51 protein-coding genes and 2 tRNA genes (2 of these 53 only partly in view) are annotated in these 57155 nt (G+C 62.1%); 33 read left to right on the forward strand and 20 right to left on the reverse strand.

Features of this window, described 5'->3' with window-relative positions:
- The 3 genes from ACP15O_RS04475 to ACP15O_RS04485 all read right to left on the reverse strand — a co-directional run.
- Positions 1 to 459, reverse strand: partial view of an MORN repeat-containing protein gene (locus ACP15O_RS04475; RefSeq protein WP_425094845.1) — the start only. The gene continues 1365 nt to the left of window position 1, outside the view; the window shows 459 of its 1824 coding nt (coding positions 1-459); it begins with the start codon at positions 457 to 459; its stop codon lies beyond the left edge, outside the window.
- A 64-nt stretch (positions 460 to 523) separates the two neighbouring features.
- Positions 524 to 2176, reverse strand: a complete 1653-nt coding sequence (amrB, locus tag ACP15O_RS04480; protein WP_425094846.1) for an AmmeMemoRadiSam system protein B — start codon at positions 2174 to 2176, stop codon at positions 524 to 526.
- Between the two features lie 11 nt (positions 2177 to 2187).
- Positions 2188 to 5148 carry a caspase family protein gene (locus tag ACP15O_RS04485; protein ID WP_425094847.1) on the reverse strand — a complete coding sequence of 987 codons (2961 nt, stop codon included), beginning with the start codon at positions 5146 to 5148 and terminating at the stop codon, positions 2188 to 2190.
- A 211-nt stretch (positions 5149 to 5359) separates the two neighbouring features.
- Between ACP15O_RS04485 and ACP15O_RS04490 the strand changes: the two genes are divergently transcribed.
- Positions 5360 to 5923 (forward strand): DUF4202 domain-containing protein, encoded by a 564-nt coding sequence (locus tag ACP15O_RS04490; RefSeq protein ID WP_425094848.1) that lies wholly within the window; start codon positions 5360 to 5362, stop codon positions 5921 to 5923.
- Positions 5924 to 5935: 12 nt separating this feature from the next.
- On the opposite strand, the gene ACP15O_RS04495 is transcribed toward ACP15O_RS04490, so the two are convergent.
- Positions 5936 to 7024, reverse strand: a complete 1089-nt coding sequence (locus ACP15O_RS04495; protein ID WP_425094849.1) for a zinc ABC transporter substrate-binding protein — start codon at positions 7022 to 7024, stop codon at positions 5936 to 5938.
- A 97-nt stretch (positions 7025 to 7121) separates the two neighbouring features.
- Between ACP15O_RS04495 and ACP15O_RS04500 the strand changes: the two genes are divergently transcribed.
- The 4 genes from ACP15O_RS04500 (at position 7122) to ACP15O_RS04515 (ending at position 9898) form a co-directional block, all read left to right on the forward strand.
- Entirely contained in the window at positions 7122 to 7601 is a 480-nt protein-coding gene (locus ACP15O_RS04500) for a transcriptional repressor (protein ID WP_425094850.1), read from the forward strand.
- Positions 7598 to 8353, forward strand: coding sequence for an ATP-binding cassette domain-containing protein (locus ACP15O_RS04505; protein ID WP_425094851.1), 756 nt, complete (start codon positions 7598 to 7600; stop codon positions 8351 to 8353). The genes ACP15O_RS04500 and ACP15O_RS04505 overlap by 4 nt, the downstream gene beginning before the upstream one ends.
- Positions 8350 to 9153, forward strand: a complete 804-nt coding sequence (locus ACP15O_RS04510) for an iron chelate uptake ABC transporter family permease subunit (RefSeq protein WP_425094852.1) — start codon at positions 8350 to 8352, stop codon at positions 9151 to 9153. Before ACP15O_RS04505 ends, ACP15O_RS04510 begins: the two co-directional genes overlap by 4 nt.
- Positions 9154 to 9214: 61 nt before the next feature.
- Complete coding sequence (locus tag ACP15O_RS04515; protein ID WP_425094853.1) at positions 9215 to 9898, forward strand: cobalamin biosynthesis protein CbiX; 684 nt, start codon at positions 9215 to 9217, stop codon at positions 9896 to 9898.
- Here ACP15O_RS04515 and ACP15O_RS04520 read toward each other — a convergent pair.
- Genes ACP15O_RS04520 through ACP15O_RS04545 form a run of 6 tightly spaced genes read right to left on the reverse strand, consistent with a single transcriptional unit; the run spans position 9895 to position 15339 of the window.
- Positions 9895 to 10692, reverse strand: a complete 798-nt coding sequence (locus tag ACP15O_RS04520; RefSeq protein ID WP_425094854.1) for an MBL fold metallo-hydrolase — start codon at positions 10690 to 10692, stop codon at positions 9895 to 9897. The two genes, ACP15O_RS04515 and ACP15O_RS04520, sit on opposite strands and share 4 nt — an antisense overlap.
- Positions 10692 to 11498 carry a TatD family hydrolase gene (locus ACP15O_RS04525; RefSeq protein ID WP_425094855.1) on the reverse strand — a complete coding sequence of 269 codons (807 nt, stop codon included), beginning with the start codon at positions 11496 to 11498 and terminating at the stop codon, positions 10692 to 10694. Before ACP15O_RS04525 ends, ACP15O_RS04520 begins: the two co-directional genes overlap by 1 nt.
- 18 nt (positions 11499 to 11516) lie before the next feature.
- Positions 11517 to 12638 carry a DNA polymerase III subunit delta' gene (locus tag ACP15O_RS04530; RefSeq protein WP_425094856.1) on the reverse strand — a complete coding sequence of 374 codons (1122 nt, stop codon included), beginning with the start codon at positions 12636 to 12638 and terminating at the stop codon, positions 11517 to 11519.
- A gap of 22 nt (positions 12639 to 12660) precedes the next feature.
- A complete protein-coding gene (tmk, locus tag ACP15O_RS04535) occupies positions 12661 to 13272 on the reverse strand; it encodes a dTMP kinase (protein ID WP_425095472.1) in 612 nt (203 codons plus the stop codon).
- 5 nt (positions 13273 to 13277) lie between these two features.
- Positions 13278 to 14447, reverse strand: coding sequence for a D-alanyl-D-alanine carboxypeptidase family protein (locus ACP15O_RS04540; RefSeq protein ID WP_425094857.1), 1170 nt, complete (start codon positions 14445 to 14447; stop codon positions 13278 to 13280).
- Positions 14448 to 14463: 16 nt separating this feature from the next.
- Entirely contained in the window at positions 14464 to 15339 is an 876-nt protein-coding gene (locus ACP15O_RS04545) for an SPOR domain-containing protein (protein ID WP_425094858.1), read from the reverse strand.
- Positions 15340 to 15613: 274 nt separating this feature from the next.
- On the opposite strand from ACP15O_RS04545, the gene ACP15O_RS04550 reads away from it, so the two are divergent.
- A tRNA-Ser gene (locus ACP15O_RS04550) sits at positions 15614 to 15703 on the forward strand.
- Between the two features lie 87 nt (positions 15704 to 15790).
- On the opposite strand, the gene ACP15O_RS04555 is transcribed toward ACP15O_RS04550, so the two are convergent.
- Positions 15791 to 16213 carry a hypothetical protein gene (locus ACP15O_RS04555; protein ID WP_425095487.1) on the reverse strand — a complete coding sequence of 141 codons (423 nt, stop codon included), beginning with the start codon at positions 16211 to 16213 and terminating at the stop codon, positions 15791 to 15793.
- On the opposite strand from ACP15O_RS04555, the gene ACP15O_RS04560 reads away from it, so the two are divergent.
- Positions 16169 to 16534: a YgjP-like metallopeptidase domain-containing protein gene (locus tag ACP15O_RS04560; protein WP_425094859.1), complete on the forward strand. Its 366-nt coding sequence runs from the start codon at positions 16169 to 16171 to the stop codon at positions 16532 to 16534. The two genes, ACP15O_RS04555 and ACP15O_RS04560, sit on opposite strands and share 45 nt — an antisense overlap.
- Entirely contained in the window at positions 16479 to 16622 is a 144-nt protein-coding gene (locus tag ACP15O_RS04565; RefSeq protein ID WP_425094860.1) for a M48 metallopeptidase family protein, read from the forward strand. Before ACP15O_RS04560 ends, ACP15O_RS04565 begins: the two co-directional genes overlap by 56 nt.
- A 712-nt stretch (positions 16623 to 17334) precedes the next feature.
- Here ACP15O_RS04565 and ACP15O_RS04570 read toward each other — a convergent pair.
- On the reverse strand, positions 17335 to 17730 hold the full coding sequence (locus ACP15O_RS04570) for an acyl-CoA thioesterase (RefSeq protein ID WP_425094861.1): 396 nt from the start codon (positions 17728 to 17730) through the stop codon (positions 17335 to 17337).
- A 150-nt stretch (positions 17731 to 17880) separates the two neighbouring features.
- On the opposite strand from ACP15O_RS04570, the gene ACP15O_RS04575 reads away from it, so the two are divergent.
- From ACP15O_RS04575 to ACP15O_RS04605, 7 genes are all read left to right on the forward strand, one after another.
- Positions 17881 to 18810 (forward strand): AEC family transporter, encoded by a 930-nt coding sequence (locus ACP15O_RS04575; RefSeq protein ID WP_425094862.1) that lies wholly within the window; start codon positions 17881 to 17883, stop codon positions 18808 to 18810.
- A gap of 72 nt (positions 18811 to 18882) precedes the next feature.
- Entirely contained in the window at positions 18883 to 19611 is a 729-nt protein-coding gene (locus ACP15O_RS04580; protein ID WP_425094863.1) for an ABC transporter ATP-binding protein, read from the forward strand.
- A gap of 1 nt (position 19612) precedes the next feature.
- Positions 19613 to 21979 carry an ABC transporter permease gene (locus ACP15O_RS04585; RefSeq protein WP_425094864.1) on the forward strand — a complete coding sequence of 789 codons (2367 nt, stop codon included), beginning with the start codon at positions 19613 to 19615 and terminating at the stop codon, positions 21977 to 21979.
- Between the two features lie 4 nt (positions 21980 to 21983).
- Entirely contained in the window at positions 21984 to 23219 is a 1236-nt protein-coding gene (locus ACP15O_RS04590; RefSeq protein ID WP_425094865.1) for an efflux RND transporter periplasmic adaptor subunit, read from the forward strand.
- Positions 23220 to 23383: 164 nt separating this feature from the next.
- A complete protein-coding gene (locus tag ACP15O_RS04595; RefSeq protein ID WP_425094866.1) occupies positions 23384 to 25225 on the forward strand; it encodes an autotransporter assembly complex protein TamA in 1842 nt (613 codons plus the stop codon).
- Complete coding sequence (locus tag ACP15O_RS04600; RefSeq protein ID WP_425094867.1) at positions 25225 to 28938, forward strand: translocation/assembly module TamB domain-containing protein; 3714 nt, start codon at positions 25225 to 25227, stop codon at positions 28936 to 28938. Before ACP15O_RS04595 ends, ACP15O_RS04600 begins: the two co-directional genes overlap by 1 nt.
- 183 nt (positions 28939 to 29121) lie before the next feature.
- Positions 29122 to 30765 carry an FMN-binding glutamate synthase family protein gene (locus tag ACP15O_RS04605; RefSeq protein WP_425094868.1) on the forward strand — a complete coding sequence of 548 codons (1644 nt, stop codon included), beginning with the start codon at positions 29122 to 29124 and terminating at the stop codon, positions 30763 to 30765.
- A gap of 49 nt (positions 30766 to 30814) precedes the next feature.
- Here the strand turns inward: ACP15O_RS04605 and ACP15O_RS04610 are convergent, their stop codons facing one another.
- Complete coding sequence (locus ACP15O_RS04610; protein WP_425094869.1) at positions 30815 to 32989, reverse strand: esterase-like activity of phytase family protein; 2175 nt, start codon at positions 32987 to 32989, stop codon at positions 30815 to 30817.
- Between the two features lie 645 nt (positions 32990 to 33634).
- On the opposite strand from ACP15O_RS04610, the gene ACP15O_RS04615 reads away from it, so the two are divergent.
- Positions 33635 to 33711, forward strand: a tRNA-Arg gene (locus ACP15O_RS04615).
- 291 nt (positions 33712 to 34002) lie between these two features.
- The gene (locus tag ACP15O_RS04620; protein ID WP_425094870.1) at positions 34003 to 34824 is read left to right on the forward strand and encodes an ATP-grasp domain-containing protein; all 822 of its coding nucleotides are present in this window, start codon (positions 34003 to 34005) and stop codon (positions 34822 to 34824) included.
- A 74-nt stretch (positions 34825 to 34898) separates the two neighbouring features.
- Here the strand turns inward: ACP15O_RS04620 and ACP15O_RS04625 are convergent, their stop codons facing one another.
- Positions 34899 to 35210 carry an ETC complex I subunit gene (locus ACP15O_RS04625; RefSeq protein WP_425094871.1) on the reverse strand — a complete coding sequence of 104 codons (312 nt, stop codon included), beginning with the start codon at positions 35208 to 35210 and terminating at the stop codon, positions 34899 to 34901.
- A gap of 423 nt (positions 35211 to 35633) precedes the next feature.
- Here ACP15O_RS04625 and uvrB point away from each other — a divergent pair, with 423 nt between their 5' ends.
- The gene (uvrB, locus tag ACP15O_RS04630) at positions 35634 to 37823 is read left to right on the forward strand and encodes an excinuclease ABC subunit UvrB (RefSeq protein WP_425094872.1); all 2190 of its coding nucleotides are present in this window, start codon (positions 35634 to 35636) and stop codon (positions 37821 to 37823) included.
- Here uvrB and ACP15O_RS04635 read toward each other — a convergent pair whose 3' ends face one another.
- Both ACP15O_RS04635 and ACP15O_RS04640 read right to left on the reverse strand, forming a co-directional pair.
- Positions 37824 to 38396, reverse strand: coding sequence for a hypothetical protein (locus ACP15O_RS04635; RefSeq protein WP_425094873.1), 573 nt, complete (start codon positions 38394 to 38396; stop codon positions 37824 to 37826). It abuts the gene before it with no gap.
- Between the two features lie 32 nt (positions 38397 to 38428).
- Positions 38429 to 38959 carry a DUF7931 domain-containing protein gene (locus ACP15O_RS04640; protein ID WP_425094874.1) on the reverse strand — a complete coding sequence of 177 codons (531 nt, stop codon included), beginning with the start codon at positions 38957 to 38959 and terminating at the stop codon, positions 38429 to 38431.
- 247 nt (positions 38960 to 39206) lie between these two features.
- Between ACP15O_RS04640 and ACP15O_RS04645 the strand changes: the two genes are divergently transcribed.
- The 12 genes from ACP15O_RS04645 to ACP15O_RS04700 all read left to right on the forward strand — a co-directional run bounded on the left by ACP15O_RS04645 (position 39207) and on the right by ACP15O_RS04700 (position 49285).
- Positions 39207 to 39518: a hypothetical protein gene (locus tag ACP15O_RS04645; RefSeq protein ID WP_425094875.1), complete on the forward strand. Its 312-nt coding sequence runs from the start codon at positions 39207 to 39209 to the stop codon at positions 39516 to 39518.
- A gap of 71 nt (positions 39519 to 39589) precedes the next feature.
- Positions 39590 to 40045 carry a universal stress protein gene (locus tag ACP15O_RS04650; protein WP_425094876.1) on the forward strand — a complete coding sequence of 152 codons (456 nt, stop codon included), beginning with the start codon at positions 39590 to 39592 and terminating at the stop codon, positions 40043 to 40045.
- A 44-nt stretch (positions 40046 to 40089) separates the two neighbouring features.
- Positions 40090 to 41070, forward strand: a complete 981-nt coding sequence (locus tag ACP15O_RS04655; protein ID WP_425094877.1) for a hypothetical protein — start codon at positions 40090 to 40092, stop codon at positions 41068 to 41070.
- An 84-nt stretch (positions 41071 to 41154) separates the two neighbouring features.
- A complete protein-coding gene (locus tag ACP15O_RS04660; protein ID WP_425094878.1) occupies positions 41155 to 41718 on the forward strand; it encodes a NifU family protein in 564 nt (187 codons plus the stop codon).
- Positions 41711 to 42289 (forward strand): tRNA (adenosine(37)-N6)-threonylcarbamoyltransferase complex dimerization subunit type 1 TsaB, encoded by a 579-nt coding sequence (gene tsaB / locus ACP15O_RS04665; RefSeq protein WP_425094879.1) that lies wholly within the window; start codon positions 41711 to 41713, stop codon positions 42287 to 42289. The genes ACP15O_RS04660 and tsaB overlap by 8 nt, the downstream gene beginning before the upstream one ends.
- Entirely contained in the window at positions 42279 to 42698 is a 420-nt protein-coding gene (locus ACP15O_RS04670) for a GNAT family N-acetyltransferase (protein ID WP_425094880.1), read from the forward strand. The genes tsaB and ACP15O_RS04670 overlap by 11 nt, the downstream gene beginning before the upstream one ends.
- 154 nt (positions 42699 to 42852) lie before the next feature.
- Positions 42853 to 43851, forward strand: coding sequence for a BMP family lipoprotein (locus ACP15O_RS04675; protein ID WP_425094881.1), 999 nt, complete (start codon positions 42853 to 42855; stop codon positions 43849 to 43851).
- A gap of 75 nt (positions 43852 to 43926) precedes the next feature.
- Positions 43927 to 45462, forward strand: a complete 1536-nt coding sequence (locus ACP15O_RS04680) for an ABC transporter ATP-binding protein (RefSeq protein WP_425094882.1) — start codon at positions 43927 to 43929, stop codon at positions 45460 to 45462.
- Entirely contained in the window at positions 45462 to 46556 is a 1095-nt protein-coding gene (locus ACP15O_RS04685) for an ABC transporter permease (RefSeq protein WP_425094883.1), read from the forward strand. The genes ACP15O_RS04680 and ACP15O_RS04685 overlap by 1 nt, the downstream gene beginning before the upstream one ends.
- 4 nt (positions 46557 to 46560) lie before the next feature.
- Positions 46561 to 47526, forward strand: a complete 966-nt coding sequence (locus ACP15O_RS04690; protein WP_425094884.1) for an ABC transporter permease — start codon at positions 46561 to 46563, stop codon at positions 47524 to 47526.
- Between the two features lie 80 nt (positions 47527 to 47606).
- Positions 47607 to 48527 (forward strand): sulfite exporter TauE/SafE family protein, encoded by a 921-nt coding sequence (locus tag ACP15O_RS04695; RefSeq protein WP_425094885.1) that lies wholly within the window; start codon positions 47607 to 47609, stop codon positions 48525 to 48527.
- Entirely contained in the window at positions 48524 to 49285 is a 762-nt protein-coding gene (locus ACP15O_RS04700) for a TIGR02186 family protein (RefSeq protein ID WP_425094886.1), read from the forward strand. Before ACP15O_RS04695 ends, ACP15O_RS04700 begins: the two co-directional genes overlap by 4 nt.
- Here the strand turns inward: ACP15O_RS04700 and ACP15O_RS04705 are convergent.
- The 3 genes from ACP15O_RS04705 to ccrA form a co-directional block, all read right to left on the reverse strand.
- Complete coding sequence (locus tag ACP15O_RS04705; RefSeq protein ID WP_425094887.1) at positions 49282 to 50001, reverse strand: SDR family oxidoreductase; 720 nt, start codon at positions 49999 to 50001, stop codon at positions 49282 to 49284. The two genes, ACP15O_RS04700 and ACP15O_RS04705, sit on opposite strands and share 4 nt — an antisense overlap.
- Entirely contained in the window at positions 49998 to 51530 is a 1533-nt protein-coding gene (locus ACP15O_RS04710) for an ATP-dependent DNA helicase (RefSeq protein ID WP_425094888.1), read from the reverse strand. Before ACP15O_RS04710 ends, ACP15O_RS04705 begins: the two co-directional genes overlap by 4 nt.
- A 120-nt stretch (positions 51531 to 51650) precedes the next feature.
- Positions 51651 to 52940 carry a crotonyl-CoA carboxylase/reductase gene (ccrA, locus tag ACP15O_RS04715; protein WP_425094889.1) on the reverse strand — a complete coding sequence of 430 codons (1290 nt, stop codon included), beginning with the start codon at positions 52938 to 52940 and terminating at the stop codon, positions 51651 to 51653.
- Between the two features lie 577 nt (positions 52941 to 53517).
- Between ccrA and ACP15O_RS04720 the strand changes: the two genes are divergently transcribed.
- The 3 genes from ACP15O_RS04720 (at position 53518) to deoD (ending at position 56769) form a co-directional block, all read left to right on the forward strand.
- Complete coding sequence (locus tag ACP15O_RS04720; protein WP_425094890.1) at positions 53518 to 55485, forward strand: methylmalonyl-CoA mutase family protein; 1968 nt, start codon at positions 53518 to 53520, stop codon at positions 55483 to 55485.
- Positions 55486 to 55574: 89 nt separating this feature from the next.
- Positions 55575 to 56015 carry a GNAT family N-acetyltransferase gene (locus ACP15O_RS04725; RefSeq protein WP_425095473.1) on the forward strand — a complete coding sequence of 147 codons (441 nt, stop codon included), beginning with the start codon at positions 55575 to 55577 and terminating at the stop codon, positions 56013 to 56015.
- A gap of 49 nt (positions 56016 to 56064) precedes the next feature.
- Positions 56065 to 56769: a purine-nucleoside phosphorylase gene (deoD, locus tag ACP15O_RS04730; RefSeq protein WP_425094891.1), complete on the forward strand. Its 705-nt coding sequence runs from the start codon at positions 56065 to 56067 to the stop codon at positions 56767 to 56769.
- Here the strand turns inward: deoD and ACP15O_RS04735 are convergent.
- Positions 56766 to 57155: the final stretch of an urea carboxylase-associated family protein gene (locus tag ACP15O_RS04735; protein WP_425094892.1), read on the reverse strand. 453 nt of this gene lie beyond the right edge of the window; the window shows 390 of its 843 coding nt (coding positions 454-843); its start codon lies off the right edge, out of view — the gene reads right to left on this strand; the stop codon is at positions 56766 to 56768. The two genes, deoD and ACP15O_RS04735, sit on opposite strands and share 4 nt — an antisense overlap.

Below are 57155 nucleotides of genomic sequence, written 5' to 3' on the forward strand. Positions count from 1 at the left end.
GTAACGGTTGCCCAAAGCATCCAGATGTTCGCCCGGTCCCTGTAGCTGCCCCTCGGCCCACTGCCCCTGGAAAAACGCGCCATCGCGATAGCTCAGCCGCCCCTGACCGTGGAACCGCCCATTCCCAAGCGCCCCCTCATAGCGGTGATGCACTGTGCGCGGGTCGTAATTCGAGGCCCCCGGCACACGCCAGCTAAGCACCCCCGCCCCCGTCGCCAGCCCCTCGGGGGTGACGCCCGGCCAGTTGCCCGCCGCAGGTTCCCAGTTGAACTCCAGCGACATTTCGGGATGCGGATCGTAAACGCGCACCGTCTGACGAGACACTTCACGGCTGACCGGATCATATATGACATGCAGTTTTTCCTGCAACGTGCCGGGCGCATCCGCCTGAGCGCTTAGCGCCAGACAGGTCATCCCCGCCGCCAATCCCAGAACCAACCCCTTGATCCGTGCCGCCATCCCGATCTCCTCCGTGCTTTGAAGAAAGGCTAACCGCCCCATCCCGATTTGGACAAGAGCTAAGTCAGTTCCCGCTTTGTGTGCGGGCAAACAAATGCGGCAATGGGCGCTGCCGGATGAAAACCGTGCCCTGCGGGAACACACGTATCTCGGCCAGCCCCCCCGAGGATTGCGGCGGCAGCTGATCGAACAGGAAATTCCCCAGCGAATGCAGCACCACGCTATCGCCGCCGCCCAGCAGCGCCAGCCCCCGGCTGACCGCATGAGGATGCGCCCCGATGATGGCCGAGACCCCGCGTTTGCGCAGCTCTTCGGCGATCCAGTCCTCACGGGCTGAGGGCCGGGTGACGAATTCCCGCCCCCAATGCACGAAACCGATCACCGGCACATCGGCCTCGGGCAGGATGGCCCTGTCCAGAATCTCAGGCGTCAGCCGATCGACCGAGGGCACCGCCCGCCCATCCAGATCCGTCAGCCCGACCAGCGCCGCCCCCATCAGGTGCAGCACCTCGCCCTGACCGAAATGCGCGATCCCAAAGGCGCGCAGGGCCCGCCTGGTTTCGGCCAGACCGGATTCGCCGATGTCGCGCGCATGATTGTTGGCCAGCGACACCGCCACCACGTTCAGCCGCCGCGCCCAATCGCGCAGCAGATCGGCGGGCATCCCCAGCACCATGTGATCCAGGGTCGAGGGCATCTGCGGCAGCAGCACCCCTTCGAGATTCAGCACCAGGGGCAGCCCCCCGGTCGCCGCCAAAGCCGCCTCTTGCACACGGCGGGCGATCAGTTCGTCGCTCAGCAGGCCCGGTAGGACACGCCCCAAGAACAGATCGCCCCCGATCACAAAGCGCTGGCCATGAATGGGCGGGGCCTCGGCACCATCGGGCACGAAAGCCGCCACGACATAGCTGGTGGTTTCGGCGATGAAACGGTCGTACAGCTCTTGCATATTGGCATTGGCCACCACGACGGGATACCGCCCCTGCTGCGCCATCAGCCGCATGGCCACATACATGGCCCCCACAGAATCGACGTGATCGGGCTGTATCAGCTGCCCCGCCGCCTGCGCATCCCCGGCGGCCAGGATATTGAGCACCTGCTGATCGCGCAGCCGGGCCGCGTGCTGCGGCAGGTAATGCGAGAAATCGGTGGCTTGCAGCACCACCGTGCCCGGCGTCATCAGCGGGCGCAGCGCCTCGATCAGCTGGTCCCACTGTGCCTGCCGCGAATTGATCGACAGCGCCACCGGAACAATCGGCACCTCTGGCATCAGCCGCGCCAAAAACGGCAACACGGCCCGCAGCCCATGGTCCTTCTGAAACAGGCAACTGTCCGAGACCAACTCGCTGCGCATCAACGACCGGGCCGCCTGCGCATCCACCGGCACCGGGCCCAGCACGGTCTGGAACCCTTTCGTCGTCACCGAAAACACTGTGCGGGACTGATAGAAATGATCGGGAAACAGCACGATCACCCGCTTCACCTGCGGGCTGGCGATCATACGGACCGCACCGCCCAGCAAGTCAGGCATTTCCAGATGATGCGGCAGGATCGCCCCGCCGATGCGCGGCACCGGCGCCACATGCGCCGATTGCGCCAGCCCTCTTTCGAACAGATCAGGGCGCCCATAAAAGGCCGAGAACACGGGCTGCGCACAGTCCTGCGCCCCCAGAACCGAGCCCCACAGGCAGGCCATCAGGATGCACAGTTTCTTCATGAGCGCATTCCTCATGGCCGCGGCCGAGCCATCACGAAATTGGTGCTGTTGGGAAAATGGAACACCGGCTTTTGTTTCTGATTGCTTAGCCGCAGCACCTCTTGGTCAACGTAATTGGCCAGCCCGAACAGTTTGACCCCTTCGCCGCGGTCATCGGCCTTGCCGCGCATTCCCTGCAACATCGCATAGGTAAAGATTCCGTGGCCCAGATCGGGCCGCTCGCCCGCCGTATTATTCGCCGCCGTCGCAGAAAACACCGTGATCTGCGCATCTGCGGCCTCTTTTTCCAGCTTGGCGTTAAAGGCGTTGGCGGCATGGCAGGTGTCCAGCACCAGAATGCGCCGCCCTTCGGCAAACGAGATTTCCTCTTGGATGATGCTCCAATCCACCAAAGAGGACGTGCGCCACCGATCCCCGCGTTTCTGCGCGTTGGTGGGCAGCAGGTAATACTGTTCCTCCAGGTTCATGCCATGCCCCGCAACGAAAATCACCGTGGTGTCATCGGGGCCGGGCCGGGCCAGGAAATCAATCAGCGCGTCATTGATGGTGCGGGCCTCGGGCTCTTGTACCTCTGTGACGTCCATGAACAAAGACAGCGCCTGCACCCGCGTCGCATCGGATTCAAGCGGGGCGGCATTGACCAGAACCAGGCTTTCCATCCCGGTGTGCAGATGCGCGGTGCGATCCTGCAATACGTTCAGAAACTCCAGCGCGTCGGCCACCGGATAGTTCAGATCGCAGGGCTTGCCGCCGCAGGCGTCGGGCAGTTTGGGATAATCGTTCACGCCAATCACGGCGGCAAACAGCTTGCCCTTCTTTTCCACCGCCTTGGTTTTCTTACGCAGGGCGACGGCGCTGCGTTCCGTGACATAGCCGAAATCGTTGCGCCCACTGATGTTGATCAGGTTCTCGCCCGCGCCGATCGGCACGGAATAGCGCAGCCGCCCCGGCGTGCCGCCCGTCCGCACAGGATGCACACGCCGGTCATTGACCAGCACGGAATAGCCCCAGCTTTCGACCTCCTCCAGCGACGCGCCGGTCACCTCGATCACCGCGAACCCGTCGGGCGGCGGCGGTTCCTGAACCAGACGAATATCAAAGTCGGGCGGCTTGCGGGTCAGCAGCTCGTTCAATTCGTTATCCCGCCCGCGCAAATCCTGCGCCGCCCCCCGCGCCGAGCCTGTCAGGATCGCCCGCCGCACGATCTCGGGCGAGTGCAGATGCTGGCGCAGCTGACGCGCGCGGATATAGCGGGCCTCTTGGTTCTGGCCCTGATTGATATGCCAGCCCACCAGCCGATCCCCGTTGGGGGAGGAATGGAAATAGCCCTGCGGCGTCCAGATGATCCAATCCTCACCGGCAAAGAACATGGTGACAATCAGTTCGCGGGTTTCCAGATTCCACAGTTTCAGCGTCTGGTCGGCGCTACCGCTGAGCAGCCGGTTGGCGCGCGGGGCGGCGGCAAGCGCCAGAATATCCCCCGTGTGGCCAATGAATTCGCCCGTCACCTGCCCGGTCAGGTCATGCGCCAGCAAAATGCCGTTGCCGCCGCCGCTGATCAGGCCCGACTGCCCCGGCAGCAGCCCATAGGACACGTGGAAATAGCCGTCCTCAACCCCCTTGACGATCGCCGCGCCGTTGACCTCCAGCCGGGATCCTTCGAAGCCGCTGCCCGGCTCGCGGGTGATCTGCACGCCGATCTGGTCGGTTTGCGTGATCGCCCGCCCCAGAGGCACCGCCCCACGCGGGGCCGGTTTTTCAAAGCTGCGCTCGGGGGTGGGCAGTTCCATTTCCTGCGAGAGCACCCCCAACTGTTCGGGGCAGATCACCCGCGCGGGGCACGGATCCTGGGTGCCCCAGCCCAGCCGGTCCGCCCGCGCCGACACCCCGACCGAGGAAACCGGCTCGCCGATCCCGCCCATTTGCCGCACCTGCGCCCGTCCCTGTGTCCGCCACAGATGCAGCTGATTGCGGCGTCCGCCGGCCGTCAGAACCACCCCATCGGGCAGAGCCGCAGCGGCGTGAATGCCGGTATCCTGCTGCGTGTATTCCCCCAGCAATTGCCCGCTGGCCAGATCCCAGACCTCGCTGCGATACCGATCCGCGCAGCGATAGCCGCAGGACACCACCAGATGCCCCGCCGAAAACACCATCGCATCCACACGGAACGGACGCTGCGGCAGTTCGGTCAGGATTTCCCCCGAAGCGGCCGAGCGAACCGTCACCCGCCCCTGCTCATCTGCCAGGGCGAATTGCGCGCCGTCCGGGCTGACGGCCAGCGCGACCAGCGGATGATCCCACAGCGCCTCGTCATCCGGGGCGGTCACCGACATCTGCGTGTCGAAGTCCCACATCCGCAGCCCGTAATCATAGGTCGCCGCAATCAGCCGGGTGCCGCCGCGCGCATAGGCCAGCTCGCTGACGCGCCAGGCCTGCGTATCAAGCGTGGGCAGCGCCTGCGGGCTGTCCGAGAAAGGCGCGCGCCAGCGCAGCACCTGCCCGCCCTGCCCCGACACCGCCAGTTCATCGCGCGCAGGATCATAGGCCATCGCCTCGACCACCAGATCATGCCCGCGCAGCACCTGCGTCACCTTCCCCGAGCCGACATCAAACACCCGGACATCCCCGAAGGGCCCCTGCGTGGACAGGTTTTTCCCAAAATAGCCGCCAACCGCCACCTTCGCCCCATCGGGCGAAATCGCCAGAGCATTCACCAGCCCCTCGGCGCCCGGACCGATCTGCCCGCGCAGCACCTCGCTCTGGCCGGTTTGCCAATCCCAGACCCGCACGGTTTTATCGTCGGCGGCCGTCACGATCACCCGGCCATCCGCGCTGACATCCACGTCCCGGATCACCGCGCGATGCCCCCCGGTGTCCAGATCCAGATAGAAATCCGGGGCCTGCGCACAGACCATGCCCGCCGTGCCGGCCCAGATCCAGACGCCCAGCGCCAGCCCTGATTGCAGCCTCACTCTCAGGTCCATCAGCTTTGAAACACTGCGGTGAAACATCCGCCCCCCTCGTTGCGCACGGCATTCAATATTGCAAAATCAATGGCCGTATTAATGCAGCCCCTCGCCCCGCGATCAAGTAAACTTCGTTCGAACCCGGCCATGCCGGCTGGTGCAGGCCCCAGGAATTCGTATAGGCTGGCGGCAGACGAACAGCCCTGAAAGAGCCCCCATGACCGATCGCCTGACCCACGTCCTGACTGCCATCGACTCCGCCAATGCCGCCGACCCCACGATCGAGGACGGCCAGCCCGCGGCCCGGCTGTATGGCGAACGGATGAGCGCCGAGCTGGCGCGACTGTTTCCTCAGGCCTCGGAAATCCTGCAAATCGCCTCGCGCGGGCAACATGTGGAGCGCTGGCTCTTGCCGCGCAAGGAATATCCCGAGGGGCGCACCGGCTATCTGGAATGGCGGCGCGAACAGGGGCGTCGGCATGGCGAACGTCTGGCCGGGATGATGGCGGATGCGGGCTATACGCCCCAGGATCAGGCCCGCGTCGGCGTGCTGCTGCGCAAAGAGGGCATCAAACGCGACGCCGAGGTCCAGGCGCTGGAGGATGTGATCTGTTTCACATTCCTCAAATGGTATTTCCAGCCCTTCGCAGGCACTCAGACCCCCGAAGCGCTGGAAAAGATCGTGGTGCGGACGGCGCGGAAAATGTCCACCGAGGGGCGGGCGCGGGTCTTGGCCGAATTCGACCTGCCCGAGCCCTTCGCCAGTGCGTTTCGCGCCTAGGCAACGCCCGCTTTACTGACAGCCCAGCATGGATTGCGCCAGATCGCGCATCAGCTGCGTATAAAGCCCGGCCCCCGGCGTCAGCCCCGTGCCCAGCGGATCCAAAGTCGCCACATGCGTGCCGGTTTCCGCGACGGTCTGCACCAGTCCGGGGTTGAATTGCGGCTCGGCGAACACACAGGTGACCTGCATTTCGACCACGGCGTCGCGCACCTCGGCGATCCGTTTGGCCCCCGGATCCGAGGCATCCCCCAGCGAAATCGCCCCGGCCGCGGTCATTCCGAACCGATTCTCGAAATAGTGATAGGCATCGTGGAACACGACAAAATGCAGATCGTGCACAGGTTCCAGCGTTGCGCGCAATTCGTCGATCAGAGCGGCCATCTCGGCCTGGCCCGCTGCGGCGTTGGCGGCATAGGTTGCGGCGTTTTGCGGGTCCAGCTCGCTTAGCTCATGCGCGATGGCGGCCATCCAGACGCTGGCATTGGCCGGGTCCAGCCAGGCGTGCGGGTCCGCCCCGTCATGCGCATGGCCTGCGTGATCGTCGTGGCCCTGATCCTCGTGGCCATGGTCTTCATGCGCATGTTCATCGGCGTGGTCGTCATGGCCATGGTCGTCGCCTGCGTGATCCTCGTGGCCATGCGCATGGTCGTCTGCATGGTCATCATGATCATCATGGCCGTGATCGTCATGATCATCCTGCGCGCCGTGCGGCGTGTCGTGGTTGTGCGCGGCAAAGGTCGCGCCTTCGCGGAATTCCAGCACGGTGGTGCCGCTTACGTCCAGCAGCTCAATCGCGACAGCCCCGTCACCCAAAGTATCAAGCGGCCCCTCCAGCCAGGGCTCCAGCTTTTCACCGATCCAGAACACCGCGTCCGCCTGGCTTAGGGCTGCGGCTTTGGACGGGCGCAGCGCGTAACCATGCGGCGAGGCCCCCGGTTCGACCAGCAAAGTCGGCTCGCCGACACCTTGCATGACTTTCGCAACCAGCGAATGCACCGGCGCAATATCGGCAACGACCTGCGGCACATCGGCCTGCGCGCCAGTCGCTGACAGGGCTCCGGCCGACAGGGCCGCAACGGATAGGAAGGGATATCGCATCTCACACCTCAGGATGTAATTATATAACATACCGCAGTTGCTATCGGTTACAGTATCTCATATCAAGTAGAAATTCCGCAGCAGCGAGAGGCCCGGCATGGAACCGATAGGATTTGCCCGCCATGATCACAAAACCTGCATCGCTGACAGCCTGTCCGCGGTCGAATCCCTGTGCGCGCGCAACGGGTTGCAGTTCACCCCTGTTCGCCGCCGCGTGCTGGAGCTTCTGCTGCAAGAGCATCAGGCCCTGGGCGCTTATGAAATCCTGGACAGGCTGCGCGACGAGGGCATGGGCTCGCAGCCGCCCGTGGCCTATCGGGCGCTGGATTTTCTGGTTAAGAACGGGTTTGCCCACAAGATCGAGCATCTGAACGCCTTTACCGCCTGCGCCCATCCGGGCCAGACTCATGCGCCCATGTTCCTGATCTGCCGCAGCTGCAACGCGGTGGCCGAGGCCACAGCGCATGTGTCCACGGACACGCTTGGCAAAACCGCCAAAGAGCAGGGCTTTCTCATCGAAAAGGCCGTGATCGAAGCCGAAGGCCTGTGCCCCAATTGTCAGGACATGCCCGAATGAGCCTGGTCGAGGTCAAAAACGTCACCGTCCGCATGGGCGGCAACACGATTCTGTCCGATGTGGATTTTCACATTGATGCCGGGGAAATCGTGACCATCGTCGGCCCGAACGGTTCGGGCAAATCCACATTGCTGAAAACGATTGTCGGGGCGCTGCGCCCCTCGGGCGGGCAGGTGCTGCGCAGTCCGGGGTTGCGCATCGGCTATGTCCCGCAGCGGCTGCATATCGACCCGACCTTACCGCTGACGGTGGGGCGGTTTCTGAACCTGCCGCGCAGCGTCCCCGCCCCGGCCGCGCAGCTGGCCCTGGACGAGGCCGGCGCAGGCGATCTGTCAGACCGGCAGATGGCCGATCTGTCCGGTGGGCAATTCCAGCGGGTGATGCTGGCACGGGCGCTGCTGAACAAACCTCAGCTGCTGATTCTGGACGAGGCCACCCAGGGGCTGGATCAGCCCGGATCGGCCGCGTTTTACCGGCAGATCGAACAGGTCCGGCAGGAATTGGGCTGCGCCGTGCTGATGGTCAGCCATGAACTGCACGTTGTCATGGCCGCTTCGGACCGGGTGATGTGCCTGAACGGGCATGTCTGCTGTCAGGGCGCACCGGAGCAGGTGGCCTCGGCCCCGGAGTATCGCGCGCTGTTCGGGTCCGGCACGCAGGGGGCACTGGCGCTATACCGGCACGAACACAATCACACGCATGATGAAAACTGTGCCCATGATCACGCCCCCCCGCACGAGGCCGCAGAATGAGCATTCTGGATGATTTCCTAATCCGAGCGGCCCTGGCCGGTGTCGGCGTCGCCCTGGCCGCCGCGCCCCTGGGCTGTTTCGTGGTCTGGCGCCGCATGGCCTATTTCGGGGATGCCACCGCCCATGCCGCCATTCTGGGCGTCGCGATTTCGCTGGCCTTCTCGACCTCGGTGTTCGCCGGGGCGCTGGTGGCGGCGCTGGTGATGGCGCTGACCGTCTCTGCGCTAAGCGGACGCGGCTATGCGATCGACACGCTGCTGGGGGTGCTGGCCCATTCCGCGCTGGCCTTTGGGCTGGTTGCCGTGTCTTTTCTGTCGGGCGTCCGCATTGATCTGATGGGCTATCTGTTTGGCGACATTCTGGCCGTCAGCCAATCGGATCTGGCCATCATTTGGGGCGGCGCCGCGCTTGTCACCGTGCTGTTGTGGTGGCGCTGGTCGGCCTTGCTGCTGTCCTCGTTGAATCAGGATCTGGCCTATGCGGCCGGTGTTGACCCGAAACGAGAGCAGCTGATTCTGACCCTGGCGCTGGCCACGGTCGTTGCCGTCGCGATCAAGGTCGTGGGGGTCTTGCTGATCGCGGCGCTGCTGATCATTCCGGCGGCCACCGCGCGGCCCTTTGCCTCGACCCCCGAGCGCATGGGGATCATCGCCGCCTTTCTGGGCTGTGGCTCGGCTATTGGCGGGTTGATGCTGTCCTATCAGTTCGACACGCCCACCGGCCCCACCATCGTTTGTCTGGCCGCGATCCTGTTTGCCCTGTCCAGCCTGGGCAGCGCGTTGCGAAAACAATGGGCCTAAGGCGCGCGGCCAGCTTGTCAAACCGTTCGATCGCGATAGGTTCCCCCCAACAGGAGAGCCCATGACAAAATCCGCCATTCTGGTTGCCCACGGCAGCCCCTCGGATCCCGAAACGCAAGAGAACGCGCTGCAAGCCCTGGCCGCCAAGGTGCAGGCCCATCTGCCCGGCTGGCAGGTGCGCGGGGCGACTCTGGCCGCCAAAGGTGCGCTGGAGACCGCGATCGAGGCCATGAACACCCCGCTGATCTATCCGTTTTTCATGGCCGAGGGCTATTTCACAAACCGTATCCTGGCGCCGAAATCACAGGCTGCGGGGCTGACGCAGCTGGCGCCTTTCGGGGTTGAACCCGCCCTGACCGATTGCGCCGAGGCCACGCTGCGCGGCGTGTTACAGGCCCAAGGCTGGCAGGCCGAGGACACGGCGCTGTTGATGGCCGCGCATGGCAGTGCCGTCTCGCGCACCAGCGCCGATTCCACCCACGCGATGCAGGCGCAGCTGTCCCGCCGCCTGCCCTTTCGGACCACGCGTGCCGGCTTCATCGAGGAACCGCCCTTCGTGCAGGATCAGGCCCGCGATCTGGGGCAGGCGATTTGCCTGTGCTATTTCGCACTGAACGCCGGCCACATGCTGGAGGACATGCCCGAAGCGCTGGACACCGCCGCCTTCACCGGCCCGGTGTTGCCCGCAATGATCGACTGGCCGCAGGTGCCCGCGCTGATCGCAGACAGCCTGAAACGCGCCTAGACCTGATAGGAAATCACCATCCCGTCATAGGCTGGGGTGATGTGATCGGGGGTTTCATCCGCCAGCGCCTGATAGTCCAGATCAATGTGCATATTGGTCAGCACAGCCCGGCGCGGAGCCGCGCGGGCGATCCACTCCAGCGATTGATCCAGATGTGAATGAGTAGGGTGCGGGGTACGGCGCAGCGTATCCAGAACCCAGCAATCCAGACCTTGCAGAACCGGCCAGACATCCTCGGGGATCTGTGCCACATCGGGCAGATAGGCCAGATCGCCCACCCGGAACCCCAGCGCATCAATCGCGCCATGATTGACCTGAAACGGGGTCAGCGTGATGTCGCCTCCGGGGCCGGAAATGGTGACGTCCCCCTTGATCGTGTGCATGTCCAAAATCGGCGGATAGGGGCTGTCATCGGGCTGAATAAACGCATAGCCAAAGCGCGAAAACAGGCTGTTCTGCGTGTCTCCGTCGGCCCAGACGGGCAGGCGTTTGCGCATGTTGAACACGATCATCCGCAGATCATCCAGCCCGTGTACGTGATCGGCATGGGCATGGGTCCAGATCACCCCATCCAGCCGCCCGACGCCTGCATCCAGCAATTGCTGCCGCATGTCCGGGCCGGTGTCGATCAGAACCGAGGTGGTGCCCGCATCCGTGCTCCGCTGCACCAGCATCGAGCAGCGCTTGCGGATATTACGCGGGTTCTCGGGGTCGCAATCGCCCCAGATGCCGCCCAATCGCGGCACCCCGCCCGAAGACCCGCAGCCCAATATGGTGAAGGTCAGTTCGGCCATTATGCAGCGGCCTCGTATGCGGCGGCCTTCCAGAACAGGCGGTCGAAATTGGCCTGCGTCTGCGCTGCGAAATCGGCATAGGACATCCCAAAGACATCGGCCCCCACCTGCGCGGTGTGCACGGTATAACCCGGCTCATTACGTTTGCCGCGAAAGGGTTTGGGCGCCAGATAGGGGCTATCGGTTTCCACCAGAACACGGTCCACCGGAGCGGCGGCAAAGATGTCGCGCACCTCTTGGCTTTTGGGGAAGGTCGCGATGCCCGACATGGACAGGTAAAACCCCAGATCCAGCGCGCATTTGGCCAGCTCCGGCCCCGAGGTATAGCAATGCATCACGCAAGAGAACGCGCCATTGGCATGTTCAGCCGACAGAATATCCGCCATGTCCCGATCGGCGTCGCGCGAATGGATGATCAGCGGCAGGCCGGTCTGGCGCGCGGCCTCGATATGGATGGGCAGGGATTGTTTCTGCACCTCGGCGCTGTCGGCCGTGTAATGGTAATCCAGCCCGGTTTCGCCGATCCCCACAAATTTGGGATGTTTGGCCAGCGCCACCAGGCCCTCGACCGTGGCCATGGGCTCGTCTGCGGCGCTCATTGGATGGGTGCCGGCGGCGTAGAATACCGGCGCATAGCGTTCGGCAATCGCGCGCACTTGCGGCTCATTTTTCAGGCGGGTGCAGATCGTCACCATACGCGTCACCCCGGCCTCTAGCGCGCGCGCCACGACCTCGTCCCGTTCCGCATCGAAATCCGGAAAGTCCAAGTGGCAATGGCTGTCGGTAATCTGAATGGTGTCGGTCATGAGGCCCCTGGTGCGGGATCAGCCCGCGGCGGTTTGCTGGATCTTGAAAACCGTATCTAGGATCAACGAGGCGGGGTCAAGGTTGACCGCCCGGCCATGCTGCATCCGCGCGCTGATCTGCTGAGAGATGTCCGCCCAGGCCCGTGCCTTGATCGGATCGGGGGCCAGACGCGCCAGCAGAGCAGCCTCACCGGGGGCGATCTCGGCGCGTGGGGGCTGGCCGGTGGCCCCGGCGCGCGCCAGACGGGTCAGCAACAGATCATTCAGCGCGATCAGCAGATCCAGCCGGGTTTCGGCCCCGCGCGCCGCCGCGCCTTCGGCCAGTTTCAGCGCCCGCGCGCGATCCATCCGGGGCAGCGTATCATAAAGGCTGACCAGATCCAGATAGATCTGCACACCGCCCAGATTGATCTGCCGGATCGCCTCGCCCACCGAGCCCGAGGCCAGTTCAGCCAGTCCCGCCGCATCCGAGGGCATCTGCGCCCCGGCCTGCTGCAACGCCTGCGCCATATCCTGCGGTGCCAGAGGCCTGAGCCGCAATTCGCGGCAGCGGGAACGGATCGTCGGCAACAATCGCGTCGGCTGGTGACAGACCAGCAGCAAAGTGGTGTTGGCGGGGGGCTCTTCGAGCATTTTCAGCAGGGCATTGGCGGCCTGCACGTTCATCTCGTCCGCGGCATCCACGATCACCACGCGCCGCCCGCCGTCGCTGGCCGACAGATGAAAGAAATTGCCCAGCTTGCGCACCTCATCCACGCGGATTTCGGCGGCCAGTTTATCACCTTTGTCATTGGGGCCACGGCGCAGCAGGAAAAGCCCCGGCTCGGACAGGGCCAGCATCCGGTGCGCGACGGGATGATCCGGGGAAATCTGCAAAGAGGTGGGCGCAGGCGGGTCGCCGAACATGTCATCGCCCTGCGCCACCGGAGTGGCCAGCAAAAACCGCGCGATCTGCCAGGCCAGCGTCGCCTTACCCACGCCGCGCGGCCCGGTGATCAGCCATCCATGATGCAGCCGCCCCGAGTTGAACGCCTGCAAGAAACTGTCTCGTGCCTGATCCTGCCCGAACAGTTGCACGGTTTCACGCGGATGCGGGGCGCCCTCGATCCGGTCGGGCTCTGGCAAGTCCTTGTCGCTCATGGGTGCTCTCTTTGGCGCGCAGTCATGTCAGCCGGGACTGTACCACAGACAGAACGTCGGCAGCCACGGTTTCGATGTCGCGCGCGCCGTCAATGACGCGAAACCGATCCGGGTAATCCTGCGCCAAAGCCAGAAATCCGGCGCGCATCTTGACCTGCAACTCCTGCCCGAAGGATTCAAAGCGTTCCTCGATCCCCTGACGAGACAGCGCACGCGTCAGCCCCTCGGCCGGGTCCATGTCGATCAGGATGGTCAGGTCCGGTTCCTGCCCGATCATCAGGTCATGCAACTGATCCACCAGCGCCCGCAGATCCCCGCGGCTTAGCCCCTGATACATGCGCGTGCTGTCGGCGAAACGATCGCAGATCACGATCTTGCCCGCCTGCAAGGCCGGGCGGATCGTGCGTTCTAGATGGTCGCGGCGCGCAGCGGTGAACAACAGGATTTCCGTCTCGGCCGACCAGCGGTCCGGATCGCCCTGCAAAACCAGCGCGCGGATTTCTTCGGCACCGGGGCTGCCGCCGGGCTCGCGGGTGTGGATCACGTCATGGCCCAGCGCCTGCAACCTGTCGGCCAGCATCCGCGCCTGGGTGGATTTACCCGAGCCGTCAATGCCTTCGAAACTGATGAACATTCCGCTCAAGAGGCCCCCTCGGGGCCCTGATCCAGCCGTTTCAGCAAAATTTGAGCCACAGTGGCGATACGCGGGATAAAACCACCCTTGGGCACGTCCCGTTCGGCCACCAGAGGAATCTCCAGCTGCTGCATTCCCTGAGGCTGAATGATCAGGGTCGCCAGTTCCTGCCCTTTGCTGACAGGCGCCGAGATCGGCCCCTGATAGACCACCTCGGCCTGAACCTGCTTAGCGTCCAGAACCGGCAGCAGGGCCGTCACATCCTGCGCGGGAACCAGCCCGACGCGCGGTTCGTCCCCCATCCAGACATCGGCCTGCGCGATCACCGATCCGCTTTGGGCAACGGATTTCTGAACGAACTGGCGAAAGGACCAGTTCACGATGGCCTCGGATTCTTCGGCCCGCGCGGCCGAGCTGCCCAGCCCCGACAGCACAAAAATCACCCTCCGGTCGCCCTGTTTGGCCGATCCGACCAGGCCATAGCCGGCCTCATTCGTGTGGCCGGTTTTCAGCCCATCCGCGCCGATCCCAAGCCCCAGCAGGGGGTTCCGGTTCGTTTTATTCTGCGGCGCGCGCCCGTCGAAGGCAAACTCGCGCTCGGAAAACAGCGGGTAAAACTCGGGGAAATCCGCGATCAGGTGATCGGCCAGAATAGCCAGATCCCGCATCGACATCCGGTGCCCCGCCTGCGGCCAGCCATTGGAATTGGAAAAGGTCGAGTTCATCATCCCCAGCTGCTGCGCGCGCAGGGTCATCTGGCGGGCGAACCCGGCCTCGGTTCCGTCGGGGCTCAGTGCTTCGGCGATCACCGCGCAGGCATCATTGCCCGACAACACGATGATCCCGCGCAGCAGGTCTTCGACCCGGACGCGATCGGTGGTGTCCAGAAACATGGTCGAGCCACCATAGTTCATCGCGTGCTGCGACACCGGCAGGCGTTCATCCAGCGTCAGGCGCCCATCGCGGACGGCCTCGAACGCCATATAAAGCGTCATCAGCTTGGACATCGAGGCCGGCGGCAGCGCCACATCCGCATTCTTGCTAAGCAGCACCGTGCCGGTCGTCTGATCAATCACAAACGCCGATTTGGCACGGGTATCGAAGGCCTGCGCCGGCAGGGCCAAAGCGCCCCCCACGGCCAGCGCCCCAAGCAGCCCCAGAAGTCGGAGTTTCATGCGCTTTCCTCCTTGTTTAGCCGCGTACCGCATAGGCATCGGCAAAGCCTTTGGCCTTGATTTTCCTCAGCATTTCCGTGCGATCCGAGGCCGATTTGGCCGGCCCCACGATCACCCGCCAGAAGGTTTTTCCCTTCGAGCTTTGCTTCTTCACCTCAGATTTCATCCCCGCCGAGCGCATGGATTTCGCCGCCGATTTGGCGTTGGCCTCGACGCTGAAAATCCCGATCTGCACATAGGGCTTCTCAAGCCCGGATTTCGCAGGTTTCGAGGCGGGTTTCGCAGCCGGCTTAGGAGCAGCGGCCACCGCGGGGGCCGTTTTCTTGGCCTCGGCTTTCTCAATCGCTTTTTCGGCCGACTGGATCGGATCCAGCGGCTTTTCCTCGATGTCCGCAGCGCCCGGCACCGTGTCCTGGGCGGGGGGCACCTGGGGCTCTTCGGCCACCTGTTCGCGGCGCAGGGCAGTGACGTTCAGACGAACGGGCTGACCGGCCAGAACCCCCAGCGCAGTCGCCGCATCCGAGGACACCTGCAATCGCGGACCGGGGTTTTCTCGTTCACGCCGGAACAGGGCGCCGATCACGAATTTATCGTTGGCGGTGTTGCGGATGATCACGCGTTCAGGCTCGACCACATCGGGATGCGCAACCCAGACCCCGCCCAGCGAGGGGCGGCCATCCCAAAGGCCCGCCTCGGTTACCTGAAACACATCGGGGGCCTCGACATCGCGCTCGACCAGCTTGACCGCGCGAGGAGACGCGTCTTGCGCTGCGGGTTTCTTATTCAGCAGGGCAAAGCCCCCATCCTGACAGGCCGCCAGGCCCGCCATCGCCGCAACCGCCAGCCAAAGGCGCGCGGCGCGCCGTCCCTGTCCATACTCAGCCATCGTCATGTTCCCTGCTCACCCAAAAGCGGTTCGCCCGCCGTTTTTACCTATGCGCAGCGCGCCGGCCGATCCTGTTCAGGCCCTGTTTTGCCTGTCTCCGGCCCCATGCGCCCGCTCTTGCGCATAGTGTAGCCGTATGACAACGCCAAGAAAAGTCCGCGTCGCCCTGTCGGCGGATTTTCCCACATGCCAGTTTGCGCGCCTTCATGGATTCGAGACTTGAGCTTGCCTGCGCTTCCCATTAGGTCTGCTGAAACGCGGCGCCCGACAGCGCCCGGACGGAAGCGTGGCCGAGTGGTTGAAGGCACTGGTCTTGAAAACCAGCAACGGGGAAACTCGTTCGTGGGTTCGAATCCCACCGCTTCCGCCACATAGATCCCTTAAGTTACTGTTTTATAACAGAAATAGCTAAATTCACCAAGGTCGTTCCCACACCTGTTCCCACATTCGTTTCTCGTTATCGGTCCAGAATATCGTCAGGCAACTGCTCTCCTGTGATCAATGAACGCTGGCGTTCGCGACTGATTTGGCCATAGCTACGCAAGGTCGTCAGAACGTCGGTATGACCAAGGTTTTGTGACGCCGCTACAAGTTCGGCAACGGAATTGCAGGTTTTGGCCACGTGGCGCGCAAGCATATGCCGGAATGCGTGCGGCCCATAGGCGGGCAGCTCTGCGCGGGCGAAAGCTTCATTTACGACCTTGCGCACAGGCTCGGTGGTCTTCCAGGGACGGCGCTCGAAACCCTCGGCTTGAAATCCACGCGTTGCCGATGCACGCAACGACGTTGCAGGAAATAGCGGGTCATCGGGGCCAAAAAACAAGTCCTCATCCAGATGCCACGGACGCCGGAGCAGCGCTTCGTCGGTGTTGAAACGCATCTGTATCTGGGTCGCCAATATCGGCTTAGGGTCGTCCCACACCTACAAGAGAGCGTGAAACTGACCCGTGGCTATATCGTGGTTCAAACACATCGCCCGAACAAGTCGGAAGTGACACGAGAATTGGTCGAAGAATGGTATAAAGAACGGGCGCACATCAAATTCCCAGAGCGGATCGAGTGCTGTCTCGAACTTTTTCCGGATCCCGAAGCGTTTCGGCCCCAAGGTCTCATTAGTACGGCAAACACGGCAAAGATGAGGGTCGATGTCCCCCTCCGGACGTTTGCTTCTCAATCGTCGATTGGTCCAAGCACCCGTTGATTCCATCGACTACGTAATTACGCACGAATTGTGTCACATCGCGGAGCCCCATCATGGACCAGATTTTTTGATTTGCTGGATAGGGTGATGCCCGATTGGGGTAAACGCAAACTCAGATTGGAGAAATTACTCGCGTAGCGGAAATCCATATCAGCATGCCCATATTTTCGCCAATTAGCCAGGCACGCGCGATCTCTCATGCCGCTATCACATTCAGAACTTGAGCTCGCTCCACAGCCGATAGAAAACGTTCGACAAGCTCTTTTGGGGACCGCTTACAAGTACCGTCGAGAACCATACTCGTTTGCTGGAGGTTCCGATGTCTGTGGTGAGCCAACCAAAGTCATACGATTGTCATAGCGGGCCTATGCGTCGGAAGATGAGGCTGAGCCTTGTCCTGCTTGCCAGTCCGAACGGCGCCAGACAATCCCCCCTTTACTCCAGCGCGTATCAAATTCGAGATCCGAGAGCCACGGGCCGTGATTTATCAGGGGATGCTCATTGATAGCATTGCCTTGTGAATAGCGTTATATGCTGTCCTGCGGGCCGTTCCCTCCCAACGTTGAACTTCATCAACAATCGACTTCTGCGCTTCTCGGGTTCGTTTCTTCCCGAAAGTGTTGACATGCGACCGCACAAGGGCTTCCGCCAGAAGTCGTGCCGTTGAAATCTTAGGGGACCTAACTGTTTGCCAAGGGAAAGGACCTCGGAATTCCAAGTTACTTTGGTGCCCAGTTTCATCTCTCCCCCCCCCGCCATTTTGCCTACAAATCAGGCCGCGCTTTTATACTGTGGTTTCCTTAACTTAGGCGGTCGCGCAGCAGGGACATGTTGCCTGCGCTCAGGCCTTTGGCCGTAGGCTGGAACAGGCAGCGCACCTCTTTGCCGGTAAAGGCCAGGCGCTCTGCGACGTGGCCCTCATAGCCCAGGGTCAGGGTTTTGCGCGCCCAGTCCAGCACGGTCAGGCGGATGTTCAGCCTGTCTCCGTCCCGCAGGGGCGTGCGGAATTGCGCGCCGCTATCGACAAGCCCGATCCCCGTGGCCTGCAACTCCTGACAAATCGCGGCATGTCCTCCGAAGGGGCGCAGGGCGTCGTGAAAACAGGCATCCATCCAGCGGAACGTGTTGGGGTAATAGACAATCCCCGCCGGATCGCAGTCACCGAAACTCACCTGAACCTGATAGCAATGCTGCATCTGCCGCCCCCGATCATGTCTGCGTTTCCTGATATACCGGCTTTGGGCAGGGCGCATCCAAATAATTCAGGCCCGAATAGGACAGAACACTTTACCCGCCCCGGCACAAAGGCGTAGGACTTGGGCAACGCCCCAGCCCAAAGGCCCAACATGCAAGACCTTCTGAACGTCGTCCTGCCCGTCTTTATCGTGATCGGCTTTGGATATGTGGCCACCTGGAGGGGCTATTTTGCGGATGCCTATGTGGACGGGCTGATGAAGTTCACGCAGAATTTCGCCATTCCCTGCCTGCTGTTTTCCGCGATCTCGCGGCTGGATCTGAGCCAGAGCTTTGACCTGCGGTTGCTGGTGTCCTTTTACACCGGGGCGACAACGGGGTTCGTTCTGGGCCTGCTGGGCGCGCGCTATCTGTTCAACCGCCCATGGGAGGACAGCGTGGCCATCGGCTTTATCGGGTTGTTTTCGAACTCGCTGCTGCTGGGGCTGCCAATCACGGAACGCGCCTATGGGGCGGATGCCCTGGCTGGCAATTACGCGATCATCTCGGTGCATTCGCCGTTCTGCTACATGCTGGGCATCACCGTGATGGAGATCGTCCGCGCCCGTGGCAAATCCCCCATCGCCCTGGCCGGACAGGTGGCCAAGGCGATGTTCCGCAATGCGCTGGTGGTGGGGCTGATCCTGGGGTTCATCGTGAACCTGACTCAGGTAACACTGCCCACGCCGCTGACCGGGGCGATTGACCTGATGGTGCGCGCCGCCCTGCCCGCCGCGCTGTTCGGGCTGGGCGGCGTTCTGGTGCGGTACCGCCCCGAGGGGGACACCAAGGTCATCGCCTATGTCCTGACCCTCAGCCTGGTGCTGCATCCGCTGATTGCCTGGGGGCTGACCCGTAGTTTCGATCTGCCCGTTGCCTCGCAGCGCTCGGCGGTGATGACAGCCGCGATGGCGCCGGGGATCAATGCTTATGTCTTTGCGAACATGTATGGGGTGGGGCGGCGCGTGGCGGCGTCCTCGGTTCTGATCGGGACCGCGCTGTGCATTCTGACAGTCTGGGTCTGGCTACAAATCCTACCGTAGGGTGAGACGATTTTTCACTGGCCCCCGCCCGGATACACGCTACGCTAGAGCTATCCCAACGCGAGTGATCCCGTGGCCGATTCCCGTCCCCAATCCTCGACTGCCGCCTTTGTGACCCAGGGTCTGACCAAGACCTACGGCGAAGGCCCCGCCGCCGTGCACGCGCTGCGCGGCGTGGACCTGACCATCCCCGAGGGCGAATTCGTCGTGTTGCTGGGCCCCTCGGGCAGCGGCAAATCCACCTTGCTGAACATTCTGGGCGGGCTGGATCGGCCTACGCAGGGGGCGGCCTATTTCAAGGATCTGGAGCTCACCTCTCTGTCCGATGCGGACCTGACCCGCTACCGGCGCGATCATGTGGGGTTTGTGTTTCAGTTCTACAATCTGATGCCCAGCCTGAATGCCCGTGAAAACGTCGAGCTGGTGACGGAAATCGCCCGGAACCCGCTGGACGCGGACGAGGCCCTAGCCCTGGTGGGGCTGGACAAACGGGCGCATCACTTCCCCTCGGAAATGTCGGGCGGAGAGCAGCAGCGCGTCGCCATCGCCCGCGCCGTGGCCAAGCGCCCCACCGTGCTGTTCTGCGACGAGCCAACCGGCGCGCTGGACAGCGCCACCGGACGCGCCGTGCTAAAGGTGCTGACGGATGTGAACCAGCGCCTGGGCACCACGGTGATTATCGTCACCCATGCCGCCAATACCGCGCAGCTGGCCGACCGGGTGATCCATTTCGCCGATGGCGGCATCCGTCAGGTGATCCGCAATGACACCAAACTGACCGCCGAAGAAATCGAGTGGTAACATGCTAAGCCCGCTGAACATCAAGCTCTGGCGCGATCTGTCCCGGATCAAGGGACAGGCGGCGGCCATCGGGTTGGTGATCGCCCTGGGCGTGCTGATGATGGTCATGATGAAAGGTCTGGTGAATACGCTGGATGAGACCCGCCTGGCCTATTATGACCGCTACCGCCTGGCCGACATCTTTGTGCCCGTCACCCGCGCGCCCGAACGGATGCTGGAACGTCTGGCCGCCCTGCCCGGTGTGGCCGCACTCGAAGGGCGGGTCAGCGGCTGGGCTCTGATCGACATCGGCGCGGACGCCCTGCCCGTGCGCGCCCAGGCGCTGTCTTTGCCCGATACCGGGCGACCCCGGCTGAATGACATCTACCTGGTGGACGGACGCCTGCCCGATCTGGGGCGCTCGGATGAGATTTTGCTGCTGGACGGGTTCGCCAAGGCCCGCGATCTGCACTTGAATGACCATCTGACCGCCACGATGAACGGCACCAAACGCGTGTTTCGCATCACAGGTTTCGCGCAATCGCCTGAATTTCTGTATTCGACCGCGCCGGGGGAAATGGTCCCCGATGATGCCCGTTTCGCGGTGTTCTGGATGCGTCAGGCAGCGCTGTCTGCGGCCTATGACATGCAGGGCGCGTTCAATCAGGCGCTGATCTCCCTGACCCGCGACACCAACGCCGAAGGCATCATTCTGGCCGCGGATGAGCTGCTGGCCTCTTATGGCGCCAGCGGAGCCTATGGGCTGGTCGATCTGACATCGAACCGTTTCATCCAAGAGGAAATCAAGGGGCTGAACAGCACGTCCACCGTGATTCCTCCGATTTTCCTGGGGGTGGCGGCGTTTCTTTTGTACATTGTTATCAACAGGATGGTGCAGGCGGAGCGCGAACAGATCGGGCTGCTGAAGGCATTTGGCTATTCCTCGTGGGAGGTCAGCCTGCACTATCTGAAACTGGTCATGGTGATCGCCATTCTGGGGGCCATCGTGGGGTCCGTCGCGGGGATCTGGGCGGGCAATGCGCTGTCGCGGATGTATCAGATTTACTATAAATTTCCGTTTCTGGTGTTCACTGTGGACCCACGCAGCTTTGTCACCGGGTTTGCGGTGTCGATCCTGACCGCCTCAGCCGGGAGCCTCATTGTCCTGCGCGGCGTGTTCCGCCTGACGCCCGCCGTGGCCATGCGCCCGCCGGCCCCGCCCGATTATTCGCGCAGTTTTGACCTGGCCGCGCGGTTGCGGCGCTGGCTGGACCAGCCCAGCCGCATGGTGCTGCGCCGGCTGACCCGCTATCCGGGACGCATGATCGGCGCTGTGGTGGGGATCGGCACGGGGCTGGCGCTGTCCGTGGCCTCATTGACGCTGATGGCCGGGTTCAACACCACGCTGGACCTGAGCTTCAACGTCATGAACCGGGGTGAGATGTCGCTGAGCTTTACCTCGAAACAGACGGACAAAGCGCTGCTGGAACTGGGCCGCCTGCCCGGTGTGGAACATGTGGAGCCCGCGCGCGCGGTGTCGGTGATGTTCCGCAACGGCACCCACAGCTATCGCGGCGCGATCGAGGGGCGGCCGGAATTTCCCATTCTGAACAGGGTGATCGACGCTGATGAGCAGCCCATTTCGATGCGGCGCGAAGGGGTGATCCTGTCCAAACCTCTGGCGGAAATCCTGCACCTGTCCCCCGGTGACACGGTGATCGCCGAGATCCGCGAAGGCCGCCGTCCGACGCTTTATCTGCCGGTGATCGGCGTGGCGGAAACCCTGATGGGCGCGCCCGCCTTCATGGAGCTGTCCGCCCTGTCGCGCGTTCTGAACGAACCCGCCCAGGTGACGGGGGCCACGCTGACGATTGATGAATCGCTTTTGCCCGGCTTGATTGACGACCTCAAAGAGATGCCGCAAATCGCCGGGATTTCCCTGAAATCGGACATCCGCGAGGCCCTGGTCGAGATCATGAACACCGGCCCCGGATCGGTGCGCTATATCATGCTGGCGGTGGCGGCGATCATCACCTTCGGGATTGTCTATAACTCGGCCCGGATCGCCTTTGCCGAACGGGAACGGGATCTGGCCAGCCTGCGGGTGATGGGGTTTTCGAAATCCGAAGCCTCGTTCGTGCTGCTGGGCGAGCTGGCGGTGGTCACGCTGGCCGCCCTGCCCCTGGGGATCGCATTGGGCTATGGTTTGACCTATCTCACGGTCAAAGGGTTTTCGACCGATATATATCAGATACCAGTCACCTTCAGCCCGCAAAGCTATGGGCTGGCAATTGTCGCTGTCCTGCTGGCAGCGGGCCTGTCGGGATGGCTGGTGAAACGAGAGCTGGACAAGGTGGATCTTGTCGCGTCGCTCAAGTCGAGGGATTGATCGGATGGCAGCACGGAAAAACTCGCGTTTGGTGGTGACCTTGGCGGCGGTTGCGCTGGTGGCGGGGGCGTTAAGCTATGCGTTCTGGCCGCGCCCGACATTGGTGGATATGGGCCGCGTGACCCAGGGCCCCATGCAGGTCACCATCGACGAAGAGGGGCGCACCCAGGTGCATGAACCCTATGTGGTTTCCACCCCCATCGCGGGGCGGATGATGCGGCTGACGATTGAACCGGGGGATCGCGTGGAACAGGGCGACGTGGTGGCGCGGATGCTGCCCACCTCGCCCTCGGCGCTGGATGCACGTTCACGCGAGCAGGCCCGCGCCAATGTCACCGCCGCCGAGGCCGCCCTGCGCGTGGCCGAAGCCGATCTGAATAAGGCCCGCGCGGACCGTGACCTGGCCGAGGCCAATCTGGAGCGCACCAAACGCCTGTTCGACAGCGGCATCGTCAGCCAGGCCGCGCTGGACAGCGATCAGCGCACCGCCCGCGCGGCCAATGCCGCACTGGATACCGCGCGCGCTGCGATCTCGATGCGGGTGGCCGAGCTGAACAACGCCCGCGCCGCGCTGATTTCCTTTGACGACACCGGGCTGGCCGAGGCCATCGAGGCCGAACAGGATGAGGTGCTGCCGCTCAAGGCCCCCGTCCCCGGCGCGGTTCTGCAAATCATGCAGCAGTCGGAAATCACCCTGGCTGCCGGCACGCCCATTCTGGAGATCGGGGACATCGAAACCGATCTGGAAGTCCTGGCCGAGCTTCTGTCCACCGATGCTGTCAAAATCCGCACGGGCGATCCGGTGGTGATCGACAATTGGGGCGGGCCCGTGCCCCTGAAGGGCGAGGTCTCTCGGATCGAGCCCTGGGGCTTTACCAAAGTCTCGGCTCTTGGGGTCGAAGAACAGCGGGTCAATGTCACCATCCGGTTTCTCAGCCCCTATGAGGACCGCCCCACCCTGGGCCATGGCTTCCGCGTGGAAACCCGGATTGTCACATGGTCGGCCAAGGATGCGCTGATCGTACCGGCGGGCGCGCTGTTCCGGGCGGGACCGGACCAATGGGCGCTGTTCGTGGTCGAAAACGGCGTGGCCGTGCAGCGCGCGGTTCAGCTGGCCGCGAATAACGGGCTGACGGCGGCCATCGCCACCGGGGTCAGCCCCGACGAGCAGATCGTTCTGTACCCGCCCTCGGGGTTGATGGACGGCCAAAGCGTTGCCGAACGCACCGCGTATCAGTGATCCGGGCGGCGCGGCGGCATTTTCCCGCTGATTTCTGCCCGCGCGCGCTGGATTGGGCGTGAACTTGGCGACGGATCGGCCTATTCTGTGCGTATATCCTTGACCGCCCTTTTGCCCCGCCCTTTTACCTGCCCAAACGCCGCCAACCCGCCCGAGACGCCCCCGTGACCAGATCGAAATCGCTCTTGCGAGCCCTGCCCGCGCTGGCTTTGTGCCTGACCACCTGCCTGGGGGGTCTGCCCGCCCCGGCGCTGGCCTTTGACGAGCTGACCTTTGACATCCCCACCGATCACGACGCGCTGCGCAAACGGCTGCGGCAGGCCTCGCTTTTGCAACTGGCCAAATCCGAAGGGGTCAGCGATCCGCAGGATGTGTTTTCCACCGCTCTGGCCGAATATCAGCGCCTGCTGGAGACGCTCTATGCCAACGGGTATTATTCGGGGGTGATCCGCATTCGTCTGGATGGGCAAGAGGCCGCAGCGATCCCGCCTTTGAACCCGCCCGCGCAGATTTCCAAAATCAATGTTCAGGTCACGCCCGGCCCGCGGTTCAGGTTCGGCACCGCCCGCGTCGCGCCTCTGCCCCAGGGGCTGCAATTGCCCGAAGAGTTCACCCCCGGCGCTCCGGCGCGCTCTACTGCCGTGATCAATGCGGTTGGGGCGGCCGTTGACGGCTGGCGCCTGGCTGGGCACGCCAAGGCCGAGCCCGTCTCTCAGTCTTTCAGCGCCAATCATGCTTCGGCGGTTCTGAACGCAGATGTTACGATCGCGCCGGGGCCGCTGGTACGGTTCGGCGCGCTGGTCGTGACCGGAGAGAATTCAGGAGAAAACCAAGCGAAAAGCAAGGTCCGCCCCACCCGTATCCGCCGCATCGCCGGTCTGCCCGAGGGGCAGGTTTTCTCACCTCTGGAGCTTGAAAAAGCCGCAACCCGCCTGCGCCGCACCGGCGCGTTTCGCGCTGTCACCCTGACCGAGGCCGACAGGCTGAACGCCGATGGCAGCATGGACATCGCGGCCTCGGTTACCGATGAAAAACCCCGCCGTTTCGGAGCCGGGGCCGAGCTGTCGAACTTCGAAGGGCTTATGCTGTCGGGATTCTGGATGCACCGCAATCTGCTGGGCGGGGCCGAACGGCTGCGCATTGGCGGCGAGGTGGCCGGGATCGGCGGCGACACGGGCGGGCTGGACTATAGCCTGGGCGCGCGGTTCGAGCGCCCCGCCGTGTTTGGCGCGGACACCAAGTTTTTCGCCCGGCTGGATCTGGAAAGCCTGGAAGAGACCGATTATCGCTCGGATAATGTCACCTTGGGGATCGGCGCGACGCGGATTTTCTCGGATCATCTGGAGGGCGACCTGGAGCTGGCGCTCAGCCATTTCGATACGCGCGATGCCTTTGGGGATCGGACGTTCACGCTGTTTTCAACGCCCTTCGCACTGCGCTGGGATCACCGCGATGACATTCTGAACCCGACCGGGGGGCACTATGTCAACGCGCGCGTTTCGCCCTTCGTGGGCCTGAGCGGCGAAGCCTCGGGCGCGCAGCTGCAACTGGACAGCCGGCTCTATCGTGCGCTGGACAAGGACGCGCGTTATGTGGCGGCGGCACGGTTCCAGATGGGCTCGGTCATGGGGCCAGGCCTGTCCGAAACCGCCCCCGATTTCCTGTTCTACTCGGGCGGAGGCGGCACTGTGCGCGGCCAGCCCTATCAGTCGCTGAACGTGGATCAGGGGGGCGGGGCGGCCTCGGGGGGGCGCAGTTTCCTGGGGTTGTCGGCCGAATTGCGCGCCAAGGTGACGGACAGTATCAGCCTGGTTGGCTTTGCCGATGCGGGCTATATCGGATCCGAAAGCGTGTATGACGGATCGGGCCGCTGGCACTCTGGCGCGGGGCTGGGCCTGCGCTATGACACCTCGGTAGGGCCGATCCGGCTGGACATTGCCGGGCCGCTGACCGGCAGCACCGGCGAAGGCGTACAGGTTTATATCGGGATTGGGCAGGCATTCTGATGCGCAGATGGTTTTTGATCGCGGCGCTGGCCGCCCCCCTGCCGGTTCTGGCCCAAGACATTCAGGCCCAGGAACGCGGCTTTTTCGAAGGGCTGATCGAGGATTCCCTATCGGGCGAGGGCCGGGTTGTGGATGTTCAGGGCTTCGAAGGCGCGCTAAGCTCAACCGCGACAATCCAGCAGCTGACCGTCGCGGATGCGGGCGGTATCTGGCTGACCTTGCAGGATGTGACACTGAACTGGAACCGCGCGGCGCTGCTGTCGGGGGCGCTGCAAGTCACCGAACTGTCGGCCAAACGGGTTCTGGTGCCGCGCGCGCCGCAAACGCAGGACGCCCTGCCCGATGCCGAGGCAACGCCGATCGCGCTGCCGGATCTGCCCGTGTCGATCGAGATTGCCAAACTGGCGATCGACCGCGCCGAGCTGGGCAAGGATCTGATCGGCCAAGAGGCCATCCTGTCCCTTGCCGGATCGGGCTCGCTAATCGAGGGCGCGGGGCAGGTTGATCTGTCCATCACCCGATTGGCGCCGCAATCGGGCAGCCTGACCCTGATCGCCTCTTACGGGGCACAAACGCAGGATCTGACGGTGGATTTGTCCCTGTCCGAGCCCCGGAACGGTCTGCTGGCCACCAGCCTGGGCCTGCCGGGGACGCCCTCGGTGGATTTGCAGCTGAAAGGCACGGGCAGCCTAAGCGATTTCGCCGGGGATCTGGCGCTGAGAACCGATGCGCAGCCGCGCCTGACCGGGCAGTTTACACTTGGCCAGCCGGCCGAGGACACGCAGTTCCGGGCGCAGATGCAGGGGGATGTCAGCCCCCTGTTCGCGCCCGAATATCGCGCGTTTTTCGGCCCGGATCTTCGGGTGCAGGCCTCTGGCGCGCGCACGGCAAACGGCCAGCTGCGGATCGAAGCCTTTCATATTCTGGCCCAATCGCTGACGGCGCGAGGCAGTCTGGGGGTGTCGGAAACGGGTCAGGTGACGCAGGCCAATCTGACCGCCCGGATCGTGCCCACGGATGGTACGCCGGTCGCTCTGCCTCTGCCCGGAGCCCGGACCACCCTGTCCGGCGCACAGCTGCATCTGCAATTCGACAGCGCCTCTGGCGACGGCTGGAGCCTGGACGGCCAGCTTGATCGCCTGCACCGCCCGGACCTAAGCATCGCCGCGGCCAGTCTGCTGGCGCGCGGCACGGCGCGGCCTGCGGCAATCGGCGGGCAAGTCGCCCTGACCGCACAAGGCGTGCTGCCGCAAGACGCCGATCTGGCCCGCGCTCTGGGGGATGCGCTCAGCGCCGATTTCCGATTTGACTGGGCGCCGGATCCGGGGCTGAAACTGCGCGATCTCTCGGTGTCGGGATCGCCTTTCGAGCTGTCCGGACAGGCCGACATTGCGCATCTGGACGGTGCCGCCGAATTGCGGATCGACACGCAGGCCGCGTTATCCGTGCCTGATCTGACGCATTTTGCGGGTCTGGCCGGGCAGCCTGTGTCGGGGCGTGCGGACATGCGGCTGAGCGGGGAAATTCTGCCGGTCAGTGGTGGTTTCAACCTGCATGTGCAGGGCAATACTCAGAATCTGAGCCTGGGACCGCGCGTTCTGGATGCCGCGCTGAACGGTCCGGGCACGCTGGAATTTACGGCAAAACGCGACAATGACGGCACGGTTCTGGAGGGTCTGAGCGCCCAGACAGCCGCCGCCCGGATCAGCGGCGCAGCGCAGATCAGCAGCACCACGGCGCAAGCCGTCCTGCGGGCCGAATCTGCGGATGTTTCCGCGCTTTGGCCCGCGCTTAGCGGCGCGGCGACGCTTGCGGCTCAGCTGGAGCGCAAAGACCGTGACTGGACCCTGACCGCCACGGCGCAGGCTCCGGGCGAGGCGACCGCCAAGCTTGAGGCCACAGCAACCGGCGCGCAATGGGATACGCTGGAGGCCCAAGCGGTTTTGCAGGCCGAGATCGCTGCGCTGTCTGCCTATGCGGACCTTTCCGGCCAGCCCATCGCGGGCCGGGCGCAGCTGTCGCTGCAAGGAACGGGAAAGCCGGCAGAGCAGTCCTTTGACGTGGATATGTCCCTGGACGCCAAGGGGCTGAAAACCGGGCTGGCGCAACTGGACAGCCTGTTGCGCGATCAGGCCACGGCACGGGTACAGATCGGACGGGACCGGCAGCGGCGCATCACGCTGCACGCCGCGGATTTCCAAAGCCCCGAACTGACCGCAAAAGCCGAAAGCGCGGCGGATCAGGCGCTGTCCATCACCGCGCGCCTACGTGATCTGGCCGTGCTGGAAAGCGCCCTGAGCGGCCCTGCCAGCCTGACCGGCACACTGCGGCAGATCAACGAAAACTGGGCGCTTCAGGCTACGGGCGCGGGGCCCGGAGGAACGCGGATGAACGCGTCGGGGCAGGTTGCGCGCGATGGCTCGGCTGTGGATCTGGCGCTGGATGGGGTGGCACCGCTGGCGCTGGCAAATGACATCCTGCGCCCGCGCAGCCTAAGCGGCCTTCTCCAGTATGATCTGAAGATAAGCGGCCCGCCCGAACTGGCCTCGGTCAGCGGGCAGATCAGCACTCAGGGCGCGCGCATGTCCCTTCCCAGCGCGGGCCTGGCACTCGAAGACATCGCGGCCAGCATACAGATGGGGGCCAATCAGGCGCAGCTGGCGCTCAGCGGCGGTGTCTCGACCGGGGGCAGGCTGCGCGTGACCGGCCCGGTTTCCCTGTCCCCCCCCTATGCCGCCGATCTGGAGGCCGAGCTGACATCCGTTCGGCTGACCGACCCGACCCTGTTTGAAACGGCCGTGGATGGGCGCGTCCGTCTCTCCGGGCCACTGACGGGCGGCGCGGACCTGTCCGGCCGGCTGGCGCTAAGCGACAGTGAATTGCGTATTCCGGCGAACTCGGGGGCCAGCCATGCCACCCTGCCCGGCCTGCAACATGTGAACGAGCCCGCCCCGGTCCGCAACACCCGGCAAAACGCGGGAATGCTGCAAAGCGCGGACGGCAATACGGCTGCGGGGCCGTCCTATGATCTGGATCTGCGCATCCTGGCGCCCGACCGGATTTTCGTACGCGGCCGCGGGCTGGACGCCGAACTGGGCGGGGTGTTGCAGCTTTCAGGGACAACGCAGAACGTGGTGCCGCAAGGGCGGTTCGATCTGATCCGCGGACGTCTGGATATTCTGGGCAAACGGCTGACTCTGGACGAAGGGCTGATCCAGTTGCAGGGCGCTTTTGATCCGTTCATTCGCTTTGTCGCCAGCACCGAAACCAGCGATGCCACGGCCAGTATCCAGATCCAGGGACAGGCCAGCGCGCCCGAGCTGAGCTTTGCCTCCAGCCCCGACCTGCCCCAGGACGAGGTTCTGGCGCTGATCCTGTTCGGCAAGGGAATCAGCAGCATTTCCGCGCTGCAAGCCGTGCGTCTGGCCGCCGCCGTGCGCACCCTGACAGGCGGCGGGACCGGGCTGGGGGGCAAGGTCCGCAAAGGCCTGGCGCTGGACGATCTGGACATCACAACTTCCGAGGAAGGCGCCACCGAGGCTCGGATCGGTAAGTACCTGGGAGAAAACATCTATTCCGAGGTCACCGCCGATTCCGAAGGCAATTCCCAGATCAATCTGAACCTGAACATCAACCGCTCGGTCACCGCGCGCGGACGCCTGTCTTCGGACGGGGAAACGGGTATCGGGATTTTCATCGAAAAAGACTACTGACCGCAGAGATTTACGCGCCGCAATCTTTTCTCAACTTTTTGCGCCAAGACTGATCGCAACACGACGGTCGGAACCGGCAACAGACTTGCCAGCCCGGAAAACGGGCTTACCCTTGGAATACGTCGCAGGCCCTATCGCCCGCGCGACGGTCTGTGATCGCGGCCACCGAACGGGAGGAAACGGATGTTCCGCAAACGAAATCTTGCGATGCCAGTAGCAGTCGCCGCCGCCATGGCGACAGGCATCCTCGCGCTTCTTGGGATCGCCTGGATGGTGCCCTTGTTCCTGATTTCCTGCGTGCTGATCGCCGTTGGAATTCACGATCTTTCGCAGAAAAATCATGCTGTTAATCGCAATTATCCGATTATCGGCCATCTCCGCTACTTCCTGGAATCCATCCGCCCTGAGATTCGCCAATACTTGCTGGAGGATGAGCGCGACGAGGTTCCATTTAGTCGCGAGGCGCGCAGCCTGGTCTATCAGCGCGCCAAGGGTGTCGAGGATAAAAAACCCTTTGGCACGCATGAACGTGTCTATGACGCGGGCTACAGTTGGCTGACCCATTCGATCCGCCCTCGCATCGTTGAAAATTGGGACTTTCGGGTCACAATCGGCGGGCCTCAGTGCACGCAGCCTTATGACGCGTCGCTCTATAACATCTCGGCCATGAGCTTCGGTTCGCTGTCGGCCAATGCGATTCTGGCGCTGAACAAAGGCGCCAAAGCCGGGCGTTTTGCCCATGACACGGGCGAAGGCGGGATCAGCAAGTATCATCGCCAAGGGGGCGGAGACCTGATTTTTCAGGTTGCCTCGGGCTATTTCGGCTGCCGCACACCGGATGGTGCCTTTGACCCGGAAAAATTCGCCGCCCGCGCCACCGATCCTCAGGTCAAAATGATCGAGATTAAGCTCAGCCAGGGCGCAAAGCCCGGTCACGGCGGGATGCTGCCGGCGGCCAAAATCACCGCAGAAATATCCGAGGCGCGCGGCATTCCGATGGGGGTGGATTGCGTCTCGCCCGCTGCGCACAGCGCTTTTGAAACGCCTCTTGGACTGATGGAATTCGTCGCCAAGCTGCGCGATCTGTCAGGGGGAAAGCCTGTCGGGTTCAAACTGTGTATCGGCCACCGGCGCGAATTCATGTGTATCGTCAAGGCCATGCTTCAATCCGGAATCACCCCGGATTTCATCACGGTGGATGGCAAAGAGGGCGGCACCGGCTCGGCCCCTCTGGAATTTGCCAATCGCGTGGGTATGCCGATGCTGGAGGGGCTGAATTTTGTCCACAACACGCTGCGCGGCGCTGGCTTGCGTGACCGGATTCGCATCGGTGCCGCGGGTAAAATCGTCAGTGCATATGATATCGCGCGGGCGCTGGCATTGGGGGCCGACTGGTGCAATTCAGCGCGGGGGTTCATGTTTGCGATTGGCTGCATTCAGGCGCAGGCCTGCCACACGAACAAATGCCCCGTCGGCCTGGCCACACAAGATCAGGCACGGCAAAAAGCGCTGGATCCGGTCTCCAAGGCTGAACGCGTTACCCGCTTGCACACCAACACGCTCAAGGCGCTGGCCGAGATCACTGGCGCCGCAGGGTTGGAGCATCCGGGCGCCTTCCTGCCCTATCACTTCATGTTCCGCACGAAGAACGCCGATTTTCTGGACGGGAACGAGGCATTTCCCGAACTGCCGCACGAATACCTGCTGCATCCGGCGGATTATCCCGAATTCGATGCTTTACATGACAAGTGGCATCGCGCCTCATCCGAGACATTCTCGGCCGCGCAGGTACTGCGCGGACCATCACGGCTTAGCGCGGCGCAATAGGCAGACGCCCGCCCCGCGGGGCGCGCATCCAGCCCGTTTTCATCCGAGGCTATTTGACCTGGAAAGACCAGAACAGCGTCTCGCCCGAATGGTCATCGACACCGTCATTGTCGGTTGACACCCAGGCGGTGCCGTCCTCCATGATGGCCAGGCCTTCGACCTTATCCAGCACGTATCCGCCCGTCGCGGTCAGGTCCGGCAGCAGATCACGCACCAGCTCTTTGGACACGACCGGCAGTTCCTCGCCCAGCGGGGCGGGCACCATTTCGGCAACCGGGATACGATAGATTTTCTTGGTCACGGCACGATGGTCATGCTGATTATCGCGCTCGATCACATAGACATGATCGCCATGCGCGACGATTTCCGACAGACCCACCCAGCCGGTTTCGGGCTGCGCTTTTTCATACAGGACCGCGCCCCATTCCTTGGTCTTCAGATTATAGGCCACCAGTTTGACGTGGTTCCTGGGGTCGTCCCTCCATTCGCGTTGAACGGCCATCCACAGAATGTCGCCAATCTTGGTTATCCCCTCGAAACCAAAGCGTGTTTCGACTGCCATAAGCTCGGGCGGCAGACCGATCTCACCCTTCTTGGCCTTGATCGACCCGTCGGCTTTCACATGATAAATCGCATGAGGAACAACCCGGTCCGTGCGCCCTTCCGAGGCGACATAGAACCCGCCATGACCGTCCAGCGTGATGCCCTCCATGTCCAGTTTCTGGGCCGGGCGCCCCTCGCGGTGAACGCGGATGACGTCAACGATGCGGGGCGGGCTCATCTTGGTGTCGATTTTGAAGATCGAGGGCTGGAAGCTGTAAAAACTGTCATTCACGGCCCAGACAATCCCGTCCTGATCGGCAACCATACCGGAAATCGCGCCCCACCCGGTCAGCTGATCCATACCGGCCGAGGTCAGATGCGGGTAAACCGCCGGTGCATCCTGCATTTCGAACAGCATCACATGGGCGCGGGCGCCGCCGTCCTCGATCAGGTCTTTTTCATTGGCAGAGATCAGCAGATTCCGACCCGGAATGACCGCATAGCCTTCGGGGCCCACGCCCGAGGGCAGAAACTGTTTCAGCACCGGCGCGGCAGGGTCGGTGACGTCATAAACCCCAACAACCGAGGCGCGCTCGGCCCCCACAAACACATAGGGCGTACCGCCGAAAACACCGAAAGTTACGCTCTCGGGCTCGACGCCTTTGCTGTCCGAGCGCTTGTCCGGATAATGGCCGATCTGGATGATCGCTCGTTCAAAATCGGTGCCATTTTCATAGACAACGGTGCCGTCCTTGTGGAAAATCGTCCACCCGCGCGCACCGCCATTGTAATCGCCTTCGTTCGCGGTGGCGAACATGTCGTCGCTGATCCAGGTCACGGCGTCAGGTTCGCGCAGGCGGCCCTTTTGGCTTTCGGTGAAAATCAGCGCGCCGCGTTCGTCGGTGGCGTCGATGCCCTCCAGATCCACGCTGCCGGCCGAGAAGTGATTCACCACCTGCCCGTCCTTCGACACAATCGCCAAGTGGTTGTTTTCCTGCAAGGTCACCACGATCTCTCCCAGCCCGTTGATCGAGACATATTCGGGCTCGGGGTCTGCGCCCGCAATCTCGGCCAGGCCGGTCAGATCGGCAAAGCGCAGCGAGCCACAATCCAGCGCACCGTCCTTCAGATCCACCAGCGCCAAAGTGCCCGCCGGAAATTGCGGAATAAGGCCACCGTTCAGGTCTTCGTCGCGCTCGTTTTCGATGGCAACGGCGATGAAAGACCCATCGGGCGCCTTAGCCACGCTGTCCGGCTGGCCGCCCAGATCGCAAGCGCCGGTTTGCACCCGGCTGGCCACATCGACCGAGATCAGCTTACCCGACGGGGCGACATAGCTTTCCGAGGTATTCACGCCCACAAAGGCCGTGCCGCCCAGAACCGTCACCGAGGTCGGCTCTCCGCCAACGTCCATATTGCCCAGCGGTTTGGGGTCATGCGCGTCGGTGATGTCAACGAACCCAATCACCTTCAACGGGCTGTCGGTATAGACCAGCGTCAGGCCATCGGCGGTGGCGTCAATGATCTCGGGGCTGGTTTCGCGCTCGGTATCCGCGCCTGCGGCCATGTTCGACACAACGGGAAAAGACGCAATACGGTTAAAATTCTGCTCTGCCAACGCCGGAGCCGCCACCAATGCGGTAGTCAGCAACAGGCTCAGGCCAAATTGAGTGGATGCCATTGGATACCCTCCTGAGGTCTTCGCAATCTCATTGGCTTCTGAAATTGGTCGGAAACAGGCGTGTTTCGGTTTGATGACATTTAGATGACGCCCATGAATGAGCGGCCCCGCCAATGCAGTCCGGCGTGAACACGGTGAATTTTCAGGCAGACCGTTCAAACCAGAACAGCCTTGACAGTTTTTGCCCGCTCACATTGAGCATGTGTGACACGATCTCAAACCGCGCCGCGAGTTTGAGGTTTTCGCATTTGCACAGTAAGAGCGCTCCACACCTCCCTTCTACACACCAAAGAAGGGCCCCGCCGGAGGCCGATGAGAGCTTTCCCTGGGAACAGGGGCGTTGCCATTTAGGCGGCAACATCCCTGTCGTCTTTGATGGCCAGCTAAAGCCCATACAGATCGTCGGCCGCCGCTGGGCATGTCCCCTGCTCGATGCGGTCATAAACGCTCCAACGGTTGGCGCACAGGAAAACCCCTGAGCACAAGTGATTGTAAAATTTGTGCTTTTCCTCGGATAGGTTCCTGTTGAAAGAGAGCGCACGGTTTTATTATTGATCTGATAAGGGCATAATCCACCGTCTTCGCAGAGCTATGAAAGGTGCTTTTCACTGAAAAACGCATCTGCTACACACCCCATGTGGATACGGCCCCGTAGCTCAACTGGATAGAGCAGCTGACTTCTAATCAGCAGGTTGAGGATTCGAGTTCTTCCGGGGTCGCCACGCCACCTCCTGCTCGCTTACATGCAATGCGGACAAGCTGGAGCGCTCCAGTCATTCCATGATTTAGTCGCTGAAGTTCCAGACAGAGAATTCATCGAAACGCGTTGTAGCGTCAGAGCTTGCGTAGCTCCCGCCCCGAACGACGGGATCGGGGGGGCAAAACAGGCTCCGGATGTGTGGGCTGCGGGCGCAGTCCCCCCTAGGTGGAATAGCCTCTACCCACTATTCCAAAAGGTTAAAATGTGCTAAAATCCCTTTGAGCAGACGTAAAAAGTACAAAAAGGCAGAGAAATGCCGAATTTGAACCCCTCCGAGGTTCGGGTCATGTTTGGCCTGAAACCTGATTGGTGGCCCGCAATCGAGGGCTATCTGACCGACAGCCGCTTCAGGCCGGACATGCAGGATTTATCGCTGATCGACCCGTCCGAATGGGATTTGATCGTCCCGCTGACGATTGAGGACCAGGATTTGCTGGACGAGTTGCACCTGACGAATGCCCAGCCGGTTACCCCTTATGTCCCCCATGCTCTAAGCACGCTATGCGACGATAAGTTCTCGCTAAATCAACGCCTTATTGCCCTTGGCTTTGCTGCTCTCGTGCCGGCGGTCTATTGTTTCGCGCCAGCCGATCCTGACCGTTATCCGTTGATCAGGAAACCCCGGCGCTGGTCCTGGGGCTATGGGTGCAGCTATGTGAATTCACCACAAGAGGCCCAGCCATGCGATCCGCAGACCGAATTTTTGCAGGCGGTTGTCTCACCTGGGGATGAATGGGCCGCGCATCTGAGTTTTCACAACGGAGAGCTGATCTTTGCCCATGCGGTGCACCATCATCTGGCTCAAAGCGGGCTGATCCTGGGAAATCTGCACAGCCCGGTCAGGTCTCAGCATGTGGCAGAGGTGCCCTTTCTGGATCAATGGCTGAATGCGACACGTGCCTTGGGCATTCAGGACGGCACGATCTGCATTGATTTCGCGATTATGGATGGGCACCCTTATCTGTACGAGATCAACCCGCGGATCGGAGGCTCTTTGCTGCCGCAACTGCCGCGCTATCTGGAAAGCCAGCTGTCCACGCGCAACTATCTGACGAATATGACCTCGGTCGCCTGAAACACGCCGACACCAGAGGCGCATAAAAAAGGCGACCGGATCGGCCGCCTTATCTGGTTCGGATCACGCGCGCCTTAGTGCGTCCAGGGGCCACGGCGGTTGGTGGCAAAATTCTCGCCATAGCCGCCGGCACGAATGTTGGGCTTACGTTTGTTCGGCTCGGCGACGGTGGCCTCGATGCCATGTTCCTTGGCATAATCCAGCGCGGCCTCTTTGCTGGAGAACTTCATCTTCACCTGCGACTGGGTGTCCGAACTAGAGGTCCAGCCCATCAGCGGATCCACTTCACGCGCCGAGGCAGGGGCGAATTCCAGAACCCAGGACTTGGTTTTCGCGGTCCCCGAGGACATCGCGGTTTTTGCAGGTTGGTAGATACGCGCACGCATGTCAGCACTCCTCTTTGCCGCGAGTTTATCAGCTAAAATGGGGAAGACGGCAAGAGCAGACCGCCCCTTTCCCGTGCGATTTCGCCCGGAAATCGGCGATGGCCGTCATTTAGCCCGCAGGGAGCGAGGGGTGGGTGAACGCGGACCTCATGACGACCAGGCCTGCTGCTTGCTGAGAACAATGATACGTAGGATTTGCATCAAATCACAAGAGGATCGATTCCAGAAATTTCAAAATTGACGCGTATTTTTTGCATTAATTTCAAATTGGTCCGATGAAGTTACCAATTCAGGTGCAAACGCAGCATTTCCGCAGGGCGAACGGAAACCGGGCTTTTGTTCCGCACAGGCGCGGCGCTGACAAAGAGGGGTTGAAGAAGAACAAAAACAGATCAAATCTGGGGTATCTGCCCGGAGATTCTCATGCCTTACGCCCATAACGATCAGACACAGCCGATTCTGCACGCTCCTGCCCCGGATGTGAAATCGCGCCCCAAGCTGGAGGGCGGCAAGAGATTCGTCATGCACTCGGAATTTGAACCGGCCGGCGACCAGCCCACCGCGATCGCCGAAATCTCTGCCGCCGTTCTGAACGGTGAGCACGATCAGGTGCTGCTGGGCGCGACGGGCACCGGGAAAACCTTCACCATGGCCAAGGTGATCGAGCAAACGCAGCGCCCCGCCATCATTCTGGCCCCCAACAAGACGCTGGCCGCGCAGCTATACGGTGAATTCAAGGGCTTCTTTCCCGACAATGCCGTCGAATATTTCGTCAGCTATTACGACTACTACCAGCCCGAGGCCTATGTCGCCCGGTCCGACACCTATATCGAGAAGGAATCGCAGATTAACGAGCAGATCGACCGGATGCGCCACTCGGCCACGCGGGCGCTGCTGGAACGGGACGACGTGATCATCGTGGCCTCGGTCAGCTGTATTTACGGCATCGGCTCGGTCGAAACTTACGGGGCGATGACGCAGGATCTGAAGGCGGGCGAGGAATACGACCAGCGCGCCGTCATCGCAGATCTGGTGGCCCAACAATACCGCCGCAACGATCAGGGGTTCCAACGCGGCAGCTTCCGCGTGCGCGGCGACGTGTTGGAAATCTGGCCCGCCCACCTGGAAGACCGCGCCTGGCGCCTGTCCTTTTTCGGCGAGGAACTGGAGGCAATCACGGAATTCGACCCTCTGACCGGGCAGAAAACCGATGATTTCGAACAGATCCGCGTCTATGCGAACTCGCATTACGTGACGCCGAAACCGACGATGCAGCAGGCCATCCAGGGCATCAAGAAAGAACTGCGCCAACGGCTGGATCATCTGGTCGGCGACGGCAAACTGCTGGAGGCGCAGCGGCTGGAACAGCGCTGTAACTTCGATCTGGAGATGCTGGAGGCCACCGGCGTGTGCAACGGGATCGAGAACTATTCTCGCTATCTGACGGGGCGCGGACCAGGCGAGCCGCCCCCCACGCTGTTCGAATTCATCCCCGACCATGCCATTGTTTTTGCAGATGAATCCCACGTCAGCGTCCCTCAGATCGGGGCGATGTACAAGGGGGACTATCGGCGCAAGCTGACCCTGGCCGAGCACGGGTTCCGCCTGCCCTCGTGCATGGATAACCGCCCCCTGAAGTTCGAGGAATGGGACGCGATGCGCCCGCAGTCCGTGTTCGTCAGCGCCACCCCCGCCGCGTGGGAATTGGAACAAACCGGCGGCGTTTTCACCGAACAGGTGATCCGCCCCACCGGCCTGCTGGACCCCGAGGTGGAAATCCGCCCCGTGGACACGCAGGTGGATGATCTGCTGGACGAAATTCGCCGCGTCACCGCCGATGGCTACCGCGTTCTGGTGACCACCCTGACCAAACGCATGGCCGAAGACCTGACCGAGTATTTACACGAGCAGGGCATCAAGGTGCGCTATATGCACAGCGACATCGACACGATAGAACGCATTGAAATCCTTAGGGATTTGCGGCTTGGGGCCTTTGATGTTCTGATCGGCATCAACCTGCTGCGCGAAGGTCTGGACATTCCCGAATGCGGGCTGGTGGCCATTCTGGACGCGGATAAAGAGGGGTTCCTGCGCTCGGAAACCTCGCTGATCCAGACCATCGGCCGCGCCGCCCGAAACGCCGAGGGCCGCGTGATCATGTATGCCGACCGGGTGACTGGCTCGATGGAGCGCGCGCTGGCCGAAACCAACCGCCGCCGCGCCAAGCAGATCGCCTATAATCAGGAACACGGCATCACGCCCGAAACCGTGAAAAAGAACGTCGAGGACATTCTGGCCGGTCTTTATCAGGGCGACACCGATCAGGCGCGCGTCACCGCCAAGATCGACAAGCCCATGCACGGCGCCAATCTGGAGGCGCATCTGGACGGGCTGCGCGGCGAGATGCGCAAAGCCGCCGAGAACCTGGAATTCGAAGAGGCCGCCCGCCTGCGCGATGAAATCAAACGGCTGGAGGCCGTGGACCTGGCCATCGCCGACGATCCTCTGGCCCGCCAATCGGCTGTCGAAGCCGCCAGCGAGGCCGCCACCGGACGTTCAACCGCCGGACGCCCTGGCCAACGTGGCGGAGTGAAACGCAAAAAGAAACGCTGATCAATGCGGCGGCAATTCCGCCTTTTGCACATCGGCCTGCATCGACTTTTTCATATTGTCGATGTTCGCATCAATGTACTCCATGCCGCCACTGACAACAGAGCGCCCCATCCACACAAAAATGGGCGGCAGCAATCCCAATGCGATATGAACCCAATACCACCAATGGATAAGCTCGCTCGTGAAATAGGCCACAGTCCCGTCCAGGTAATTGATCTCATGCGCGACGCCCAATACGATCAGCGCCCCCATGAACAGGCAGGCCACAATCGAGAACATGATGTCGAATTTCCGCTCGAATATGACTTTGTAGGCGATGCCCCACAGTTCGTTCGGGACTTTGCCGTCATGCAGAACCGTCTTATCGCCCGGCACCAATGCCAACCGCTGAAGCGTCAGATACCAGCCCGTCCGGCATAAACCGCCATTGACCTGCCCCAATCCGCTCAAGGCTTCGTTGGCATATTTGGAAATTCTCTCGCGATAGCGAAAGCGCGGCAGCCCCAGATACGCCAGATTCAACGCAAAGGCCACGCTTAGAGTAGACTGCAAATGGGGCAGTTCGGAAAACACAGGATACTCGATGACGGCCTCGGATATTCGATTTATTGTAGTGTTTTTTTCTCAGCTTCTTGCCACAATTCCGAGAAAATGCCTTTCAGCCGTGCGCCGCCTTCTGAATCGCCAAATGCACCAATTGCCTGTGACGTGCCTTTGTCTTTCTCGAATCTGTAGCTGTCACTATCCGCCACTATAAAGTGAAAAGGCAAGTTTTCTATCTGATCGGGCTGCAAAGTCCGCACTTCCAGATCCGAGCTGGATTTGAATTTCTGAACGAATGGATGATCTTCCCAATCCACGTCATCAGAGCGTTCGATCAAAATCTGCACCGAACAGCCCGCTTTTCCCAAAAACTCGGCGGCGCGATCCAGAACGCGCCGATTGCCGAAAACACGGGGGTTTAGACTGCCAGACAGAACGCATACTTCCTTCTCCGAGAACTTAAACAGGTTCTCAGCCAGAATGGCCGCATGTTCCAGCGAACCGTTATAAACGGGGTCTCCGCGACGCTCTTTTGCGGCTTTTAACACCAGCGCTCTGTATTTTTCCAATTGCGCACCAAATTCATCAAACATTGCGTCCTCATAGCAGCCCTTGGCTAAGCCCGTCAATTCTACCCATACGAAAGCAGAAGCCCAGACACTCTCCGTATTGTCGTCAACATCCCGTTAATGCCCCGTCATATCCGACCGGATTCGTACAATAACTGCTGCGCTCGCCGATTGAAAAACCGCGCGGGCTGAGGCATATTTCATACCAGAGCAGACAAACCGGCCGCGACAGAGGGGCAAACCCCCGGCGCATCGGAGCAAGAGGCAAGACATGAAACGTATGATGACCGCCGCGATTCTTGTGGCATTCATGGCCCCCATGGGCGCGCAGGTGGCACTGGCCGGGCCGATTGAACGGGCGTGCATGTCCTCGCCGCGCAAGGCCGCCGGGTGGCAGCTGTGCGGGTGCATTCAGCGAGTAGCGGACCAGACCCTGACCCGCTCGGATCAGCGGATGGCGGCCAAATTCTTCTCGGATCCGCATCACGCGCAGGAAATCCGCCAGTCGGACAATTCCCGGCACGAGGCCTTCTGGCTGCGCTACAAAGACTTCGGCGCGAACGCTGCGGCCTCCTGTAACTGATCCTCTGGAATCTCAGACGATGTTGCCTCGGCGGCGGGCTTAGGCCATGATCCGGAACGAGGAGTGACGCCATGCGCAAATTTCTGGTGATCTTGGACGACAGCCGCGAATGCCTGAACGCGATGCGGTTCGCTGCAATGCGCGCGGCCCATACCGGGGGCGGGGTGCAGATTCTGTCGATCGTTCCGCCCGAAGAATTTAACCACTGGATCGGCGTTTCGGACATCATGCGCGAAGAAGCCCGCGAACGGATCACCGTGCATTACGAAGTCTTCGCCAAATGGATGCGCGACCGCCAGAATGTGGATCCCGAACTGGTGATCCGCGAAGGCGAGGCCGTGACGGAAATCCTGGCGCAGATCAAAGCCGACCCCGAAATCGGCGTGCTGGTTCTGGGCGCCGGAATGGACCGCAAGGGGCCTGGCCCGCTGGTCACACAGATGACCCGCAGCGCTGGCACTCTGCCTATTCCAATCACCATCGTTCCGGGCGATCTGTCCAAGGAACGCCTGGAGGCCATCACCTGACCTCAGACCGGCTCTGCGCCGGACAGCCCGAAGGGAGACCCCATATGCTTACACCGCTGCGCCTGTTCCTTCTGCCTTTTCTGGCGGTCACGGTCTTGATGCTGGGCTGGTCCAACGCCAAAGCGCAGAACAGCAACGATGTGTTCAAACCTGACTGGCTGTCCCCCAGCGACGCGCGGTTTCTTCAGACCGGGCTGGCGCTTGAGGGGCTGTATGTGGGGCTGATCGACGGCGATTTCGGCACCGGCAGCCTGCGGGCGCTGGATCGGTTCATGGCGGGGCGCTACGCGGGCGGGCAACTGAAATACCAAGACCTGAAACCCCTGGTACAGCGGACGATGAAGGCCATTCAGGTGGATTTCTGGCAAGGCGTGAATGACTTCCCCAACAAGGCCACCTTTCTGGCGCCCATGGCGATCATGGAGCAGGATCGCGACTCTGATCTGTTCACCCTGCAAACCGCCGATGGCAGCCTGAAAATCCGCATGATCGAGAATGACAAAGACAAAACGATCGAAATGCACGAATGGCTGCTGGACAATCACAAAGGCACCAAACAAGAGCTGTATCAAAGCTACACCGAGAAGCACCTGATCACCTCGGGGCGGCTGAAAAGCGGGAAAACCGTTTATCTGCGCTCGCAATATGCGCGGGTCGGGGCGATCATCACCGTGCTGGTCCAATACGAGCCCTGGCAGAAGGCGCGCGGCGCGCTGATCTCGGCCTCGATTTCCTATGATGGCCCCACCAGCCTGTCGCTGGATCGCCACAGCCCGCTGGGCGCTTTGCTGCAACAGGAATCGCGCCCGGCCAGGCCTGCGCAGCCGGTCACCGGCGGGATTTCGCGGCCCGCGCCGGGCACGGGCACCCAGCCCGGAAATGGCAGCGCGGGCGGCATCGCCCGTCCGGCCCCCGGCACCGGATCGCAGCCCCCGCAATCTGGCGGCTCGGGCGGCATCTCGCGCCCCTCGGTGCCTGTTGCCGCGAACAGTTTCGTCCTGCCGGACCTGCCCCCCGCAGACTAGAGCTCAAATTTAGAACGATTCCAAACCTTGACTTCACCGCCCCTTGGGCGCATATCCAAGGCAAGCCATACAAGGTAATTCCCGATGTTCATCCAAACCGAATCCACTCCGAATCCCGCAACGCTGAAATTCCTGCCCGGTCAGGCCGTGCTTGAGGCCGGCACCGCAGATTTTCCCTCGGCTGAAGCGGCGGAAAAATCGCCCCTGGCGCAGCGTGTTTTCGCGGTCGAAGGGGTCTCGGGCGTGTTTTTCGGCACAGATTTCGTGACCGTCACCAAATCCGAAACCGTGGAATGGGATCACATCAAACCCGCCATTCTGGGCGCCATCATGGAGCATTTCCAATCCGGTCAGCCGGTGATGGCTGGCGATAGCGCGGCAGCGGGCGGCCATGCCGAACACACGGGCGAAGACGGTGAAATCGTCGGTCAGATCAAAGAGCTGCTGGACACCCGCGTGCGTCCGGCCGTCGCGCAGGATGGGGGCGACATCACCTTTCACGGGTTTGAACGCGGCGTCGTGTATCTGCATATGCAGGGCGCTTGCGCGGGCTGCCCGTCCTCCACACTGACCCTGAAAATGGGGATCGAGAACCTGCTGCGCCACTACATTCCCGAAGTGACCGAGGTTCGCCCGGTCAATGTCTGACCCGCTGATTTTGGCATTCGACACATCGGCCGCGCATTGCGCGGCCGCTTTGCTGTGCGGTGACCGCGTTGTGACTGCCTGCGCCGAGGAAATGAAGCGCGGGCAGGCCGAGCGCCTGATGCCCCTGCTTCAAGAGACACTGACACAGGCCGGCCACCGCTGGACCGATCTAAGCGCCATTGGCGTCGGCGTAGGCCCCGGCAATTTCACCGGTATCCGGATCAGCGTATCTGCCGCGCGCGGGCTGGCCCTGGGGCTGGATGTGCCCGCCATCGGCGTGTCCAGTTTCGAAGCGATCGCCCTGTCGTCGTCAGATCTGCCTGCGGTTCCCGGCCCGCGCGGGCAGATGTATGTGCTGCGCGGCGCCCCCCAGCTGCTGCCCCCTGAGGCCCTGACCGCAGCCGTTGCTCTGCCCCCTGCGCCGGCGGATCTGGCCGTCGCGATTGCCCGCTGTGCGGCCGCTCGACTGGCCTTGGGAACACAGGTTCCAGCGCCTGCGCCGCTCTATGTGAAACCTGCTGATGCGGCCCCGTCCAAGGATGCGCCGCCGGTGATTCTGGATGACACCTGACGCGCTGGCCACCCTTCACCGGCACGCCTTTACAGCGCAGCGCCCCTGGTCCGCGCAGGAATTCGCCGCACTTTTGGACTCGCCCCATGTGTTTCTGATTGCCACCGAAAACGGGTTTGCCCTGGGCCGTGTGATCGTGGACGAGGCCGAGCTGCTGACCCTGGCCACCGCCCCCACGCATCAACGGCAGGGGCTGGGCCGCAAGATGCTGGCGGCCTTTGAAACGGGCGCACAGGCGCGCGGTGCCACCCGCGCCTTTCTGGAGGTCGCGGCAGATAATACCCCTGCAATTGGCCTGTACACGTCGGCGCATTACCAACGGGATGGCCTGCGCCCCGGCTATTATCAGACCCGCGATGGGCGATCCGTGGACGCCGTGCTGATGTCCCGCGCATTGACCCAAGGTTAAGAGCCCTGCACCGCCCAAGCACCCTGATCGGGCTCAGTTTCCTGTTGACGCTGTAGCGCTGCTGCGGCCTAAATTCCTCAGGACCAGACATGATCTGCTCAAGATGCGGAAAGGACGGGCGCACCGTCCCCGCCAACACTGTGGGAGAGTATTGATGACCCTGATGACCAAATTTCTGGGTGCCGCTGCTGCCGTGGCGCTAAGCGCGGGGGCCGCAATGGCCGAACCTGCACTGGTTTTTGACCTGGGTGGCAAATTCGACAAATCGTTCAACGAAGCCGCCTTTAATGGCGCAACCCGCTGGGCCGAGGAAACCGGAGGCACCTTCCGCGAGATCGAAATGCAATCCGAAGCGCAGCGCGAACAGGCCCTGCGCCGCTTTGCCGAGGCCGGCGCGAATCCGATCATCACCATGGGGTTCGGCATGGCCGATCCGCTCAGCAATGTTGCCCCGGATTATCCGGACACCAAGTTCGTCGTGGTGGATGTGACCTGGATCGCGGGCGATAACATCCGCCAGATCGGGTTTGCCGAACATGAGGGCTCGTATCTGGTGGGGATGCTGGCCGCGATGGCCTCGAAATCGGGCACCGTGGGCTTTGTCGGCGGGATGGACGTGCCGCTGATCCGCCACTTTGGCTGCGGCTATGCGCAGGGCGCGATGGCCGTGAACCCGGACGTCAAAATCGTTGCCAATATGACCGGCACCACCCCTGCCGCCTGGAATGACCCGGTGAAAGGCTCCGAGCTGACCAAGGCGCAGATCAGCCAGGGGGCGGATGTTGTCTATGCCGCGGCTGGCGGCACCGGCGTGGGCGTTCTGCAAACCGCCGCGGACGAGGGCATCCTGTCCATCGGCGTGGACAGCAACCAGAACCACCTGCACCCCGGCAAGGTTCTGACCTCGATGCTGAAACGCGTGGATGTCGCCGTCTATGAGGCAATGAAAGCGGGCGAAGCGGTTGAGACCGGCGTCTTCAACATGGGCCTGGCCGAAGATGGCGTGGGCTATGCGCTGGACGAAAACAACGCCGCGCTGATCACCGACGAAATGAAGGCCGCCGTTGACACCGCGCGGCAACAGATCATCGACGGCAGCCTGAACGTCGTCAGCTATTACGAAAACGACAGCTGCCCGGTGCTCAAGTTCTGATCGCCGGCCAACTGGCTATGAAAACGGGCCGTGCTGGGAAATCGGCACGGCCTTTTTGCCGAAAACGGGGGGCACATGACAGACGCAGCACCAGCGATCGAGCTGAAGGGCATCTCGAAGGCATTCGGGCCGGTTCAGGCCAACAAGGACATCTCGATCCGGGTGATGCCGGGCACGATTCACGGCATCATCGGTGAAAATGGCGCGGGCAAATCCACGCTGATGTCGATCCTCTATGGTTTCTACAAGGCCGATAAGGGCGAGGTGTTCATCCACGGCCAAAAAACCACGATCCCCGATAGCCAGGCCGCGATTGCGGCGGGCATCGGCATGGTGTTCCAGCATTTCAAACTGGTCGAGAACTTCTCGGTTCTGGAAAACGTGATCCTGGGGGCCGAAGATGGCGGGCTGCTGCGCCCCTCGCTTTCCAAGGCCCGTAAAAGCCTGAAAAATCTGGAAAAGGAATACGGGCTAGAGGTGAACCCCGACGCCATCATTGAGGACATCGGCGTCGGGATGCAGCAGCGGGTGGAGATTTTGAAAGCGCTCTACCGGCAGGCGGACATCCTGATCCTGGACGAGCCCACAGGCGTTCTGACCCCGGCCGAGGCCGACCAGCTGTTCCGCATTCTGGACAGGCTGCGCGCCGAAGGCAAAACCATCATCCTGATCACGCATAAACTGCGTGAGATCATGGAAATCACCGACACCGTCAGTGTCATGCGGCGCGGGGAAATGACCGCCACGGTCAAGACTTCGGAGACGAACCCCGAAGAGCTGGCCGAGCTGATGGTGGGCCGCAAGGTCTTGTTGCGGGTCGATAAGGCGCCTGCGCAACCGGGGGGCACCGTGCTGGAGGTGCAAAACCTGAATGTCACGGATGAGGCGGGCGTGCAGCGCCTGAAAAACGTGTCCCTGAACATCCGCGCGGGCGAGATCCTGGGCATCGCCGGGGTGGCTGGCAACGGCCAGTCCGAGCTGCTGGCCGTGCTGGGCGGCATGATGCCCGCCACCGGCAAAATCACGCTGAACGGGGACGAGATTGACCTGACCGGGCGGTATTCCGACGGGCAATCGCGCCGCGCACGCGGCATCGCTCATGTTCCCGAAGACCGCCAGCGCGAAGGCCTGATCATGGACTTCTTCGCCTGGGAAAACGTCGCTTTTGGCTATCACCGCGATCCGGCTTATCAGCAGGGGCTGCTGATGAATAACGCCGCCCTGCGGGACGATACCGTCGCCAAAATGCAGAAATTCGACGTCCGCCCGCCCGATCCCTGGCTGGCCGCGAAAAACTTCAGCGGGGGCAATCAGCAAAAAATCGTCGTCGCGCGCGAGATCGAACAAAACCCCGGATTGTTGCTGGTCGGGCAGCCCACGCGCGGCGTGGACATCGGCGCGATTGAATTCATTCACAACCAGATCGTCGCGCTGCGCGATCAGGGGGCCGCGATCCTGTTGGTCTCGGTCGAGCTGGAGGAGATCCTCAGCCTCTCAGATCGGATCGCGGTGATGTTTGACGGCCAAATCATGGGCGAACGCCTGCCCGATCAAACCGACGCGGGCGAGCTGGGCCTCTTGATGGCGGGCATGAACGGAAGGGCCGCATAATGGAGAAGATGCCAAAATGGGCCGATGTGATCCTGATTCCGCTGATCAGCCTGCTGATCGCGGCGGTGCTGTCTGCGCTGGTGATCCTCGCCATCGGAGAAGACCCCTGGGCGGCGGTGAAACTGATGGTTCAGGGCGCGTTGGGATCCACCTATGGCTGGGGCTACACGCTGTATTACGCCACGAATTTCATCTTTACCGGGCTGGCGGTGGCCGTGGCGTTCCACGCGCGGATGTTCAATATCGGAGGCGAGGGCCAGGCCATGCTGGGCGGGCTGGGGGTGGCGATTGTGTGCCTCTATATGCCCTGGCCGCATTGGACGGTGGCGGTGATCGCTGCCTCGGTCAGCGGGGCGGTATTTGGCGCGGCCTGGGCCGCGATCCCGGCCTATTTACAGGCCAAACGCGGCAGCCATATCGTGATCACCACGATCATGTTCAATTTCATCGCCGCCGCCGTGCTAAACTATATGCTGGTCAACGTGATGCGTCCGCCGCGCGCGATGGATCCGGCCTCGGCCAAATTCCCCGAGCCCACGCACCTGCCCACCCTGCATGAATTGCTGGCCCCCATCGGGATCAATTTCTCCAAGGCCGCACCGGCGAATGTCAGCCTGCTGATTGCGCTGGCGGCCTGTGTCTTTGTCTGGCTGCTGATCTGGCGGACACGGCTGGGCTATGAACTCCGCGCCTTCGGCCATTCGGAATCGGCGGCGAAATATGCCGGGATCAGCCCGGTGAAAATCACCATCGTGGCCATGCTGATTTCCGGCGCGCTGGCCGGGCTGATGTCGGTCAACACCACCATGGGCGAGGCCGAGCGCCTGGTCATGAACGCCACCGAGGGCGCGGGGTTCATCGGGATCGCGGTGGCGCTGATGGGGCGCTCGCATCCGGTAGGCGTGCTGCTGGCGGCAATTCTTTTCGGGTTTCTTTATCAGGGCGGTGCCGAGCTGGCGCTCTGGACCAGTATCCCGCGCGAGATGATCGTGGTGATCCAGGCGCTGGTGATCCTGTTCACCGGCGCACTGGACAATATGGTGCGGATGCCGCTGGAACGTCTGTTCCTAACCTTGCGCAAACGAGAGGGCTAAGATCATGGATTATTTGACCCTTTTGCAAATTCTGGACTCTACCGTCCGGTTGGCGACGCCGCTTTTGCTGGCCTGTCTGGCCGGGCTTTATTCCGAACGCGCCGGCATTTTCGACATCGGGCTAGAGGGCAAAATGCTGGTCGCGGCCTTCCTGTCCGGCGCCGTCGCCTATGAAACCGGCAATGTCTGGCTGGGCCTTCTGGCCGCGATCGCAGGCTCTTTGCTGCTGTCGGCACTGCACGGGCTGGCCTCGATCACGTTCCGGGGCAATCAGCTGATTTCCGGCGTGGCGATCAACTTTCTGGCGGCGGGGATGACCGTTGTGGTGGCGCAGGCGTGGTTTGCCAAGGGCGGGCGCACGCCGTCCTTGCCCAATGAGGCCCGATTCGAGCCGATCCCCCTGCCCGGTGCTCAGGCTCTGGCCGATGTTCCGCTGATCGGCCCGCTTTATGCCGAGCTGATCTCGGGGCATTCGTTTCTGGTGTACCTGGCCTTTGCCTGCGTGCCGCTGACCTGGTGGATTCTGTATCGGACGCGTTTCGGCCTGCGGCTGCGGGCGGTGGGGGAAAACCCCGCAGCCGTGGATACGGCGGGCGTTTCGGTGGTTGGGCTGCGCTATGCGGCGGTGGCGATCTGCGGGCTGCTGTGCGGGATTGCCGGGGCCTATCTGGCGACGGCCTTGCAGGCGGGTTTCGTGAAGGACATGACCGCCGGGCGGGGCTATATCGCCCTGGCTGCCCTGATCTTTGCCAAGTGGCGCCCCTGGTACGCGCTGTCCGCGACCTTGCTGTTTGGGCTGCTGCAAGCGGTGGCGCTGCGCTATCAGAATATCGACCTGGGGGCCTTTACCATTCCGGTGCAGGCGATGGACGCGCTGCCCTATATCCTGACCGTTGTGATTCTGGCAGGCTTTGTCGGCAAGGCCATTCCCCCGCGCGCGGGCGGCGAACCCTATGTGAAAGAGCGTTAACCTCAGCCAAACCGGAAAAAGACCTCTCTTCACAAGCCCCGCCGCTTGCCAAGCGTCAATCCGCCGCGCTAGGTAAGTTCATGCAAATCTACCTGCCCATTGCAGAAATCTCGGTAAATGCCTTCCTGTTGTTGGGACTGGGGGGGATTGTCGGGGTTCTATCCGGCATTTTCGGCGTCGGAGGCGGGTTTCTGATCACCCCCCTGCTGTTTTTCGTCGGCATCCCCCCCGCCGTGGCCGTGGCGACCTCGGCCAATCAGATTGTGGCTTCGTCCTTCTCTGGGCTGTTGGCGCATCTGAAACGTAAAAATGTCGATCTGAAAATGGGATGGGTGCTGCTGGGCGGGGGGCTTGTCGGCTCGGCCTTTGGCGTCATGCTCTTTAACTATTTGAAATCATTGGGGCAAGTCGATCTTCTGGTGCGGCTCTGTTATGTTCTGTTCCTGGGCGTCATCGGCAGCCTGATGCTGATCGAAAGCCTGCGCGCAATGCGCCGGGCGCGGATGGCGGGGGGGCCGGTGATCAAGCGGCGCAATCGCAATTGGGTGCATACCGCGCCGCTGAAAATGCGGTTTCGAACTTCGGGGCTGTATATTTCGGCGATCCCGCCGGTTCTGGTGGGATTCTGCGTGGGGATGCTGGCCGCCGTGATGGGCGTGGGCGGAGGTTTTATCATGGTGCCCGCGATGATCTATATTCTGGGAATGCCGACAAAGGTTGTGGTTGGGACATCGCTGTTTCAGATCATTTTCGTTGCCGCCTTTACCACCATGCTGCACGCGATCACGAACCATACGGTGGATCTGCCGCTGGCGTTGTTCCTGCTGGTCGGCGGCGTCATCGGCGCGCAGATCGGCACGCGGATCGGCGTGAAGCTCAAGGCCGAGCAACTGCGCGTGCTACTGGCCCTGCTGGTCATCGCGGTCTGTGCCAAGATCGCACTGGAGCTGCTGATCGAACCGTCCGAGCTGTTCTCGATCGCGTCGAGGGCGGGCGCATGATCCGGGTTCTGGCCGCGCTTTTCCTGCTTCTTCCCCTTGCCGCCACAGCAGCCGAAGAGGTCGTTCTGGGCCTCAGCCAGGATAAGGTGGCGATCACCGCGCGGTTCGACGGTTCGGAAATTCTGGTGTTCGGCGCGGTCAAACGCGAGACCCCCATCCCGGACGCGCCCCTGGACGTGATCATCGCCATCGCCGGGCCCTCCGGTCCGGCCACGCTGCGCCGCAAGGATCGCAAATTCGGGATCTGGGTGAATGCGGCCTCGGTGCAGATTGCCTCGGCGCCCTCGTTTTATGCCGTCGCCACCACGCGCCCCTTTGAGCAGGTGCTGCACCCGTTCGAAGACCTGCGCTACGGGGTTTCGCTTGAACGGCACATTCGCGCTGTCATCACGCCGGGGATGAAGGAAAACGCCCATGACTTCACCGAGGCCCTGCTGCGAATTCGGCGGGCTGAGGGCGTCTATCAGATGCAGGAAGGCGCGGTGACGATTGACCAGCAGACGCTGTTTCGCACCTCGATTGCCCTGCCCTCGAACCTGACCGAGGGCGCCTATCGCACCCGTATCTACCTGACCCGCAAAGGCCAGGTCGTTTCCAGTTTCGAGACGGAAATCGACGTGCGCAAAGTGGGGCTGGAGCGGTTCCTGTTCAATCTGGCCCAGGAACAGGCCGCCCTATATGGGCTGCTGTCACTGGCGCTGGCGGTGTTTGCCGGCTGGCTGGCCTCGGCGATTTTCAGGCTTATCCGCCTGAGTTAACCCCGCCCGATATAAGGCATTTTCGTCGCCATCAGGGTCATGAACTGCACGTTTGCCTCGGGGCCTAGATTGGCCATCTGCACCACCGCCGCGGCCACATCCCCCACATCCATCGAGGGCGGAGGATTGTCCGGGTTTTGCGCGATGATACCCTCCAGCAGATCGGTGCGGGCGTTGCCGATGTCGATCTGGCCGCACGCAATATCAAAGGCCCGCCCATCCAGGCTGAGCGTTTTGGTCAGCCCGGTGATGGCGTGTTTCGTTGTGGTGTAGGTGACCGATCCTTCGCGCGGGCTGTGCGCGCTGATCGAGCCATTGTTGATAATCCGCCCGCCCATCGGCACCTGCCGCCGCATCCGTCCGAACGCCGCGCGCGCGCACAGGAACATCCCGTCCAGATTGACCTCGCGCACCTGCCGCCATTCCTGAACCGAAAGCTGGTCAATCGGCACGGCGCGGCCGAACATGCCGGCGTTGTTAAACAGCACATCCAGCCGCCCGGCCTGATCCATGAAACGGTCAAACCCTGCCTCCACCTGCGCCGGATCCGTCACATCGCAGGGCAGGATAACCGCATTCGGGTGCCCCTGGGCCACGGTTTCCAACGCCTCGGCGCGGCGGGCCAGCAGCCCCACGCGCCAGCCTTCGTTCAGGAACCTGCGGGCACAGGCCGCGCCAATCCCGGCGCTGGCGCCGGTGATGATGATGGATTTCACTGGGGCTCCTCCGATTGCAGGGTCAGCGGAGCGACGGGCGCGGCGCGCAGATCCTCTACCGAAAGCGGCCCCGCCGGTTTCGACAGCCGGTTACGCACCACCCAGAACAGCCGCTTTTCAGCGCGCGTGATCGCAACATAGGCCAGGCGTTTCCACAAGGGCTGTCCGGCCTCGCTGCGGCCCATCCGGGCGGCGGCATACAGATCGGGCGCAAAGACCTGTACGTTTTCCCATTGGCTGCCCTGCGCCTTGTGGATGGTGACGGCCGCCCCATGCAAAAACGCGGCGCCCATGCGGGCGGCAAAGGGGATAAAGGGCTCTTCCTCGTCAGGTTTTTCGATTTTGATGATCGAGGCAACATTCACCTGCGGATCCTCGGCGCCCATCACGTGCATTCGGGAAAACCCCGGCTTGCGCCCCGGCCCCAGATACACGACCTGTGCGCCCTTGATCAGGCCCCGCGCCTCTAGGTCCACGCGTTTTTTGCGGTGTTTCAGGGGCAGTTCGATCCCGTCGCAGATCAGAGGCTCGCCCTCCAGCAGCGCATCCTCGGGCGCGCCGTAGACCGAGCGGAAGGCGTTGATCAGCCGTATCCGCGTGGCGTTACGCCAGACCAGAACAGGGCTGCGCGCCATCAAATCCACCTCGACCCGCTGCGCCCAGACGACCCGTTCGTCACGGCGGGCGACGTCCTCGATCATGCGTTCGAATTCTTCGAATCCCAGGGCCGGGTCGGCCAGCGCATGGGCCAGATCCAGGATCGGATTGTCCGCATCCTGACGGTGCACCCGGTGCAATTCCAGCTTGGCCACCGCGGGCATCGTGTCAAACACCATCTGCCCCGATTGGCCCACAGGGGCCAGCTGCGCGGGGTCTCCGAACAGGGTCAGACTGGGAAAAATCTCTTTTAGATCATCGAATTGACGCTCATCCAGCATCGAGGCTTCGTCAATGAATCCAATATCCAGCGGATCATCGCGCCGCTTCCATCCGGTGATGAAATCACTGCCCCGCAGGCCAGCGGCGGCCAGCGCGCCGGGGATGGATTTGTTCTGCTGATAGAAGGCAAAGGCGCGGTCCAGCGCCTCGTCTGTCAGGCCCTCGATCTCGGGGCGTTCTTCATTGCCGGCCAGCCATTCGGCGATCTTTTCGTATTCGGGATCGTAGACCGGGGTATAGAGAATCCGGTGAATCGTCGTGGCTGGCACACCGCGATTGCGCAACACGCTGGCGGCCTTGTTCGTGGGGGCCAGAATCGCCAGGGTCCGCCGCTCTTTGCGGCGTTTGCCTTCGTAATCGCCCGAGACAATATCCACGCCCGCGTTTTCCAGTGCTTTGGTCAGCTCGGACAGCAGCAAGGTCTTGCCCGACCCGGCCTTGCCCAGCACGGCCATGACGCGGGTTTTACCCTCGGCCGGAGGGGTCAGCAGCCCCTGGTCCAGATCCACGCCAAAGCCCTTCAGGGCCTCGGAAATCATATCGTAGGCTTCGGCCTGATCTTCGGAGAATGTCAACGCGGGCACAGTCATGCGCGCGACCCTACAGCCCATCCCGTCTGGGGGCCAGCACCCAAATTTCGCCCTGCCCCACAAAAGAAAACCGCCAGGGCTGGCCCCGGCGGTTTCGTCATTTCAATCCGGCGGCAGCGCTTAGGCTTTGCCGGCTTCCAGCACGTCCTCGACGGTGCGCAGGCCGGTTTTCGGCGCCTGAACCAGCACGGCCATGTTGCCCGGCTTGTGCTCGTTCCGCATCATCTTCATGTGCGCGGCGGGGATTTCATCCCAGGTGAACACTTCGGACATGCACGGATCCAGACGGCGCTCGATCATCAGACGGTTGGCCGAGGCAGCCTGCTTCAGGTTCGCAAAGTGCGAGCCTTGCAGACGCTTCTGATGCATCCACATGTAGCGCACGTCAAAGGTGGTGTTGAAGCCCGAGGTACCGGCACAGATCACCACGATACCGCCCTTTTTCACGATCAGGGTGGACACGGGGAAGGTGGCCTCGCCGGGGTGTTCGAACACCATGTCGACGTTCACACCTTTGCCGGTGATGTCCCAGATGGCCTTGCCGAATTTGCGGGCCTCTTTCAGCCACGCGTTATATTCGGGGCTGTTCACCGTGGGCAGCTGGCCCCAGCAGTCAAAGTCCTTACGGTTGATGACGCCCTTGGCACCCTGATCCAGCACGAACTGGCGCTTGCTCTCGTCCGAGATCACGCCGATCGCGTTGGCACCGGCGGTGTTCGCCAGTTGGATCGCATAAGAGCCCAGACCGCCCGACGCGCCCCAGACCAGGACGTTCTGGCCCGGCTTCAGCTCGTGCGGGTGGTGGCCGAACAGCATCCGGTAAGCGGTGGCCAGGGTCAGCGTGTAGCAGGCGGCCTCTTCCCAGGTCAGGTGCTTGGGACGCGGCATCAGCTGCTGCGCCTGCACGCGGGTGAACTGAGCGAACGAACCGTCGCCGGTCTCGTAGCCCCAGATCCGCTGGGTGGGGCTGAACATCGGATCGCCACCGTTACATTCTTCGTCGTCGCCGTCGTCCTGGTTACAGTGGATCACGACTTCGTCGCCCACTTTCCAGTTCTTGACCTTATCCCCAACGGCCCAGACGATGCCCGAGGCATCCGAACCCGCAATGTGATAATCCTGTCCGTGCACATCGAAGGGCGAAATCGGCACGCCTTTGCCCGCCCAGACGCCGTTGTAGTTCACGCCTGCGGCCATCACCAGAACCAGCACTTCGTGGCTGTCGATCTGCCAGGTGTCTACGACCTCTGTCTGGAACGAGGTGTCCGGGTCGCCGTGACGTTCGCGGCGGATTGCCCACGCGTACATCTTTTTGGGGACATACCCCAGGGGCGGCATTTCGCCGATTTCATACAGGTCTTTTTCGGGCGCGTCATAGGGTGCAATGCCCGTTTCGGTGTCCAGAGCCATCTGAGCCTCCATCTAGCGTCTCTTGCCGCAATGCAGAATCGCGACGTCATGAAGTTGAGATAAATGTGGCTGCGCAACAATGCAATCTCAATTAGGAGCTTTTTGTAATTTTATGACCTCGCAACCGCAGAATGAACCAGGGGATTCTTGCTGCAAGTGCGAAAAAGATGTTTGATAGAAGCAGCATAAAAGGCCAGCAGCGTCTCTGGGCCGGGGGGTGCGCGTCTCTGACCGTGTTCTTCCTGCATCAGTCCGCGCAGACGCAAAACATGCAAACCTACTTCTAATGTATAGCCCCGAATCTGACCCGCCAGAGAAAGCAGCGTCCCCTCGGGCTCTGGGATGAGTCGTTTCGCGGTCATCTTCGGCCGGCCCTGCGCCCAAGCAACAGCAACGACCAAAGAGGCATTTCCACAGCGATATTCAGGCGGGCATCCTGCCTCTGTTTCGCGCTTACGGAAATCGTCAGTGTCACAGTCTGAAAATGCCGCAACGCGGCGAATTGACAGGGGCATAAAATTCCAAGTATCAACACGCGAACGCAAGATTATTGCCAAACCTGATTCACGAGGCCGCCATGACCGAGATCCAGAAAGACCGCCCCTGGCTGTTCCGCACCTATGCGGGCCATTCGACTGCCAAAGCCTCGAACGCGCTGTACCGGACCAACCTGTCCAAGGGGCAGACCGGCCTGTCCGTCGCCTTCGATCTGCCCACGCAAACCGGCTATGACAGCGATCACGTCCTGGCCCGCGGCGAGGTCGGCAAAGTGGGCGTGCCCGTCTGCCACCTGGGCGACATGCGCGCGCTGTTCGATCAGATCCCGCTGGAGCAGATGAACACCTCGATGACGATCAACGCGACCGCGCCCTGGCTGCTGTCGCTGTACATCGCCGTGGCCGAGGAACAGGGCGCCGACGTTTCCAAACTGCAAGGCACCGTGCAGAACGACCTGATCAAGGAATACCTGTCGCGCGGCACCTATATCTGCCCGCCCAAACCCTCGTTGAAGATGATCGCGGACGTGGCCGAGTATTGCTACGAAAACGTGCCCAAATGGAACCCGATGAACGTGTGTTCCTATCACCTGCAAGAGGCCGGCGCGACGCCCGAGCAGGAACTGGCCTTCGCCCTGGCCACCGGCATCGCTGTTCTGGACGCTCTGAAACCGCGCGTTCCGGCCGAGGACTTCCCCGCCCTGTGCGGCCGGATTTCCTTCTTTGTGAACGCGGGCATCCGCTTTGTCACCGAGATGTGCAAAATGCGCGCCTTCGTGGATCTGTGGGACGAAATCCTTGAGACGCGTTATGGTGTGGAAAACCCCAAATATCGCCGGTTCCGTTACGGCGTGCAGGTGAACTCGCTGGGTCTGACCGAGCAGCAGCCGGAAAACAACGTCTACCGGATTTTGATTGAAATGCTGGCCGTGACCCTGTCGAAAAAAGCCCGTGCCCGCGCCGTGCAGCTGCCCGCCTGGAACGAGGCCCTGGGCCTGCCGCGCCCGTGGGATCAGCAGTGGTCGCTGCGGATGCAGCAGATCATGGCCTATGAAACCGACCTGCTGGAATACGAAGACCTGTTCGACGGCAACCCCGCCGTGGACCGCAAGGTCGAGGCGCTGAAGGAAGGCGCGCGTCACGAACTGGCCAATCTGGATTCGATGGGCGGCGCTGTTGCCTCGATCGAATATATGAAATCGCGCCTGGTGGAATCGAACGCCGATCGTCTGAACCGCATCGAAAAGAACGAGACCATCGTCGTTGGCGTCAACAAATGGACCGAAGCCGAGGCATCGCCGCTGACCGCTGGGGACGGTGGCATCATGGTCGTCGATCCCGCGGTCGAGGCCGAGCAGATTGACCGTCTGAACGAATGGCGCGCGGGCCGGGATCAGGCCGCCGTGGACACCGCGCTGGCTGCGCTGCGCGAAGCCTCGAAAAACGGTGAGAATGTCATGCCTGCCTCGATCGCCTGCGCCAAGGCGGGGGTCACCACGGGCGAATGGGCCGCACAGATGCGCGTTGTCCACGGGGAATATCGCGGCCCGACCGGCGTGTCGAAATCCGTGTCCAACAAGACCGAAGGGCTGGATGACATCCGCAACGCCGTTGACGCGGTTTCCGATCGTCTGGGCCGCCGCATGAAGTTCCTGGTGGGCAAACCGGGTCTGGACGGGCACTCGAACGGGGCCGAGCAGATCGCCTTCCGCGCCCGCGATTGCGGTATGGACATCACCTATGACGGTATCCGCCTGACCCCCGAGGAGTTGGTGAAAACCGCCCGCGAACAGGACGCGCATGTCGTCGGCTTGTCGATTCTTTCCGGCAGCCACATCCCGCTGGTCGAAGACATGATGGTGCAAATGCGCGAGGCCGGGCTGGGCCACATCCCCGTGATTGTGGGCGGCATTATCCCCGACGATGATGCGCAGCGCCTGCTGGGCATGGGGGTGGCAAAGGTCTATACCCCCAAGGATTTCGAGCTGAACACGATCATGATGGACATTGTGACCTTGGTGGACCCACAGAAAGCTGCCGCCGAGTAATCCCGAAATTATCCTGTTTCAATGCCGCCCGAGGTTGCCATGCCTTGGGCGGTTTTGCATTCTGCACGCAACAACACAGGATTGATGACATGGCCCTTGGAATTCGCCCTTTACAAGCCTCTGACCGTGCCGAATGGCGCCGCCTGTGGACTGCGTATCTGGAATTCTACGAAAGCTCGGTCAGCGAAGACGTGTACGAGGCCACCTTCGCGCGTCAAATCTCAGCAGAGCACCCCAATCAGGGGGCTTTTCTGGCTATTTTGGATGGGCGGGCCGTGGGCCTGGTACATTACATTCTTCATCGCCATAACTGGCGGATTGAAGACGTGGTGTACTTGCAGGATCTTTATGCCGATCCAGACGTACGAGGCCAGGGGATTGGGCGCGCTCTGATCCAGGAAGTCTATGATTTTGCGGATAAAAACGGCACACCATCCGTGTACTGGATGACCCAGGAATTCAACACAACTGCGCGCCAGCTGTATGATCGCATTGCCCATGTCACCCCTTTCATCAAATATCAGCGTTGATGCAGGCTACGCCCTGCGTGATTGAAGAACGGTTAAGAAAGTCCCTGAAATGACGATTCACATTGGTGCCACCCCCAGAGAAATTGCCGAAACCGTCTTGCTGCCGGGCGATCCGTATCGTGCGAAATGGGCGGCGATGACCTTTCTGGACGATCCAAAATTAGTCAATGAAGTCAGGGGGATGCTGGGATACACCGGCACCTGGCGCGGCAACAGGGTTACCATCCACGGATCCGGAATGGGGATGCCGTCCCTGTCGATCTACGCGAACGAGCTGATCCGCGATTATGGTGCCAAGACGCTGATCCGTATCGGTTCGTGCGGCGGAATGCAGAAATCGGTGGACCTGCGCGATGTGATCCTGGCGATGACGGCCTCGTCGGTCTCAACCCCGTCCATCGGGATCTTCAAAGAGCTGAATTTTGCCCCCTGTGCCGATTACGGCCTGTTGCGCGCCGCGGCGGATGCGGCGGCTGCGAAGGGCACGCCGACACATGTGGGCGGGATCTATTCGGCGGACGTGTTCTATGACGAACGCCCCGATCTGAACGAACAGATGACGCGCCACGGCATTCTGGGCGTCGAAATGGAAGCTGCCGAACTGTACAATCTGGCTGCCCGCTACGGGGTGCGGGCGCTGGCTGTTCTGACGGTCTCGGATCATCTGCTGACGGGCGCGGCCCTGCCCAGCGAGGACCGCGAAAGCTCGTTCGGCGATATGGTGGAAATCGCGCTGGAGGCCGCCTTCGCCTAGCCCCCGTGCCGACGGTCATAGCCATTGGGCGGGGGGCTTTGCCAGCCGTCCAGAGCCCCCTCTGCGGGGGCGAACACCTCGATCAGCAGCGGATGGCAGGCGGCAAGATCCGAGCTGTGCTGGGACGCGCAATCCCCCCCCGGACAGGCCGACAAAGCCCCCAGAAGATTGATTTCAGAGAAGAATTCCAGATAATCACCGGGGCGTACGGGGCTGGCTTTCATGAAATACTGGCCGCTGTCGCGGGTGAAACCCGTGCACATGAACACGTTCAGCACATCATGCACATGGGGCTCGGCCTGTGCCAGCGTCATCCCCGTGGCATCGGCCAAGGCGCGCGTCAAATTCGAATGGCAGCAATGGTGATACTGCCCCCCCGCCAGCAG

This window comes from Youngimonas ophiurae (nom. illeg.) (assembly GCF_049803795.1).
Taxonomy (GTDB): domain Bacteria; phylum Pseudomonadota; class Alphaproteobacteria; order Rhodobacterales; family Rhodobacteraceae; genus Thalassobius.

Bases quoted from the DNA above. Each gene is read 5' to 3' on its own strand.
- amrB (WP_425094846.1), bottom strand. From the start codon at position 2,176: ATGAAGAAACTGTGCATCCTGATGGCCTGCCTGTGGGGCTCGGTTCTG.
- ACP15O_RS04490 (WP_425094848.1), top strand. From the start codon at position 5,360: ATGACCGATCGCCTGACCCACGTCCTGACTGCCATCGACTCCGCCAAT.
- ACP15O_RS04495 (WP_425094849.1), bottom strand. From the start codon at position 7,024: ATGCGATATCCCTTCCTATCCGTTGCGGCCCTGTCGGCCGGAGCCCTG.
- ACP15O_RS04500 (WP_425094850.1), top strand. From the start codon at position 7,122: ATGGAACCGATAGGATTTGCCCGCCATGATCACAAAACCTGCATCGCT.
- ACP15O_RS04505 (WP_425094851.1), top strand. From the start codon at position 7,598: ATGAGCCTGGTCGAGGTCAAAAACGTCACCGTCCGCATGGGCGGCAAC.
- ACP15O_RS04510 (WP_425094852.1), top strand. From the start codon at position 8,350: ATGAGCATTCTGGATGATTTCCTAATCCGAGCGGCCCTGGCCGGTGTC.
- ACP15O_RS04515 (WP_425094853.1), top strand. From the start codon at position 9,215: ATGACAAAATCCGCCATTCTGGTTGCCCACGGCAGCCCCTCGGATCCC.
- ACP15O_RS04520 (WP_425094854.1), bottom strand. From the start codon at position 10,692: ATGGCCGAACTGACCTTCACCATATTGGGCTGCGGGTCTTCGGGCGGG.
- ACP15O_RS04525 (WP_425094855.1), bottom strand. From the start codon at position 11,498: ATGACCGACACCATTCAGATTACCGACAGCCATTGCCACTTGGACTTT.
- ACP15O_RS04530 (WP_425094856.1), bottom strand. From the start codon at position 12,638: ATGAGCGACAAGGACTTGCCAGAGCCCGACCGGATCGAGGGCGCCCCG.
- tmk (WP_425095472.1), bottom strand. From the start codon at position 13,272: ATGTTCATCAGTTTCGAAGGCATTGACGGCTCGGGTAAATCCACCCAG.
- ACP15O_RS04540 (WP_425094857.1), bottom strand. From the start codon at position 14,447: ATGAAACTCCGACTTCTGGGGCTGCTTGGGGCGCTGGCCGTGGGGGGC.
- ACP15O_RS04545 (WP_425094858.1), bottom strand. From the start codon at position 15,339: ATGACGATGGCTGAGTATGGACAGGGACGGCGCGCCGCGCGCCTTTGG.
- ACP15O_RS04560 (WP_425094859.1), top strand. From the start codon at position 16,169: ATGCCACGGACGCCGGAGCAGCGCTTCGTCGGTGTTGAAACGCATCTG.
- ACP15O_RS04555 (WP_425095487.1), bottom strand. From the start codon at position 16,213: ATGCGTTTCAACACCGACGAAGCGCTGCTCCGGCGTCCGTGGCATCTG.
- ACP15O_RS04565 (WP_425094860.1), top strand. From the start codon at position 16,479: ATGTCCCCCTCCGGACGTTTGCTTCTCAATCGTCGATTGGTCCAAGCA.
- ACP15O_RS04570 (WP_425094861.1), bottom strand. From the start codon at position 17,730: ATGCAGCATTGCTATCAGGTTCAGGTGAGTTTCGGTGACTGCGATCCG.
- ACP15O_RS04575 (WP_425094862.1), top strand. From the start codon at position 17,881: ATGCAAGACCTTCTGAACGTCGTCCTGCCCGTCTTTATCGTGATCGGC.
- ACP15O_RS04585 (WP_425094864.1), top strand. From the start codon at position 19,613: ATGCTAAGCCCGCTGAACATCAAGCTCTGGCGCGATCTGTCCCGGATC.
- ACP15O_RS04590 (WP_425094865.1), top strand. From the start codon at position 21,984: ATGGCAGCACGGAAAAACTCGCGTTTGGTGGTGACCTTGGCGGCGGTT.
- ACP15O_RS04600 (WP_425094867.1), top strand. From the start codon at position 25,225: ATGCGCAGATGGTTTTTGATCGCGGCGCTGGCCGCCCCCCTGCCGGTT.
- ACP15O_RS04605 (WP_425094868.1), top strand. From the start codon at position 29,122: ATGTTCCGCAAACGAAATCTTGCGATGCCAGTAGCAGTCGCCGCCGCC.
- ACP15O_RS04610 (WP_425094869.1), bottom strand. From the start codon at position 32,989: ATGGCATCCACTCAATTTGGCCTGAGCCTGTTGCTGACTACCGCATTG.
- ACP15O_RS04620 (WP_425094870.1), top strand. From the start codon at position 34,003: ATGCCGAATTTGAACCCCTCCGAGGTTCGGGTCATGTTTGGCCTGAAA.
- ACP15O_RS04625 (WP_425094871.1), bottom strand. From the start codon at position 35,210: ATGCGTGCGCGTATCTACCAACCTGCAAAAACCGCGATGTCCTCGGGG.
- uvrB (WP_425094872.1), top strand. From the start codon at position 35,634: ATGCCTTACGCCCATAACGATCAGACACAGCCGATTCTGCACGCTCCT.
- ACP15O_RS04640 (WP_425094874.1), bottom strand. From the start codon at position 38,959: ATGTTTGATGAATTTGGTGCGCAATTGGAAAAATACAGAGCGCTGGTG.
- ACP15O_RS04645 (WP_425094875.1), top strand. From the start codon at position 39,207: ATGAAACGTATGATGACCGCCGCGATTCTTGTGGCATTCATGGCCCCC.
- ACP15O_RS04650 (WP_425094876.1), top strand. From the start codon at position 39,590: ATGCGCAAATTTCTGGTGATCTTGGACGACAGCCGCGAATGCCTGAAC.
- ACP15O_RS04655 (WP_425094877.1), top strand. From the start codon at position 40,090: ATGCTTACACCGCTGCGCCTGTTCCTTCTGCCTTTTCTGGCGGTCACG.
- ACP15O_RS04660 (WP_425094878.1), top strand. From the start codon at position 41,155: ATGTTCATCCAAACCGAATCCACTCCGAATCCCGCAACGCTGAAATTC.
- tsaB (WP_425094879.1), top strand. From the start codon at position 41,711: ATGTCTGACCCGCTGATTTTGGCATTCGACACATCGGCCGCGCATTGC.
- ACP15O_RS04670 (WP_425094880.1), top strand. From the start codon at position 42,279: ATGACACCTGACGCGCTGGCCACCCTTCACCGGCACGCCTTTACAGCG.
- ACP15O_RS04675 (WP_425094881.1), top strand. From the start codon at position 42,853: ATGACCCTGATGACCAAATTTCTGGGTGCCGCTGCTGCCGTGGCGCTA.
- ACP15O_RS04680 (WP_425094882.1), top strand. From the start codon at position 43,927: ATGACAGACGCAGCACCAGCGATCGAGCTGAAGGGCATCTCGAAGGCA.
- ACP15O_RS04685 (WP_425094883.1), top strand. From the start codon at position 45,462: ATGGAGAAGATGCCAAAATGGGCCGATGTGATCCTGATTCCGCTGATC.
- ACP15O_RS04690 (WP_425094884.1), top strand. From the start codon at position 46,561: ATGGATTATTTGACCCTTTTGCAAATTCTGGACTCTACCGTCCGGTTG.
- ACP15O_RS04695 (WP_425094885.1), top strand. From the start codon at position 47,607: ATGCAAATCTACCTGCCCATTGCAGAAATCTCGGTAAATGCCTTCCTG.
- ACP15O_RS04700 (WP_425094886.1), top strand. From the start codon at position 48,524: ATGATCCGGGTTCTGGCCGCGCTTTTCCTGCTTCTTCCCCTTGCCGCC.
- ACP15O_RS04710 (WP_425094888.1), bottom strand. From the start codon at position 51,530: ATGACTGTGCCCGCGTTGACATTCTCCGAAGATCAGGCCGAAGCCTAC.
- ccrA (WP_425094889.1), bottom strand. From the start codon at position 52,940: ATGGCTCTGGACACCGAAACGGGCATTGCACCCTATGACGCGCCCGAA.
- ACP15O_RS04720 (WP_425094890.1), top strand. From the start codon at position 53,518: ATGACCGAGATCCAGAAAGACCGCCCCTGGCTGTTCCGCACCTATGCG.
- ACP15O_RS04725 (WP_425095473.1), top strand. From the start codon at position 55,575: ATGGCCCTTGGAATTCGCCCTTTACAAGCCTCTGACCGTGCCGAATGG.
- deoD (WP_425094891.1), top strand. From the start codon at position 56,065: ATGACGATTCACATTGGTGCCACCCCCAGAGAAATTGCCGAAACCGTC.